This window comes from Rhodobacter sp. TJ_12, assembly GCF_020023995.1.
Classification (GTDB): domain Bacteria; phylum Pseudomonadota; class Alphaproteobacteria; order Rhodobacterales; family Rhodobacteraceae; genus Rhodobacter.
The window spans coordinates 1-50,584 of record NZ_NRRD01000025.1; the positions used below are offsets into that span (position 1 = coordinate 1).

The 50,584-nt window shown below is 61.7% G+C and carries 54 protein-coding genes and 2 tRNA genes; 30 read left to right on the forward strand and 26 right to left on the reverse strand.

The window, feature by feature from the left end; translation table 11 throughout:
* The 9 genes from CKO11_RS14900 to CKO11_RS14940 all read left to right on the forward strand — a co-directional run.
* The coding region (locus CKO11_RS14900; RefSeq protein ID WP_223640487.1) for a hypothetical protein at positions 1-1,508 on the forward strand (1,508 nt) is incomplete at its 5' end.
* A gap of 80 nt (positions 1,509-1,588) precedes the next feature.
* On the forward strand, positions 1,589-1,849 hold the full coding sequence (locus tag CKO11_RS14905; protein WP_223640490.1) for a hypothetical protein: 261 nt from the start codon (positions 1,589-1,591) through the stop codon (positions 1,847-1,849).
* The gene (locus CKO11_RS14910; RefSeq protein WP_223640493.1) at positions 1,846-2,529 is read left to right on the forward strand and encodes a TIGR02594 family protein; all 684 of its coding nucleotides are present in this window, start codon (positions 1,846-1,848) and stop codon (positions 2,527-2,529) included. The genes CKO11_RS14905 and CKO11_RS14910 overlap by 4 nt, the downstream gene beginning before the upstream one ends.
* Positions 2,530-2,544: 15 nt before the next feature.
* Positions 2,545-2,724 (forward strand): hypothetical protein, encoded by a 180-nt coding sequence (locus CKO11_RS14915; RefSeq protein WP_223640495.1) that lies wholly within the window; start codon positions 2,545-2,547, stop codon positions 2,722-2,724.
* A gap of 12 nt (positions 2,725-2,736) precedes the next feature.
* Positions 2,737-3,003: a hypothetical protein gene (locus CKO11_RS14920; protein WP_223640497.1), complete on the forward strand. Its 267-nt coding sequence runs from the start codon at positions 2,737-2,739 to the stop codon at positions 3,001-3,003.
* Entirely contained in the window at positions 3,003-3,770 is a 768-nt protein-coding gene (locus tag CKO11_RS14925; RefSeq protein ID WP_223640499.1) for a hypothetical protein, read from the forward strand. Before CKO11_RS14920 ends, CKO11_RS14925 begins: the two co-directional genes overlap by 1 nt.
* Positions 3,767-4,159 (forward strand): hypothetical protein, encoded by a 393-nt coding sequence (locus CKO11_RS14930; RefSeq protein WP_223640501.1) that lies wholly within the window; start codon positions 3,767-3,769, stop codon positions 4,157-4,159. Before CKO11_RS14925 ends, CKO11_RS14930 begins: the two co-directional genes overlap by 4 nt.
* Positions 4,156-4,470: a hypothetical protein gene (locus CKO11_RS14935; RefSeq protein ID WP_223640503.1), complete on the forward strand. Its 315-nt coding sequence runs from the start codon at positions 4,156-4,158 to the stop codon at positions 4,468-4,470. Before CKO11_RS14930 ends, CKO11_RS14935 begins: the two co-directional genes overlap by 4 nt.
* Before the next feature lie 4 nt (positions 4,471-4,474).
* Positions 4,475-4,633 (forward strand): hypothetical protein, encoded by a 159-nt coding sequence (locus CKO11_RS14940; RefSeq protein WP_223640505.1) that lies wholly within the window; start codon positions 4,475-4,477, stop codon positions 4,631-4,633.
* A gap of 75 nt (positions 4,634-4,708) precedes the next feature.
* Here CKO11_RS14940 and CKO11_RS14945 read toward each other — a convergent pair whose 3' ends face one another.
* Genes CKO11_RS14945 through CKO11_RS14955 form a run of 3 tightly spaced genes read right to left on the reverse strand, consistent with a single transcriptional unit; the run spans position 4,709 to position 6,316 of the window.
* Positions 4,709-5,269 (reverse strand): hypothetical protein, encoded by a 561-nt coding sequence (locus tag CKO11_RS14945; RefSeq protein ID WP_223640508.1) that lies wholly within the window; start codon positions 5,267-5,269, stop codon positions 4,709-4,711.
* A gap of 8 nt (positions 5,270-5,277) precedes the next feature.
* A complete protein-coding gene (locus CKO11_RS14950) occupies positions 5,278-5,577 on the reverse strand; it encodes a hypothetical protein (protein WP_223640511.1) in 300 nt (99 codons plus the stop codon).
* On the reverse strand, positions 5,570-6,316 hold the full coding sequence (locus CKO11_RS14955; RefSeq protein WP_223640514.1) for a TIGR04255 family protein: 747 nt from the start codon (positions 6,314-6,316) through the stop codon (positions 5,570-5,572). The genes CKO11_RS14950 and CKO11_RS14955 overlap by 8 nt, the downstream gene beginning before the upstream one ends.
* A gap of 561 nt (positions 6,317-6,877) precedes the next feature.
* Here CKO11_RS14955 and CKO11_RS14960 point away from each other — a divergent pair.
* Positions 6,878-6,951 (forward strand) — tRNA-Cys (locus CKO11_RS14960).
* 50 nt (positions 6,952-7,001) lie between these two features.
* Here the strand turns inward: CKO11_RS14960 and CKO11_RS14965 are convergent.
* The 9 genes from CKO11_RS14965 to CKO11_RS15005 all read right to left on the reverse strand — a co-directional run bounded on the left by CKO11_RS14965 (position 7,002) and on the right by CKO11_RS15005 (position 15,124).
* Positions 7,002-8,168: a cytochrome-c peroxidase gene (locus tag CKO11_RS14965; protein ID WP_223640517.1), complete on the reverse strand. Its 1,167-nt coding sequence runs from the start codon at positions 8,166-8,168 to the stop codon at positions 7,002-7,004.
* 4 nt (positions 8,169-8,172) lie between these two features.
* The gene (locus CKO11_RS14970) at positions 8,173-9,099 is read right to left on the reverse strand and encodes a sterol desaturase family protein (protein WP_223640520.1); all 927 of its coding nucleotides are present in this window, start codon (positions 9,097-9,099) and stop codon (positions 8,173-8,175) included.
* Between the two features lie 3 nt (positions 9,100-9,102).
* The gene (locus CKO11_RS14975) at positions 9,103-10,107 is read right to left on the reverse strand and encodes a hypothetical protein (RefSeq protein ID WP_223640522.1); all 1,005 of its coding nucleotides are present in this window, start codon (positions 10,105-10,107) and stop codon (positions 9,103-9,105) included.
* Entirely contained in the window at positions 10,104-11,483 is a 1,380-nt protein-coding gene (locus tag CKO11_RS14980) for a di-heme oxidoredictase family protein (RefSeq protein ID WP_223640525.1), read from the reverse strand. Before CKO11_RS14980 ends, CKO11_RS14975 begins: the two co-directional genes overlap by 4 nt.
* A 70-nt stretch (positions 11,484-11,553) precedes the next feature.
* Positions 11,554-12,888: an imelysin family protein gene (locus tag CKO11_RS14985; protein ID WP_223640527.1), complete on the reverse strand. Its 1,335-nt coding sequence runs from the start codon at positions 12,886-12,888 to the stop codon at positions 11,554-11,556.
* A 73-nt stretch (positions 12,889-12,961) separates the two neighbouring features.
* A complete protein-coding gene (locus tag CKO11_RS14990) occupies positions 12,962-13,822 on the reverse strand; it encodes an FTR1 family protein (protein ID WP_223640529.1) in 861 nt (286 codons plus the stop codon).
* Positions 13,819-14,226 carry a cupredoxin domain-containing protein gene (locus tag CKO11_RS14995; protein ID WP_223640531.1) on the reverse strand — a complete coding sequence of 136 codons (408 nt, stop codon included), beginning with the start codon at positions 14,224-14,226 and terminating at the stop codon, positions 13,819-13,821. Before CKO11_RS14995 ends, CKO11_RS14990 begins: the two co-directional genes overlap by 4 nt.
* 171 nt (positions 14,227-14,397) lie before the next feature.
* On the reverse strand, positions 14,398-14,883 hold the full coding sequence (gene bfr, locus CKO11_RS15000; RefSeq protein WP_223640533.1) for a bacterioferritin: 486 nt from the start codon (positions 14,881-14,883) through the stop codon (positions 14,398-14,400).
* Complete coding sequence (locus tag CKO11_RS15005) at positions 14,867-15,124, reverse strand: bacterioferritin-associated ferredoxin (protein ID WP_223640535.1); 258 nt, start codon at positions 15,122-15,124, stop codon at positions 14,867-14,869. Before CKO11_RS15005 ends, bfr begins: the two co-directional genes overlap by 17 nt.
* A gap of 173 nt (positions 15,125-15,297) precedes the next feature.
* On the opposite strand from CKO11_RS15005, the gene CKO11_RS15010 reads away from it, so the two are divergent.
* Positions 15,298-15,435, forward strand: coding sequence for an entericidin A/B family lipoprotein (locus CKO11_RS15010; protein ID WP_223640537.1), 138 nt, complete (start codon positions 15,298-15,300; stop codon positions 15,433-15,435).
* A gap of 101 nt (positions 15,436-15,536) precedes the next feature.
* Here CKO11_RS15010 and lepA read toward each other — a convergent pair whose 3' ends face one another.
* The gene (gene lepA / locus CKO11_RS15015) at positions 15,537-17,336 is read right to left on the reverse strand and encodes a translation elongation factor 4 (RefSeq protein WP_223640539.1); all 1,800 of its coding nucleotides are present in this window, start codon (positions 17,334-17,336) and stop codon (positions 15,537-15,539) included.
* A gap of 127 nt (positions 17,337-17,463) precedes the next feature.
* On the opposite strand from lepA, the gene CKO11_RS15020 reads away from it, so the two are divergent.
* Entirely contained in the window at positions 17,464-17,652 is a 189-nt protein-coding gene (locus CKO11_RS15020; RefSeq protein ID WP_223640542.1) for a heavy-metal-associated domain-containing protein, read from the forward strand.
* 168 nt (positions 17,653-17,820) lie between these two features.
* Complete coding sequence (locus CKO11_RS15025; protein WP_223640545.1) at positions 17,821-18,120, forward strand: hypothetical protein; 300 nt, start codon at positions 17,821-17,823, stop codon at positions 18,118-18,120.
* Here CKO11_RS15025 and CKO11_RS15030 read toward each other — a convergent pair.
* Positions 18,105-18,554 carry a low molecular weight protein-tyrosine-phosphatase gene (locus CKO11_RS15030; protein WP_223640548.1) on the reverse strand — a complete coding sequence of 150 codons (450 nt, stop codon included), beginning with the start codon at positions 18,552-18,554 and terminating at the stop codon, positions 18,105-18,107. The genes CKO11_RS15025 and CKO11_RS15030 overlap by 16 nt on opposite strands.
* Positions 18,555-18,582: 28 nt before the next feature.
* On the opposite strand from CKO11_RS15030, the gene CKO11_RS15035 reads away from it, so the two are divergent.
* Positions 18,583-19,281, forward strand: coding sequence for an NAD-dependent deacylase (locus CKO11_RS15035; RefSeq protein WP_223640551.1), 699 nt, complete (start codon positions 18,583-18,585; stop codon positions 19,279-19,281).
* A gap of 124 nt (positions 19,282-19,405) precedes the next feature.
* Entirely contained in the window at positions 19,406-19,693 is a 288-nt protein-coding gene (gene rpmB, locus CKO11_RS15040; RefSeq protein ID WP_223640555.1) for a 50S ribosomal protein L28, read from the forward strand.
* Between the two features lie 56 nt (positions 19,694-19,749).
* On the opposite strand, the gene meaB is transcribed toward rpmB, so the two are convergent.
* A complete protein-coding gene (gene meaB, locus CKO11_RS15045) occupies positions 19,750-20,742 on the reverse strand; it encodes a methylmalonyl Co-A mutase-associated GTPase MeaB (RefSeq protein ID WP_223640558.1) in 993 nt (330 codons plus the stop codon).
* Positions 20,743-20,864: 122 nt separating this feature from the next.
* On the opposite strand from meaB, the gene CKO11_RS15050 reads away from it, so the two are divergent.
* Both CKO11_RS15050 and hrpB read left to right on the forward strand, forming a co-directional pair.
* Positions 20,865-21,593: a DUF3108 domain-containing protein gene (locus tag CKO11_RS15050; protein WP_223640561.1), complete on the forward strand. Its 729-nt coding sequence runs from the start codon at positions 20,865-20,867 to the stop codon at positions 21,591-21,593.
* A gap of 7 nt (positions 21,594-21,600) precedes the next feature.
* Positions 21,601-24,039 carry an ATP-dependent helicase HrpB gene (gene hrpB, locus CKO11_RS15055; RefSeq protein WP_223640564.1) on the forward strand — a complete coding sequence of 813 codons (2,439 nt, stop codon included), beginning with the start codon at positions 21,601-21,603 and terminating at the stop codon, positions 24,037-24,039.
* Here hrpB and CKO11_RS15060 read toward each other — a convergent pair.
* The 3 genes from CKO11_RS15060 to CKO11_RS15070 form a co-directional block, all read right to left on the reverse strand.
* Positions 24,036-24,974: a methyltransferase gene (locus CKO11_RS15060; protein ID WP_223640566.1), complete on the reverse strand. Its 939-nt coding sequence runs from the start codon at positions 24,972-24,974 to the stop codon at positions 24,036-24,038. The genes hrpB and CKO11_RS15060 overlap by 4 nt on opposite strands.
* 171 nt (positions 24,975-25,145) lie before the next feature.
* Positions 25,146-26,072 (reverse strand): ornithine carbamoyltransferase, encoded by a 927-nt coding sequence (gene argF, locus CKO11_RS15065; protein WP_223640568.1) that lies wholly within the window; start codon positions 26,070-26,072, stop codon positions 25,146-25,148.
* A 69-nt stretch (positions 26,073-26,141) separates the two neighbouring features.
* Positions 26,142-27,323: an aspartate aminotransferase family protein gene (locus tag CKO11_RS15070; RefSeq protein WP_223640570.1), complete on the reverse strand. Its 1,182-nt coding sequence runs from the start codon at positions 27,321-27,323 to the stop codon at positions 26,142-26,144.
* A gap of 329 nt (positions 27,324-27,652) precedes the next feature.
* Here CKO11_RS15070 and CKO11_RS15075 point away from each other — a divergent pair, with 329 nt between their 5' ends.
* From CKO11_RS15075 to CKO11_RS15100, 6 genes are all read left to right on the forward strand, one after another.
* A complete protein-coding gene (locus tag CKO11_RS15075) occupies positions 27,653-29,614 on the forward strand; it encodes a heme lyase CcmF/NrfE family subunit (RefSeq protein ID WP_223640614.1) in 1,962 nt (653 codons plus the stop codon).
* Between the two features lie 3 nt (positions 29,615-29,617).
* A complete protein-coding gene (locus CKO11_RS15080) occupies positions 29,618-30,070 on the forward strand; it encodes a cytochrome c-type biogenesis protein (RefSeq protein ID WP_223640572.1) in 453 nt (150 codons plus the stop codon).
* 130 nt (positions 30,071-30,200) lie between these two features.
* Positions 30,201-30,977, forward strand: a complete 777-nt coding sequence (locus CKO11_RS15085) for an enoyl-CoA hydratase-related protein (RefSeq protein ID WP_223640574.1) — start codon at positions 30,201-30,203, stop codon at positions 30,975-30,977.
* 49 nt (positions 30,978-31,026) lie between these two features.
* A tRNA-Leu gene (locus tag CKO11_RS15090) sits at positions 31,027-31,112 on the forward strand.
* A gap of 100 nt (positions 31,113-31,212) precedes the next feature.
* Complete coding sequence (locus CKO11_RS15095; protein ID WP_223640576.1) at positions 31,213-33,000, forward strand: ABC transporter transmembrane domain-containing protein; 1,788 nt, start codon at positions 31,213-31,215, stop codon at positions 32,998-33,000.
* A gap of 156 nt (positions 33,001-33,156) precedes the next feature.
* Complete coding sequence (locus CKO11_RS15100) at positions 33,157-35,049, forward strand: acyl-CoA synthetase (RefSeq protein WP_223640578.1); 1,893 nt, start codon at positions 33,157-33,159, stop codon at positions 35,047-35,049.
* A 192-nt stretch (positions 35,050-35,241) separates the two neighbouring features.
* Here the strand turns inward: CKO11_RS15100 and ettA are convergent, their stop codons facing one another.
* Positions 35,242-36,897, reverse strand: coding sequence for an energy-dependent translational throttle protein EttA (ettA, locus tag CKO11_RS15105; RefSeq protein ID WP_223640581.1), 1,656 nt, complete (start codon positions 36,895-36,897; stop codon positions 35,242-35,244).
* 123 nt (positions 36,898-37,020) lie between these two features.
* Between ettA and CKO11_RS15110 the strand changes: the two genes are divergently transcribed.
* Together CKO11_RS15110 and CKO11_RS15115 are read left to right on the forward strand one after the other, a co-directional pair.
* Positions 37,021-37,782: a zinc ribbon domain-containing protein gene (locus tag CKO11_RS15110; protein ID WP_223640584.1), complete on the forward strand. Its 762-nt coding sequence runs from the start codon at positions 37,021-37,023 to the stop codon at positions 37,780-37,782.
* A gap of 242 nt (positions 37,783-38,024) precedes the next feature.
* Positions 38,025-38,441 carry a hypothetical protein gene (locus CKO11_RS15115; RefSeq protein ID WP_223640587.1) on the forward strand — a complete coding sequence of 139 codons (417 nt, stop codon included), beginning with the start codon at positions 38,025-38,027 and terminating at the stop codon, positions 38,439-38,441.
* Positions 38,442-38,526: 85 nt separating this feature from the next.
* Here the strand turns inward: CKO11_RS15115 and CKO11_RS15120 are convergent, their stop codons facing one another.
* Positions 38,527-39,447 carry a manganese-dependent inorganic pyrophosphatase gene (locus CKO11_RS15120; protein WP_223640590.1) on the reverse strand — a complete coding sequence of 307 codons (921 nt, stop codon included), beginning with the start codon at positions 39,445-39,447 and terminating at the stop codon, positions 38,527-38,529.
* Positions 39,448-39,719: 272 nt separating this feature from the next.
* Between CKO11_RS15120 and groES the strand changes: the two genes are divergently transcribed.
* Both groES and groL read left to right on the forward strand, forming a co-directional pair.
* A complete protein-coding gene (groES, locus tag CKO11_RS15125) occupies positions 39,720-40,007 on the forward strand; it encodes a co-chaperone GroES (RefSeq protein WP_223640592.1) in 288 nt (95 codons plus the stop codon).
* Between the two features lie 46 nt (positions 40,008-40,053).
* Positions 40,054-41,706: a chaperonin GroEL gene (groL, locus tag CKO11_RS15130; protein WP_223640594.1), complete on the forward strand. Its 1,653-nt coding sequence runs from the start codon at positions 40,054-40,056 to the stop codon at positions 41,704-41,706.
* 104 nt (positions 41,707-41,810) lie between these two features.
* Here groL and CKO11_RS15135 read toward each other — a convergent pair whose 3' ends face one another.
* The 3 genes from CKO11_RS15135 to dgcN all read right to left on the reverse strand — a co-directional run bounded on the left by CKO11_RS15135 (position 41,811) and on the right by dgcN (position 44,711).
* A complete protein-coding gene (locus CKO11_RS15135; RefSeq protein ID WP_223640596.1) occupies positions 41,811-42,671 on the reverse strand; it encodes a D-amino-acid transaminase in 861 nt (286 codons plus the stop codon).
* Positions 42,672-42,684: 13 nt separating this feature from the next.
* A complete protein-coding gene (gene dgcA / locus CKO11_RS15140; protein ID WP_223640598.1) occupies positions 42,685-43,647 on the reverse strand; it encodes an N-acetyl-D-Glu racemase DgcA in 963 nt (320 codons plus the stop codon).
* A 62-nt stretch (positions 43,648-43,709) separates the two neighbouring features.
* Positions 43,710-44,711 (reverse strand): N-acetyltransferase DgcN, encoded by a 1,002-nt coding sequence (gene dgcN, locus CKO11_RS15145; protein ID WP_223640617.1) that lies wholly within the window; start codon positions 44,709-44,711, stop codon positions 43,710-43,712.
* A gap of 281 nt (positions 44,712-44,992) precedes the next feature.
* Between dgcN and CKO11_RS15150 the strand changes: the two genes are divergently transcribed.
* A complete protein-coding gene (locus CKO11_RS15150; RefSeq protein ID WP_223640600.1) occupies positions 44,993-45,949 on the forward strand; it encodes an L-malyl-CoA/beta-methylmalyl-CoA lyase in 957 nt (318 codons plus the stop codon).
* A gap of 227 nt (positions 45,950-46,176) precedes the next feature.
* The gene (locus tag CKO11_RS15155) at positions 46,177-47,139 is read left to right on the forward strand and encodes an acetyl-CoA carboxylase carboxyltransferase subunit alpha (RefSeq protein WP_223640602.1); all 963 of its coding nucleotides are present in this window, start codon (positions 46,177-46,179) and stop codon (positions 47,137-47,139) included.
* Between the two features lie 21 nt (positions 47,140-47,160).
* Here CKO11_RS15155 and CKO11_RS15160 read toward each other — a convergent pair whose 3' ends face one another.
* Genes CKO11_RS15160 through CKO11_RS15170 form a run of 3 tightly spaced genes read right to left on the reverse strand, consistent with a single transcriptional unit; the run spans position 47,161 to position 49,453 of the window.
* A complete protein-coding gene (locus tag CKO11_RS15160; protein WP_223640604.1) occupies positions 47,161-47,892 on the reverse strand; it encodes a lysophospholipid acyltransferase family protein in 732 nt (243 codons plus the stop codon).
* Positions 47,892-48,782, reverse strand: a complete 891-nt coding sequence (locus CKO11_RS15165) for a cell division protein FtsX (protein ID WP_223640607.1) — start codon at positions 48,780-48,782, stop codon at positions 47,892-47,894. The genes CKO11_RS15160 and CKO11_RS15165 overlap by 1 nt, the downstream gene beginning before the upstream one ends.
* The gene (locus tag CKO11_RS15170) at positions 48,782-49,453 is read right to left on the reverse strand and encodes a cell division ATP-binding protein FtsE (RefSeq protein WP_223640609.1); all 672 of its coding nucleotides are present in this window, start codon (positions 49,451-49,453) and stop codon (positions 48,782-48,784) included. The genes CKO11_RS15165 and CKO11_RS15170 overlap by 1 nt, the downstream gene beginning before the upstream one ends.
* A 106-nt stretch (positions 49,454-49,559) precedes the next feature.
* Here CKO11_RS15170 and CKO11_RS15175 point away from each other — a divergent pair.
* Positions 49,560-50,584, forward strand: a 1,025-nt coding sequence (locus CKO11_RS15175) for a zinc-ribbon domain-containing protein (protein ID WP_223640612.1), incomplete at its 3' end; no start/stop codon positions are given.

Below are 50,584 nucleotides of genomic sequence, written 5' to 3' on the forward strand. Positions count from 1 at the left end.
ATGCCGCGATCCAGCGGTTTTTGAATAGCGCTGTAATTAAAACGCTGCTCTTTACCGAAAACGACCCAAAGAAAGAATATCTGTGCGATCCCGTTGACCTGACGGGTTACGACAGGAAAGAATTCGTCGGTCGAAAATACTGGCGTAGTTCCGCCCCAATTATCCGTAACCCCGCATACGGGGACTCGTTCTTTGGGGATTGCAATGGGGTTTTGTTCCAAAGCCTCCATGTCTATGGGCAAAAAGATAACTCTTCGAATGTTTCTCGTGGCATCCATCTGAACGGGTGGGGCAACCGCGTGGTCAATGTCTTCGTTCGGTGGTTCAACGATGAGGGCGTCTGGCTTCTGGGCGGCGGCAACTTTGTCATGGATAGCTCTGGCTGGGACTGCTGCGGGAACTTTAACGCAACTGAGCGCCGAGGCGCTTTACGGCTCAGCGGCACAGATGACTACGCCATCAATTGCCAATTCGGCTGTTCCCAAAACGTGGATGACTGGCGGCAGATTACCAGTGAGAACCTGTATAATATTGGTGTTCTGCTCGAAGGGGCGAACAGCATGTTCGTCAACGTCCATGGTGAAAACTCGGACGTTGGCATTTGCCTGACAGGCCCGAACGGTATCAATCGCTTGACCAACTGTAGGGGGGACCAGTCATGGGGCCATGGCTGGATCATCGAGAGTCCTAAGAACCAGATTGTCAACGCTTTGGCTGAAAACATCAGCCTCGAGGGTGAAAACTTGTATGATGGTTTCCACACGACTGGCCAGGGCAACAGGTTTGCAAACTGTCATGTGAGGGCCATCGACCGCTTTGATGGTATCAAGCTTCCGCGTTACGCGTTTTTTGACGGTGTATCTGCGGGCCACGCATACCAACGCAACAACTATACCAATTGTGGCGGCGATCACTACACCGCCGAATTTAAGGCCGCTGAATGGCTCGGCTCGGCGTTTGAGGATAAACCTCATGTGGTGCGTGACACCACAACCACGCCGAACGTAACCCGCACGTCCTTTATCTGGTGTGCTGCTACAGAAGGCAGCACGATTACGGGTTTTAGCGGGGACGTATGGCCGGGGAAGCGTGTGCTTCTCCTTGCGGAAAATAACATAACCCTTGCCGATAGCTGGGGGTTCCAGTTGCGCGGACGGGCGAGCCGGACGCTGTCTGCTGGGGAGTCCGCCGAGTTTATCTACAACAACACGACCTGGCGTGAGGTTGGATCGGCAGGGGAGTCGATCATCAAATACGCCCACTATTGGGGCGCGGGAAATATTGCCGCTGGCAGCTCTGTGACAAGTGCGCCGATCAGTGTTTATGGCGCACGGTATGGCGATCACGTCAGTATTTCCCCATCCGATCCGAACACGGATTCCACGGTGGGACTTATAACCCGCGCGGTCGTTTCGGCAGACGGTCAAGTGCAGATTACCCTTTTCAACCCAACTGGCGCGTCGATCCGGGCCAACACCACATGGCAAATTCGGGTAACGCCGCGGTGATGGATTGCCGAGCCTGTCTTCTGCGCATTGCTAACCGAACCCGCCAGAACGGCGGATAAACCCGGAAAGGGCATCCTCAAATGACAGACAGAGTCCGCGAGGCGCTCGGCGTCGTCGCGCAAACCGTCATGCAACCGGGCAAGCAGTTGCTGGCGGTGCTCGCCACGAATGCGGCGGCATGGGCGGGCTGGATCGATCCGGCGACCAAGATCCTCGGGCTGGTCGCGGCGGCGCTCTTGATCGCGGTGCAGTGGCACACCCGCAAGATCAAGCGGTTGGAGGCGCGCAAGCTCGCGCTGGAAATCGCGCAGTTGCAAAAGGAAATGGAGGGCAAGGGATGACCACCAACTGGCGGGCCGTGCAGGAGCGGCTCAAGGCGCTCGGCTTCGATCCGGGCTATATCGATGGGGTGCGCGGCCCGAAGACCGATGCCGCGATCATTGCCTTCAAGCGCAGCGTCGGGCTGCGCCCGCGCGCCTATTTCGGGCCGATCACCGAAGCCGCGCTGATGGGCGGGGCGCAGCAACGTGCGCGCGCCGATATCCCGTGGATGGCCGAGGCATCGCGGATGCTGGGGCTGCATGAACGCCGCAACACGGCAACGCTGCGCAAATGGTTTGATGCCTCGGTCAGTTGGATCGATCCGCGCGAGATCCCGTGGTGCGGGGCCTTTGTTGCGACCTGCATCCGTGCGGCGCTGCCGGGCGAGACGTTGCCCGACAATCCGCTGGGTGCGCGTGCCTGGGGCGGGTTCGGCGCGTCTTGCGATCCGGTCTTTGGGGCGGTGCTCACCTTCTGGCGCGGTTCGCGCGCGGGCTGGCAGGGCCATGTCGGCTTCTATTGGGGCGAGGATGCTGACGCCTATCACGTCTTGGGCGGCAATCAGACAGATGCCGTGACCACCACGCGGATCGCCAAATCCCGCCTGTTACAGGCCCGCTGGCCCGAGGGGCTGCCGGTCACCGGGCGGCCGATCCTGCTCACCGCGGCGGGCACGCCCTTGTCGCAAAACGAAGCCTGAAAGGAGGGCTGAAACATGGACTACGGACCCTTGGCGCGGATCGCCATTCGGTATGGCGTCGGGCTGATCATTGGGGCGGCGCAGGCCGAGGTGCTGGCCGCTGACAAGGACGTGGTGACGGTGGCTGCGCTGGCCATCGGCCTTGTCGTCGAAACCCTTTACGCGCTTGCGAAAAAGCGCGGCTGGAAACTGTAAGGAGATACCAAAATGTCTGATCCGTTTGCACAACACAGCCCCGGCGTGACCGGCCCCGCCTTGGGGCATTTCGTGATCACCCCCGATGATAACGCCGACCTGCCCCAGCCGGTGCGGCAGGTGATCATCGGCGGCAGCGCGGGCACGATCTCTTACATCCATGCCCGCGATGGCCAGACCTACACCACCGGCAATCTGCCCGTGGGGGCCTATTCGATCTGGGCGAAGCGCATCTTGGACACCGGCACCACGGCGGCTGGCCTGACGGGGGCGGTGTGATGATGGAGCTCGGCCTCGGCGGGTTGGGCATCTATGGCGCGGGGTGGCGCGGGGGTGGTGTGTCGCTGCCCGCCTCTACGCTGGCTGCGTGGGATGCTTCCGTTCTCGCCTCGCTGTATCAGGACACGGGCGGGGCCACTCCAGTCACTGCCGCCGACGATCCGGTGGGGCTGTGGAAAGATCAACAGGGGTCGTATGACCTTAGCCAAGCGACGATTGCCGCGCGGCCGCTGTATCAAACAGGTCAGCCCAGGTTGGTATTCGACGGGGTAGACGATCACTTGTTCGCAGCTACTCGGCTTGGGCTTGCTGCCAATCCGGCCATGGCTGTTGTGGTGGCGTTGACCCCGAAGGTAACGGGCGTCAATGATGTGCGAGTTTTCGATCTAGGTAACAGCGCTGGCGTACTGAGTTGCTCGTTCGGGACGGATGGATGGGCTTGGCGACATAACAACGGAAACCGAATTTTTGGGTCGGTGACATTTGGACAAACAGTCGTGGCCACGTGGTTTCGTGCAGCCGGATCAACCTATGGCGACGGGCGATTTCGGCTTAACGGCGTAGAGCAAGCAGCGACTTCAACTGCAAATCCCGTATTGGTGCCTACATCTACGGCGGCAGAACTGCGCGTGGGTGAAAATGTTACAGTTGCTGGTGGATACACCCCGATGGACCTCTACACAGAAGTTGTCCTCGGCACCGACAGCCTGACAGACATTGCGCAGGCCGAGGCATGGGCGGCTGCGCGGGCGGGGGTCACGCTATGACTGACACTGTGACGGTTGCAGTGCCCGAGGCGCATATGGTCGCTGCAAATTGCCTCGCCTCCTGCCTCGTCGGGCAGATCGCAGGGCAGGATACATTCCGAGGCCCCGGCTATACCTCCGCGACGGGCGAGCGCTATGCCGTGGCCAGCGCACCCAAGACGATGTGGACCGCAGCGTTCGACCCGCTGGCACTGCCTGCCGATAGTGACGGGTCGGTGTCACTGGATTGTGCCTACGCCGCGCAGGCTATGGTGGCCTATTGGGACGCACAGGATGACGTGCCGATGCCGGCGGTCGGGCCGGATGTGATCGTCGCGCTTGCGGGCATGAGCGGCATGGAAGCGCTGGCCGCTATGGGGCTGAGCCCAATCACGGCGGATGAGACATGACCCTGCGCACGGTGCTGCGCCTCTGGCCGCTATGGCTGGCCCTGGGCGCGGCCCTCGGTGGCGCGCTTGCGTGGGGGCACTACACCAGCCTGCGCGCTGACCTCGTCGCCACGCGGGCCGATCTGGCGGCAGCGCGGGCCGAGGTCTCGGCCTATGCCGAAGCGGTCGAGATCCGGCGCCGGTCGGATGAAACCCAAGCGCGGCTGCGAGAGGAAGCCGCCGCGCTCGATCACCAGCTCGAACAAATGGAGGGGGGCGATGCGCCGCTTAGCGATTACCTGCGCACTGCTGCTGGCCGCCTGTGGCGCTGACCCCGTGCCCCCGCTGGCGGGGTTGGATCTGACCCCCTGTCCGGGCTGGACGGGCGGCGTGCCGGATACCGAGCGGCGGTTGATGCGCGCCGCAGCTGCGGAACGGGCCGGGCGGCTCTGTGCAAATGCGAAGTTGGTGGCGGTGCGGGCGGTGGTGAAGTGAAGCGGCGTCATGCGGCTGCCCCGGCGGGCTTTCTATTAACCTTCTCGTGAAGCCGGCAGAAGTGAACCGACAACTTCAGCGCGAGCATGTAGAAGCCAGTATTGCTAAGGGTAAACAATTTTTCCCGGTCTTTTGATTCGGTGTGAGTAGCAACAGGCATGCTGTGGACATCATCGAAGCGGACGATATAGTCTTCCGGTAAGCCGCCGCCCGCAGGAAGGTAAAAGATGTTGCTCGTCTTTTGCGCCTTGATCGCTGCAATCTTGGCGTCAATGCGTTCGGGGCTGATATTGCTGCCGCGAGAAGCCTTTTGAAAGCCGCCAGCTTGACCATGGGCGCGAAGATCACGCGAGCCGGAACATCACGGGGGTTTTCCGGATCAACATCGCAGGAGTTGGACAGAACAATGCCCCGCACCGACCTGCGCTCGCCCGTCTCGAACAGAAACAATTGGAAACCGCGCCAACCGTCACCTTGGAGCATCACTTTCTTGAATGAGTCGCGATAGGCGCCGAGTAGATACTCGGCGGTGCCACCGCGCGAGATTGCGGTTAGCTCGTCAAGCAAGACCTTTTGATCCTCAGCCGTGAGGTAGTACGGGATCTGCTGGATGAGAGTCTCGGCGTCCAAATTCATGCGTTTGATCAGGACTCGTAAAGATCAGCAGCATTCGCATCCCAAACGGCCTCAAATTCTGCGCCAAGCGGCTCTTGGTTTTGAAGCAGGGACGCATAGACACGGGCGACGCCGTTTGCGAAGTCTTGTGCCGTGGAGCCGAACCTCAGCGACTTTTCAAAGTAGCTGAATGATGACCCGTCCCGTAGCGTCACATAGGCGGGTGTGTCACGTGCTGGCCAAGTGGCCGTTCCGGCAGCAATTGCCGCAGACAACCCAATCACCGCGAAGTTCATCGGTACCGGGCAATGCGTCACGATTTCATTCATAGACTGGCCCCATTTCATCGATTGTCGCCTGTGTTAGGCAGGTGAAGAATTTCCGCTTGTTGGCTTGGCGAAGTTGTTCAAGCCCAGGTTCAAGGTTCGTCGCAAATGTGGCAAAGTCAGCAATGTCAACATTTCTAATCGAGTCAACGTCCACCACTGCGCCGCTCACCTTCTTGCCGTCTGGCATCTGGCCCTCAGCGCCGATGACGACTGACAAAAGATGGATAATCCCATCTTCATGCCGACGCACCTGAAGGGTCGTGTGGTCCCCCTTCACTTCTACCTCCCCCAAAGTAATCGACATCTTAATTTTCGCTACCTGTTCAGCCAGCGACGGCGCACTGATCAGGTTAACGTACTTAAGCGAATAGCGTTCGACTTTTCCGGGGGCGCCAACTTTGCCGATCCTAGCGGTCAGGTCCAAGATGGTGGCCTTGAAGTTGGGCCACTTCGGGTAGGGCAGTTTGCAGCTTATGATCACGCTCCGGTCGCCGACCGAGATGAAATAGTGACCCCAGTCCATTCGTAGAATGGGTGCAAACTGAAGGGAGGGGTCGCTTGCCCGCATCGGTTGCGGCACCTCAGCCGCTGGAAGGCGCGTGATCTGTGGCTTCGGCCCAGGCAAATCGTGGAACAGAAAGCCAGGTAAAATGTCCGCAAGCGACGTCGGCCCGAGGCGAACCTCGAAAAGCGCGTCCACAAGGGGTTCGCGCTCCAATCTCAGGGGCAACTTCTGCATTGGCGAACGCTTCCTCTACGGCGAATCACAGTGTAACCTGCGCGCGAATCTCTAGCAAGCGCGCGGGACTCTAATCGACCCCAGAGTCAATGCCATAAACATCCCGCCGAGGTATTAAGCTCCCGCCCGGTAGCACGACAATAAACAAGAGCCAATGATTCTGGTTGTCGCGGGGGAGCTTGTTCTTCGCCACCTGCGCCGATATTCGACCAAATCAAGCAACAATCATTGATCCATTAAACACCACGCCAGCCGCACATCGTGGTCACCCCGCGCCCCGCAGGCCGCACATATGGCGCACCTCACCACATCCCTGATCGTGCGATCTGGCGTGCGCTCGGCCAGCTCGCGCAGGCGGATGCTGCCGTGGCGCCCGCATTGTCGGCAGGTCAGGTAGAGGCGCAGGGTTGAGGCGGTGGCGAGGGTGGTCACGGGCTTCTCGTTCAAGGCAAGCAATGGCCGGAACGAACAAAGCACGAATCGAGAATGTTGAGAAACGTGTTGAGAGCGAAAAAGCGCCTTGACCGCGAGGCCCGAAAAATCTAATCAGGCCAAGCTCTCGGCGGGTTGGCGGAGAGGTTACGCAGCGGATTGCAAATCCGTGAAGACCGGTTCGATTCCGGTACCCGCCTCCACCTTACCCTTCCCCTCTGCGTGTGAATTGCGGCGAAGACAGCTTCCCTAATCAATTCCCGTCCAGCAGCGGTTCGTAGCGGCTGTCGGTCAAGGTTTCCAAAAACGCCACCAGCGCATCGATCTTGCGATCGTTCAGCGGTTGGGCGCGCAGGTCTTCACGGTCGACCGTGTGCGGCACCTCGGGCGCGGCCCAAGGCGCGCCCGTCTCTGGGTTCTGCGCGCGGTCGGGATTGTTGTAGTGATCGTAAAACGCAATCACCGTGCGCAGATCACGAAACACGCCATTGTGCATATAGGGGCCGGTCACTGCCACATTGCGCAGACTTGGTGTTTTGAAGCGCCCTTCTTGCGCCGTGTCGGTCACTTCCGGATTTTCGAGCAAACCTTGATCGATGAAATCGGGCGCCACCTGCCCCAGCGCCAAAAGGTCTGGATTGCGCGGCACCCCGATATTGCGGAACTGATGGTTGGTAAAAGGCTCTCGCGGCGCATCTTCGCGCTTCAGCATATGGCAGGTCGCGCAATTGACATTGTTGTTAGAGAAAAACAGCGTTCGCCCCAAATCCTCCAGCACCGTCAGATCGTATTCCCCGCGCAGAAAACGATCGTATTTGCTATCAAAAGGCGCAAGCGCGGGCGTCTTTTCAAACGCCTCAATCGCGCGGCCAAAGGCGCGATAGGCGGCAGGCACTGTCTGCGGATCTTCGGGCATATCGAACACATCTTCGCCGTACAGACGCGTAAAGGCTTCCTCGTAGCCGGGGTTTTCGCGGATACGGGCCACCACGGCCGCCGCATCCGGCAGCATCATCTCCACCGGGTTGAGCGGCGGCCCCATCGCCTGATCGGCCAAAGTTGCGGCGCGCCCATCATGGAACTGCCCCCCCACATATTCGCCCGCTGCGGCGTCATAATGAAAGGCGGGCGACAGCATCGCATAGGTCACGGTCGGTGCATTGCGCACCCCCAGGGCATGCAGATCATCGCCCAAGGACACGATCCCCCGCGCAGGCGTTTCGCGCCCATCGGTAAAGGCACGGTTCGGGTCATGACAACTGGCGCAGGCCAGCGTGCGGTTGCGCGAAAAGGAAGGGTCGAAGAAAAGCTGTTCGCCCAGTTCCGCCTCGGTCAGAGGGTCGGCCTTTACGGGGGGGGCGGCAAAGCTCAGCGCAACGCCCACAAGCACCCCAAAGGATTTGTTGCGATATCGGATCATTTCATCATCTCCGGATCATGCGGCCAAGGTCGCGAAAGGGCTCGAACAAAAGCGCGCTCACGCTGTGATAGCGCGCGCCACGCGGGCCAATGCCGTAAGCGGGCGCCCCGGGCACCTGCGCGGGCAGCCGCAAGGTGCCAAACATCCAATCCCAGATCGCAAGGCAGGAGCCGAAATTGCTTTGCAGATGCCGCCGGTCATGGTGGATTTGATGCTGCGCGGGGGAAACGAGGATATGCTCCAACACCCGGCCATAGCTCAGTTTGATCTGGCTGTGGCGCAGATTGGCGGTAAAGGCGAACAGCGCGACGATGAACAGGTTCTCGCCAAAGATCGTGTAAAGGTCGAGCCGCGCGCCAAAAAGAAAGATGAAGCCCCCGGTCACCACGCCTGCCACCAGCGCGTGGCGCAGGGCAAAAAGCAGGCTTTCAACCGGATGGACCCGGTAAAACAACAGCGGGGTCAGCACCTCGGCGGCGTGATGCACGCGGTGAAACGGCCACAGCCAGCGCGACCGATGCATCGCCCGGTGCAACCAATAGCGCGACAGATCCGACAACAGGAACAGCGTCAGCGTATAGGCCAAGACGATGTCACGGTAACGCCACGCCAGAAAGGGTGGCTCGTAAATCGCGTTCAGCCCGTGCAAAGTCCAAAGCGCGACCGTCTGCACCGACAGCACCAGCGGCACGATCAGCGCGGTGCGCACTGCCCAAGCGACGAAAAAATAGAGCCCGTCAAGCCGGGCATCACGGCTAAGCCAATAGGCACGCAAACGTGGTCCAAGCGCCCCCTGCCCCGGCTGAAACGACAGCACCAGCGCAATCGCCGCGCTGGCCAAAAGGTAAAGCCAGAACATCCGGTCTGTGCCATCCAGCAGCCCGGCAAAGGGGCTGGGCAGGCTTTGCATTTGCGTTAAGAACCACGTCACCGCTTAGTCCCCATCCGCATCGACAAGGCCCGCCGCAACGCCAAGCGACAGCGCGACATGGTCGTAAAATGCCTTTTGCACCTTTTGCAGCGCGGCAAACAGTGGGACCATTTTCGCCGTATCGGTGTAATCGGCCAGCGTCGCCCCGTTATAAACGGCCTGCGCCGCCGCAAGTGCCGTTTGCACCTCGGCCATGCCACCCTGATCTTTGACGGCAGCGATCGTGGCGATATTGGGCTGCGTCTCTTCGGCCAAAAGGCGCGCATGGGTATCCAGCATTGCACCAATCGCCGCCCAGGAAGCTTCCGGGTTAAAAGGGTATTGCGCGTTTTCCGGCAGCACCTTGCCCAAGGTCTTGCGGTTCAGCCCCACCACCTCGGCAATGCGCCATTCGCGGATTTTGTAGATGTTCTGGATTTGCGCATTGATCAAAAGTGCCAAGGCTTTATCCGGATCCTCCAAGAAGGCCGCACGCGCCTGCACATAGCCTTGTGCGATCTGATCGAGCCGCTGGCAGACTGTGTCGGCAGCCACCTGCGCCAGCTCCGCCCGGCGCGGCGACCACGGCCCCGAGAACATCAGGTCATCCAGCGCGGTAAGGGTGCGATAAGCATTCTTGAACAGCGCGGTCTTGGGCGCGCTGTCGCTTTCAATCGCGCGCGCTAAGCTTGCGTGAATATCTTCTTTGCCGACATGGAACGTGTCGATCAAAAGCGGGTAATCCATTGCATCCCAATCATAACCGCCCAAGACATAGGCGGCCTGCACCCGGCCCCAGTCTTGCGCCAAGGCCACGAAAGCCGCCTGCCGGGCCGAAGCGGCGCTGTCCGGTGTCAGCGTGGTCTGCAAAGCCGCGCAGCTTGCCACGGCTGCCCCGGCATCGGCTTGCAAAATGGTGTCATAAATCGCGCGATAGGCGCGCTGCGGCTCTTGCGCGGGCGCGGTGCGCGGGGCCACAGCCCCCAGAGCACAGACAAAAGCGGCGGCAATCACGGGAAACCGGGTCATAGCTGCTCCAGATAGCTAAGAAGCGCGGCGCGATCCGCCGCCGTCAGGGACACAAAGGCGTCGCGTGCAGGCCCGGCCTCGCCGCCATGCCACAAGATCGCCTCTTCGGGGCTGCGCGCGCGTCCATCATGCAAAAAGCGGTGGCCCGCGCGCAGACGCGCGCCCAGACCCCAAAGCGGCGCGGTGCGAAACTCGGATGGGCCCGCCAAATGCTCGCGCACGCCATCGGCCAGACCGTCCCCCATGTCATGCAGCAAAAAATCGCTTAGCGGGCGCAGGGTGCGGCCATCTTCGGTGCGCAGCACCGGGCGGTGGCAAGCGGCGCAGCCCAGCGTGGAAAACAGACTTTCGCCATGCGCCGCCTGTGCCGCCAAGGCCGCCGGCTGCGGGGCTTTAAAGCCCGAAAGATAGGCCGCAATCGCATCAAGCCGAGGATCGGGCAGGTCCAGATCGCCCAGCGGCGAGGGGCGCCCACGCGGCGCCTTCTGGCATGCGATCTGTGCGGGTGGGCAAAGTTCTTGCGGATAACGGCGGTTGGTCAGCCCCATATCCACCGCCGCCGCATTGGCAATTTGGGCCACAAGCGTGGGCTCTGCCGCTTTCCAGCCATAGCGTCCCAGCGCACCATCCGGCATCCGATTGGCACGGCCGCTGATCCCATCGCCATCGGCATCATCCGGGTCTTCCCAAGCCACAAGCGCCGCATCTGGCACCGCCGCGACCAAACCCAAACCCGCTAGGGCCGGCGGCTGGCGCAAAAAGACCACCGTGTCCGGCGCCAAGGGGCCATGCGCCAAATCGGCCAGCACGGGGGTTAGCCGGGTCAGAGTGACCGCTGCCCCATCGGGGTAGTGAAACGGCACCGCCTGCGCGTGCACTTGCGGGCGCGCCTCGGGCCGCGCGCCGCCCGCAGCATTGATCGCAATCTGACCGCCATAGATCGGGTCCAGCACCCGTGCATGCCCCGGGCTTTCGGGAGCGTCTTGCCCCATCCGATCCGCATGCGCATCGGGCTGGGCCAACTTGAACAGAAGCGGGCGCAGCGGGGCGCCATCGGCATCGATAACCGGCGCGCTGCCATTGTCCACATGGCAACTCGCGCAGCTATTGGCGTTAAAAAGCGGCCCCAACCCGTCGCGCGCGGTGGTCGCCGCAGGGGCGGCCACCCAAGGCACGGTGAAAAACGACCGGCCCAGCATACGCTGATCCAGCACCGCGGGATCATCCGACGCGATCGGCTGGGCAAAGGGTGCGGGGCCCGCCGCATCGGTGACCCAATCGGGCCCCGAGGCCGCGCGAAGCCCTACCGCCGACAGCATCGCAGCCGCGCCCAGCGCAAGTGCCACCATCGTCCGTTTTGCGCCCTTGCTTGCCATCGCGTCCTTCACCTGCCGCTGGATTGGCGCGCCCGACAAACGGACGCGCCCCTGCATCGCCTATTTCGGCTTAGTTGATCTGGGTTTCTTCCGGATCGGTCACATTGTCAGTGGTCAGCGACAGCCCGTATTCCGGCGCAATCATCACCATTTGATCGCCCAGACGGCGCAGCTCATTTTTCAGCGTGACGATGTTTTGCACGCTGTCTTCGTTCTCGGGGTGGATTTGATAGTCGAAATGCATGGTGGTTTCGGCGGTTTCATTCACCACCGCAATCCGCACCGCGATCCGCTCCATCAGCGCATCAAGATTGGCCCGCTCTTCCGACGACAGCACATCGGCAAAGCCCATGCCGACATCTTGGCCTTGGTATTCGCCCAAAAGAACATTGTGAATGCCCTCGTAGTTCAAGGCAATGTCGCGGTGGGTATTGTCAGAAAAGCACGAATGCTCATCTTCTTCGGACGGTGTCAGCACCGCCACGGCGATCCGTTCATTGGCAAGTTCCGATTTCGCAAAAACACCCACCCCGGTCAGGATTTGCTTGATCGCCTCCTGCGTGGGAATGTTCATCGCGGCCTGATCGCCCGTCAATTCGCCCAAGAGCGCGGCGCGATAAAGCCCGCTGTCGCCTGCCACCGTTTCATCCCAAGCTGCGGCCACGGTGGACAGATCCGCCACAAGTTGCGCACCCGCCGCCTGTAGATAGGCCAAGCGCCGCGCCGCATGCGGGTCCGATGTGAAATCGCTCACCGGTCGCGCGCCCGCCGACAGCGGGCCGGGGGTCACGCTGTCTTCGATCATATTGGCGTAATCCTGATCTTGCCCCCAAAGCAGGAATTCAATCGCGTGATAGCCCGAGGCCACATTCGCCTCGCCGCCATTTTCATTCAGGGCGGCAATCGTTTCGGGGGTGATCGTGGTCACATCCACCTCGGTCACATCTTCGCCGCCGGGGGTAAAGACCCCGGCCGTGTCGATGATATTGCCCGCCGTCCGGTTGCCATCGGCATCGGTGGTGTAATCGATCATATTTTCATCAAGCGGCCAGGCGTTGATCTGGCCTTCGGGCGCCCCATAGGTTTGCGCGATCCAGCCGGTTTCGGCGTCAATCGGCCCACCGGACAGGCGAAACACCTCGGTCGGGCCATAGCTTTCGCGCGCGGCAAGCCAAGCCTGTTTGGCGGCCTCCAGCGTCTCGGCGCCGGGCGCCTTGGCCAGCGCCTCAAGCGCGGCGTGCAGCGCCTTGGCATCAGCCAACGCATCTGCGTAGCTGTGCTGCGCAATCGTGGCATAGGTTGCCAGCGCCTCGGCCTTTTGCTCAGCGCCAACTTCGGCCTGTGCCGCCATCGGCAGCCCCAAAGCAAAACAGGTGGCGATCAAGGCGATCCGGGTGGGTTTCATGGTTATCTGTCCCTTATTTCGGTGGCTTGGTCGCGGTTGGCGATGGCTGGCCGCACAGTGATGAAAGAGTTGATCAGGCCGTCACGGGCCGGGCGCGCGTCGCCTTGCGGTCTTGGTGGCGAAACAGCAACGCTACGACACCCCAGTAAAGCGCCAACACCAGCAGATCCCAGACAATGGGCTGCGAACGATAGGCGGCAAGCGTCGCCAGAAGGCTGCCAAGCATTGAGCTGTCCGACAGAAAGCCCGAGGCATCCCAAACGGTGGAATAGATCCAGCCGGGCAGGTCATAGGCCGACAGGTGCTTGGACAAAAGCTTGCCCATCGCGGTGAGGAACAGCGCCGAGCCAAGGAACAAAAGCATCCATTCGGTGACCCGAAAGAACCATTTCCACGACACGAAGCGCGCCCCGATTTGAAGCGCCCAGAACAGCATCAAGGCAATGCCCAGCCCAACGGCGGCAGATCCGAAAAACGCGCTGTAATCGGCCAAGCCCTGCAATTGCAGGAAAGAGCCGTAAAGGAAGACCACGGTTTCCGAGCCTTCGCGCCCAATCGCAATGGCGGCCAGCGCAAAGACACCCAGCCAATTCGCGGCGGCGACGCTGCGCTCTAGCCCCGCTTCCAGTTCGGTCTTCAGCGTGCGGCCGTGCTTGCGCATCCAAAACACCATCTGCACGATCAACGCCGCCGCCATCGACAGCATGCCGATTTCAAACCAACTGCGCGCCGTCGCCCCAAGGAAGGTCGCCACCCCCACCAGCATCAGCGCCAGCGCGGCAGCCAAAGCAAAACCCGCAGCAATGCCGCCCAGAAGCCATGCCCGGCCCGCCCGCGCATCGGGGCGCCGCGCCATCCAGGCCCACAGAATGCCGATCACCAAAAGCGCCTCGACGCTTTCGCGCGCGACGATAAAGATCACCTGCCCCATCATGGCGCGGCCTCCTTCGCGGTCAGCTTGCCCATCACACCGGGCTGAAATTCATCGAAATAGTCGTAATCGCCGGGGTCGAGCGGGGTGACCATCATCGTCGCCTCCATCCCCATGAACAGCACCTCTTCGAGCCGCAACTGGTTGCTTTCAAACTCGCTCGGCTTGGTGCCGGTATTGGTGACATGGAGCCGGAACCGGGTCTTGGCGGGCACGACAAGCGTGGGCGGCAAAAGTTCCCCGTCCTTGAGTTCGATCGCATAGGTCGGCACAGCCGCCGCGGGGTCAACCGGCGCCGTGAAATCGACCCCTTCGGCCTGCGCCGCCCCCAGCCCCATCGCAGCAAGGGCCACCAGCGTAGCCATCCCCTTGGCAGATCGCACCATCGCAGAAGAAGACCAGAGCATCGCCATTTCCCCATCAAAATTGTCGGGCTCTTTTAGCCCGATCATTTCAATCAGCAATAGCAATCTTGACCCATTGCGTCAATTATTCCACTTGATTGCCGCCCATCGCAGCCAGCCGCGCACAAAAAAGCGCCCCGAAGGGCGCTTTTCCGATCAACGATCTGGCAAGGTTTACTCTGCCTCGTCCATCTTTGCGGCGTTGAGCAAGGCGTAGTTCTGCGGCCCGATTCGGTCGTAAAGGTCGAGCTGCGTCTCCAGAAAATCGACATGCCCCTCTTCATCGGCGATCAACTCTTCGAACAGGCTTTTGGAGACATGATCCCCGACCTTTTCGCAGTGATCGCGCGCTTCGCGGTAAAGCGTCAGCGCATCATGTTCGCCCGCCAGATCGCATTCCAGCGTCTCACGCGGGCCCTCCCCGATGCGCAAAGGATCAAGCTTTTGCAGGTTCGGATGCCCTTCAAGGAACAAAATCCGCGCGATCAGCTTGTCGGCGTGATTCATCTCTTCGATGGATTCCTCGCGCGACTTCTTGGCCATCGCGGCAAGGCCCCAGTCTTCCTGCATACGGTAATGCAGCCAGTATTGCGAAACAGCGGTCAACTCGCTGCGCAATGCCGCGTTGAGGTATTCAATAACCTTAGCGTCGCCCTTCATTGCGTCTCCCTTTCATGGCTGGTTGTCGCAGACCGGTCAGTTCAACCGGCACCTCCAGATTCTTATTCTTCCGCATGGTAGAAAGAAAGAGCGGCATGCAACTGCCACAATCGGGGCGGGCACCAAGCGCATGGTAGATCTTGCCGGGGGTGATGATCGTTTCAGGATCGGCGGCGCGCATCCAGTCGATGGCGGCATGGATATCCCGGTCGGTGATATTGAGGCAATGACAGACGATCATGGCGAAGCTGCACCTCCTAGGCTGGAGGAAAGATGACCCATTCACTCAAGAATGTCAATCTGACTAATCCTATCAGAAATTACACGCCGCAATCTTTGGGCCATCACAAAGAAGGGAACCATCTGCCCGGTTGCAGCGTTTCACTGATGAGATTTGCAAGAGGGAGAGACCCGATGACCAAGATCGCTATTCCGCTGCTCGCCATTTTCGCATTGAGCGCGTGTGAAACCGTCAAAGGCGCGGGCCGCGACATGCAGGCGGCGGGCACTGCCGTCACCAGCGAAGCCGCCGAGACGCAAAGCGAGATGTAATTCCCAAGACGACTGTGCGTGTAAAAAGTGCGCCCCGGCCTCGGCCGGGGCTTTTTCATTTAGCCAAACAGATGACGGGCCTGCCCCGAAGGGCACAGCGCTTATTCATCCATCTTAAGCGCGGCGATGAACGCGCTTTGCGGGATTTCGACCTTGCCGAATTGGCGCATCTTCTTTTTCCCGGCCTTTTGCTTTTCGAGCAGCTTTTTCTTACGCGTCGCGTCGCCGCCGTAGCATTTCGCCGTCACATCCTTGCGCATGGCCGATAGCGTTTCGCGCGCGATCACACGCCCCCCGATGGCGGCCTGGATCGGAATTTTGAACATGTGGCGCGGGATCAGGTCTTTGAGCTTTTCCACCATCGCGCGGCCCCGGCTTTCGGCGCGATCGCGGTGCACCATGATCGACAGCGCATCCACCGGCTCATCGTTCACGAGGATCGACATTTTGACCAGATAGTCTTCGCGGTATTCGGCCAGCTGATAGTCAAAGCTCGCATAGCCTTTGGTGACCGATTTCAGCCGGTCATAAAAGTCGAAGACGACCTCGGACAGCGGCAGATCGTAAACCACCATCGCACGCGGGCCCGCATAGGTCAGATCAAGCTGGATGCCGCGGCGGTCTTGGCACAGCTTAAGCACATCGCCCAGATACTCATCGGGGACCATGATCGTGGCTTTGATGCGCGGCTCTTCGATGTGATCGACATAGGTCAGGTCGGGCATATCGGCGGGGTTGTGCAATTCGCGCACTTCCCCGTCTTTCATGTAAAGCTTGAATACCACGCTTGGCGCGGTGGTGATCAGATCAAGGTCATATTCGCGCTCAAGCCGGTCGCGGATCACCTCAAGATGCAGCAGCCCCAAGAAGCCGCAGCGGAAACCAAAGCCCAGCGCAGCAGAGGTTTCCATCTCATAGCTGAAGCTTGCATCATTAAGCGCCAGCTTTTCGATCGCGTCGCGCAGCGCATCGAAATCATTCGAATCGACCGGGAAAAGGCCACAGAACACCACCGGCTGCGCCGGCTTGAAGCCCGGCAATGGCTTTTCGCAGGGCTTTTTCTCATGGGTGATCGTGTCGCCCACGCGGGTGTCGCGCACCTGTTTGATCGAGGCGGTGAAAACCCCAATCTCGCCCGGCCCCAGTTCCGCAATATCGACCATGCGCGGCTTCAGCACAGACAGCTTGTCGATGCGGTAGCTGGCACCGGTTTGCATCATCTTGATCTGATCGCCCTTGCGGACCACCCCATCCATGACGCGGATCATCACGACGACGCCCAGATAGGGGTCATACCAGCTATCAACCAGCATCGCTTTAAGGGGGGCATCACGCTCTCCCTCGGGGGCGGGCAGGCGCTGCACGATAGCCTCTAACACATCGGGAATGCCCAAGCCGGTCTTGGCCGAAATCGGCACCGCCTCAGAGGCATCAATGCCGATCACGTCTTCAATATTCGCTTTCACCGCCTCGGGGTCGGCGGCGGGCAAGTCGATCTTGTTCAGAACCGGCACAATTTCATGGTCGGCATCCAGCGCCTGATAGACATTGGCAAGCGTTTGCGCCTCCACCCCCTGAGACGCATCCACCACCAAAAGCGAGCCTTCGACCGCGCGCATCGAGCGACTGACCTCATAGGCAAAGTCGACGTGGCCGGGGGTGTCGATCAGGTTCAGGATATAGGTCTGCCCATCCTTCGCCGGATATTCGATCCGCACGGTGTTCGCCTTGATGGTGATGCCGCGCTCGCGCTCGATATCCATCGCGTCCAGCAATTGGTCTTTCATTTCCCGGCTGGCCACCGTGCCCGTCAGCTGAATCAGCCGGTCGGCCAGCGTGGATTTGCCGTGGTCGATATGCGCCACGATGGAGAAATTGCGGATGTGAGCGAGCTTGGTCATGCAGCGCATATAGCCGCAAAAAAAGGAGCCGGGAAGGGGGCATGGAAGGGCGGACACCGGCGATATTGCCATTGACCGCGCGCCCCGCTTGGCGGATCAATCCCTCATCACGTCCCAGAGGTGCCCGATGATCCTGTCCGTCCCGAATATGACCTGCGGCCATTGCAAATCCGCCGTCGAAAACGCCATCACCGAGGTGGGCGGCACTGCCCTTGTCAGCCTGGAAGATCGCGAGGTCGAAGTGAACGGCCTGCCCGAAGCCACCGTTCTGGCCGCGCTCAAGGCGGCGGGTTACGAGGCCGAGGTGATCGCCTGACCCCAGATCCGGGGCTTGCGGGCGGCACAAACCACAACATCCGACCTAGCCTTTTGGACTCGGCCGTTTTCTGCCGAAAGCATTGTGTCGCGTTGCCAAAAACGGTTAAAAGAACATCAAATCAGCAGGATTTGGCATCGCACCATCTCCGCAATTCAGAGGCAGCAGATGAAACATCTTCTTACCGCCACGGCGTTCGTTTTGGCTGGCACCGCCATCGCTCAGGCCGGGCCAATTGACCGGGCCTGTCTGAAGGCCGGGCGCACCGCCGATCGCGCGCTTTGCGGCTGCATTCAGCAGGTGGCCGATCATGCGCTTTCGACCGCCGACCAGCGGCGCGCGGCGAAATTCTTCGCCGAGCCGGACATGGCCCAAGAAGTGCGTATGTCGAGCCGGGCGCGCGACGAAGATTTCTGGACCCGTTACAAGGCCTTTGCCGCCGCAGCCGAGGCTTACTGCGCCCCCTGAAGCCGCGCCAACAGCGCCTTCGCGCCCGCCTCGATAATATCGAGACAGCCATCGAAATCGCGCGTGTAATAGGGGTCGGGCACCTCGGACGTGCCCTGCGCCCCTTGCAAGAACATCTCCAGCCGGGCGGTGGCATCGGGCGGCATAACCGCTTGGGCATCGCGCAGGTTTTGCCGGTCCATCGCCAAAATCAGGTCGAAATCGGCAAAATCGCTGCGCGCAAGCTGCCGCGCCCGCAAGCCAGACAAATCATAACCGCGCGGGCCCGCCGCCGATTGCATTGGCCCGTAAGGCGGATCGCCCACATGCCAACCGCCAGTGCCCGCGCTATCCAGCGCGACATCAAGCCCCGCCTCTTGCGCCATGAAACGAACCACCCCCTCGGCCGCAGGGGAACGACAGATATTGCCAAGGCAAAGAAACAAGATACGCATGAGACCTGTTTAGCGAAGGATCGGACGCATGGCCAGAATCGTGATTCTCACCGGGGCGGGGATTTCAGCAGAAAGCGGGATTCGCACCTTTCGGGCCTCTGACGGGCTGTGGGAAGAGCATCGGATCGAAGAAGTCGCCACGCCCGAGGGATTCGCGCAAGATCCGGTCTTGGTGCAACGCTTCTACAATGCCCGCCGGGCCGCCGCGGCTGCTGCCGCGCCAAATGCCGCACATCTGGCGCTGGCAGAGTTGGAGGCCGATGGGCGCCATGAGGTGCTTGTGGTCACGCAAAATGTCGATGATCTGCACGAACGGGCGGGCACAAAAAACCTGATCCATATGCATGGCAGCTTGAATGGGGCGCTTTGCGCGGCTTGTGGGCATCGCTGGACGGCCCCGGCAGAAATGACGGCGCAAGACCCCTGCCCGGCCTGTAGCAAGCCCGCGACCCGCCCCGATATTGTATGGTTTGGCGAAATGCCCTACCGGATGGAGGAAATCTGGCCCGCCCTGCGTCGGGCCAATTTGTTTGTGTCCATTGGCACCTCGGGCAATGTCTACCCGGCGGCGGGGTTCGTGGCCGACGCGATGCATGCGGGTGTGCCGACGCTCGAATTGAACCTAGAGCCGTCAACCGGCACGCGGATGTTTGATGAAGCGCGCCACGGCCCGGCAACGCGGATTGTCCCCGCTTGGGTGCGCGAGATGCTGGCGCCGGGGCGATGAATCGCTTGACGTGGGGCAGCTTTGCCCTTATGCCCCGCGAACGGATTTCCGGGAACCGCGCTTAGCGGGTCTCGCAGTATTGGAAGTGGGCCGCGAGTGCCCGAGGAAACGAAGGAACATCGCCATGTCGCGCGTCTGCGAACTGACCGGCAAAGGCCCGATGTCGGGCAACAACATCAGCCACGCGAACAACAAGACGCGTCGCCGGTTTCTGCCGAACCTGAATGACGTCACCCTGATTTCGGACGTTTTGGGCCAATCGTTCAAGCTGCGTGTGTCGGCCGCCGGCCTGCGCACCGTTGATCACCGTGGCGGCCTCGACGCCTTCTTGATGAAAGCCGCCGATGGCGAGCTTTCGTCGAATGCGCTGAAAATCAAGAAAGCCATCATCAAGGCGCAAGCCGCGGCCTGATCGCTTCCGATGATCTGTGCAAGGCCCCGCCAAGGCGGGGCTTTTTGCATTTTCCATCAGTGTTGAAGGGCTGCCAGCATTTCCGCCGCCGCCGCCGCAGGCGGGGTGTGCCCTTCGGCCACGGCCTGGCCCAGCGCCTGCATTTGCGCGCGAATCGCGGCGTCGCTGTGCAATCGCGCCAAAAGCCCCTCGCGCACCTCAGTTTCAAACCAGTGCCGCGCCTGATCGGCCCGGCGCCTGTCGAAATGCCCGTTCTCGCGGCGCCAGTCGATCAGCGCGCACATATCCTCCCACGCGGTTTTCAACCCTTCTTCGGCCAGCGCGGAAACCGCGACCGCCTTCGGGAACCCCTCGGGGTCTTGTGGGCGCTTGCGCAAAAGGCGAAGCGCGCCCGCGTAATCGGATCTTGTGCGCAAGGCCGCCGGTTTCAAATCGCCATCGGCTTTGTTGACCAGAATCATATCGGCCATTTCCATGATGCCGCGCTTCACGCCTTGCAGCTCATCGCCGCCCGCCGGTGCCATCAGCAAGATGAACAGATCCGTCATCTCGGCCACCAGCGTCTCTGACTGACCCACCCCCACGGTTTCAATCAGCACCACGTCGAACCCCGCCGCTTCGCACAGGCTGACCGCTTCGCGGGTGCGCCGCGCCACGCCGCCCAGTTGCGCTTGACTGGGAGAGGGGCGGATAAAGGCATTGGGTTCGCGCGAAAGCTGCTCCATCCGGGTCTTGTCGCCCAGAATCGAGCCGCCCGAACGCGCCGAGGACGGGTCTACCGCCAGCACCGCGACCTTAAGGCCAAGCTTGACCAGCATCATCCCGAAGCTTTCGATAAAGGTGGATTTGCCCACCCCGGGCGTGCCCGACAGCCCGATGCGTAACGCCTGTTTGCCCGCGCCTGCGACCCGCTCCAAAAGCGCGGTGGCCTGCGCGCGGTGATCGGCCCGGCCCGATTCGACCAAGGTGATCGCCCGCGCCAACGCCCGGCGCTCCCCAGCCAAAATCCGGGGGGCAAGCTCGGCGGCGGGATCGGTCTGTTGCGTCATGGGCACCTTCGCATACACGGGCTTTTGACAGGACCGTCAGAAGCCTTTCGGACTGTTTCAGTTTCATGCCCTCTTCGGGCGGTGTATGTCCAGAGTCTAGGCCATCGAAGAAAGGGGTGCCGATGAACCTATCCTCCCGCCTTCTGACGACCCTCGTGATTCTCGGCGCACTTTCGCAGCCGGTCACAGCAGATCAAACCGATCACATCGCCTTTGACGTTTTACTTAAGGGGATCAAGGCGGGCGAATTGGTCATTGATGGCAAGATCCAAGGCAACCGTTACGGTGTGATCGGGGTCATGCAAACCACGGGCCTTGCCGCCGCGCTGAAGAAAATCCGCTATGATGCCAGCGCAGATGGGACCTTTTCACGCGGGGTTTTCCGCCCCCGCAGCACCAAGATTTCAGCGCGCCGAGGCGAATCCCGCTCAAAAAACGCGGTCATCTACAAAGGCGGCGTGCCTGCCTCGGTGATCCACGAACCACCGCGCGCCCCCCGGCCCAATGATGTTGACCCGGCCAAGCAGGGCGGCACCATCGATCCGCTGACCGCGCTTTATGCGGTGCTGCGCGATGTCGACCGGGACGAGGCCTGCAAGCTGAAAGTCGTGATGTTTGACGGCACGAAACGTTCGCAGGTGGCGCTTTCGACCCCGCAGGCGGCGGGTGACGGCGTTATCTGCGCGGGCGAATACCGCCGCTTGGCAGGGTTTTCGGATAAAGACATGGCGGAAAAGACCCGCTTTCCCTTCACGCTGACCTATGCGCCCACACCCGATGGCCAGCGGTTGCAGGTGGTGGAAATTTCCACCGATACGATCCTTGGCAAAGGCCGCCTGAAACGGCGATAAGGGCCCGGTGAAAAACCAACTGCCCATCGATGCGATCCTGCCCGCGCTTTGCCGCACGCTTTGTGCGGCGGGCCGTGTTGTGCTGATGGCGCCGCCCGGCGCAGGCAAAACCACACGCGTGCCCTTGGCGCTGCTCGCTCACATCGAAGGCCGTATCTTGATGCTGGAGCCGCGCCGCCTCGCCGCGCGCACCGCGGCAGAGCGGATGGCCCAAACCTTGGGCGAAACGGTCGGGGAAACGGTGGGCTACCGCATTCGTGGTGAGGCGAAGCTTTCGAAAACCACCCGGATCGAAGTGGTAACCGAGGGCATTTTGACCCGGATGCTACAATCCGACCCAGAGCTTTCGGGCGTGGGCTGCGTGATCTTTGACGAATTTCACGAGCGGTCGCTCAATGCCGATCTGGGCCTTGCGCTTGCATGGGAGGCGCGCAGCGCCCTGCGCCCCGATCTGGCTTTGGTCGTCATGTCGGCGACGCTGGATGCCGAACCCGTGGCCGCGCTTTTGGACGATGCGCCGATCTTGCGATCGGAGGGGCGCGCCTATCCGGTCGAAACGCGCTGGCTACCGCGCCCGATCGCGCAAGGGATGCGGCTTGAGGCCGCCGTGGCCGGGCTTGTGGGCCAAGCGTTGGAGGAAAGTCCCGGCAGCGTGCTGGTGTTTTTGCCCGGCGAGGGGGAAATCCGGCGCACAGAGGCATTGCTGCGCGACCGGTTGCCCAAAGATGTTGCCCTGCGCCCTCTTTTCGGCGCGATGGAGTTTGCCGCCCAGCGCGCCGCGATTGCGCCCTGTGAAACGGGCCGCAAGGTGGTGCTGGCGACGGCGATTGCCGAAACCTCGCTGACCATCGAAGATATTCGCGTGGTGGTGGATGCGGGGCGCGCACGGCGGCTGCGGTTTGACCCGGCCTCTGGCATGGCGCGGCTGGTGACCGAGCGTGTATCTCGTGCGGAGGCGGAACAGCGCCGGGGTCGCGCAGGGCGGGTGGCTGAAGGCATCTGTTACCGGCTATGGACCAAGGGCGAGGAAGGCGCCCTGCCCGCTTTTGCGCCGCCCGAAATGGCTGTGGCGGATTTGGCTGGTCTGGCACTGGAACTTGCCGCTTGGGGCAGCGATGGTGCGGATTTGGCGTTTTTGACCCCACCGCCCGGGCCTGCCTTGGCCGAAGCCCGTGCGCTTTTGCAAAGCCTTGGTGCGCTGGAGGGGCTACGTATTACCACGCATGGCAAGGCGCTGGCTGCGCTGCCGGTGCATCCGCGTTTGGCGCATATGCTGGTCACTGCGGGCCCCGAGGCCGCGCCCTTGGCCGCACTGTTGGAAGAACGCGACCCGATCCGCGGCGCGCCGGCAGACCTAAGCCTGCGGCTCGCGGCGATCCGTGATCCGGGCCGCTATGAGGCAAACCACCCCGGCCAGCTTCATCGCGGCACGATTGAACGGATCAAGACCGAGGCGAAGCGGCTTGCGCGGATGGTCCGCGACGTGCCCGAACGCTACAGCCCCGCCGAGATGTTGGCGCTGGCCTACCCCGACCGGATCGGCCTGCGCCGCAAGGGCGAGGCCGCGCGCTATGTGCTGTCTGGCGGCAAAGGTGCAGTGGTGGATGAGGCCGATGGGCTGGGCAAGCATCGGCTGATCGTCGCATCAGACCTTGATGGCGATCCGCGCGAGGCGCGCGTGCGCCAAGGCTTGGTGCTGGCCGATGCCGAGCTGCGCCGCCTCTATGGCGACCAAATCGCATGGCATGACGTTTGCGCATGGTCCAAGCGCGAAGGCCGCGTGGTGGCCCGCAAGCAAGAGCGGTTTGGCGCGCTGGTGCTGGAAGATCGCCATTGGCCCGACGCCCCGGCAGAGGCTTTAGCGCGCGGCGCGCTTGACGGTTTGCGGCAAATCGGGCTGACGCTTAGCCCCAGCGCGGCGCGGTTTCGCGCGCGGGTCGATATTTTGCGCGGCGATGGTGTCGATCTGCCCGACCTGTCGGATGAGGCCCTGCTTGCAGGCGAGGCGCTTCTGCCATGGCTTAAACGCGCCCGGACCGAGACCGATCTGCGCAATCTGGACCTGACCGAGGCTTTGCGCGCGCAATTGGACTGGCCCCAGATGGCAGAGCTGGACCGCCTTGTGCCCGGCCATTTTGAAACGCCCTTGGGGCGGCGTGTGCCGATTGATTATGGTTCTGAAGTGCCAACGATCGAGGTCAAACTGCCCGAGATGTATGGGCTCACCACCCACCCCAGCGTGGGGCCGAAGCGCCACCCGTTGCGAATCGCGCTGCTTTCGCCCGGCAATAAGCCGATTCAGGTGACAATGGACCTGCCCGGCTTTTGGGATGGGTCTTATGCCGAGGTGCGCAAGGAAATGCGCGGGCGCTACCCCCGCCACCCTTGGCCCGAAAACCCGCGCGAAGCGGACCCGACCACGCGCGCCAAGCCGCGCGGCACCTAGGCCAGCGCCATATCTTCCCCATCGCATTCGCGACGGCGCTCCGTCGCCAAGCGCACGGCATGCACCACAAAGCCGATGATGGGCTGCCCACGATCTTGGCGCAGTTCCGCCCGGCTGATCTGGGCGGCAAAGCCCGCCTGCACCAGAAGATCGCGCAGATAGGCCTCTGCATGCGCGTAGCGGCAACTTTCGCGCAAGATCAACGGCTCTGGCCCGTCATGCGCCTCGGTCGTGAAGGCAAATTGCCCCCCCGGCGCCAAGGCAAGCGCCCCCCAAGAGACGATCTGTTCCAGCGCGCCCAAATAGGCAAAGACATCTGCGGCGGTGATCAAATCCCATTGCTGCGCAGGGGCGGGCAGATCGGACAGGTCGCATTTGGAAAGCGCGTCGTAAAGGCCTTTGGCCTCGGCCTCATGCAGCATTTGCGCGGAAATATCCCAGCCCTCAAGCCAATCGCACACCGGGCGCAACTGAGCCCCCATCAGGCCGGTGCCACAGCCCAGATCGAGCGCGCGACCAGACCGGCCGGTGATCTGCGCACTCAGCAATTGCGGGGCGCGATAGGCAAGCGTGTCCACAAGCGCGTGGTCAAAGCGCGGCGCATATTGGTCAAACAGCGTCTCGACAAAGGCCGAGGGCATGGTTTCCGCCTCGGGCCGCGCCTGAAGCAGCTGTAACCGCAACGCGGCCCCCATTTGGTCTGCGGGGTCCAGCCGCAGGGCTTCGGCAAAAGCCTGCGCGGCCTTGGGCAGACCGTGCTCTGCGCGAATCTCGCCAAGCCGAAACCAGCCGGCGGCCCAACTGGGGGCCAGTGCGAGGGCTTGGGTATAAAGATCGGCGGCAGCCACCGCATCGCCAGAGGCCAAAAGCCCCTCGGCATACTCGGCGCGCCGGTCGGCGACCAGATCGCCGGACGAAAACTGAAATGTGGACATGATGCTCCTGAACGCTGGGAAAACCAAGGCTCAGGAAGTGGCTACGACAAAGGCTGACGCATGGTGGGGTTCCCAAAAGAGAATGCCGCCATTAGGGCGCGCGCCCACGCCGCGTCAAGACAGGATAACGTAGCAAACAGGGGGCGAACGCCCCCCGCTGACTGTGTTCGGTTACTTGCCCAAAGCCCAGCGCATGATCGCTTTTTGCGCATGCAGCCGGTTTTCGGCCTCGTCGAAAATCACCGAATGCGGGCCATCCATCACGGCGCTGGTGGCCTCGTCATTGCGGTGCGCGGGCAGGCAATGCATGAACAGGCAATCGGGCTTGGCTTTCGCCATCAGCGCCTCGTTGACCTGATAGGGGCGCAACTGGTTGTGGCGGCGTTCTTTGGCCGATTCGGGGTCATGCATGCTGACCCAAGTATCGGTGACAATCAGATCAGCCCCTTCCACCGCCTTGGCCGGATCGCGTTCGATCGCGACCGTCACCCCTTTCGAGCGGGCAAAATCGACCCATTCGCGCTCTGGATCAAGCTTGGCCGGGCCGGTGAAGGTCAGATCAAAGCCAAACTGCCCCGCCGCATGCAGGAACGAGGCGCAGACATTGTTGCCATCCCCCGACCAGACCACCTTGCGCCCGGCAATCGGGCCGCGATGTTCTTCATAGGTCATGATATCGGCCATGATCTGGCACGGATGGGTGCGGTTCGTCAGCCCGTTGATGACCGGCACAGAGGCATATTCCGCCATCTCCAGAAGCGTTTGTTCTTCGAAGGTGCGGATCATGATCAGATCAACATACCGCGACAGCACCCGTGCGGTATCGGCGATGGTTTCGCCGTGGCCAAGCTGCATTTCCTTGCCCGACAGCACCATCGTCTGCCCGCCCATCTGGCGCACGCCCACATCGAACGAGACGCGCGTCCGGGTCGAGGGTTTTTCGAAGATCAGCGCGACCATGCAGCCATCAAGCGGCTTGTCATCATCGGGCGCGCCTTTCGGGCGGCCGTTACGGGCATTTTTCATCGCACGGGCAGACTCGATCATCGCGCGCAGTTCTGCCGGGTCGGTGGTGTGGATATCGAGGAAATGGGTCATTTTTCTTTCCTTTCGGGAAAGCCGGGGACGCAGCCCCCGGGCCCCCGGGATATTTGGGCCCAATCGCCGTCAGGCCGGGTTATGTTGGATTTCTGAAGCGGCAGCATCAAGACGGCGCACCGCCTCGGCCATATCCTCTTCGGTGATGGTGAGCGCGGGCAAAAGCCGCAGCACGTTATCGGCGGCGGGCACGGTCAGCAGCTTTTGCGCATAGGCCGCCTGCACCACCTCCACCGGGGCGGGTTTACACTTCAGCCCCAGCATCAGCCCTTGGCCGCGCACTTCGGTGAAGATGTCGGGATGGGCGGCCACCAGCCCCTCAAGCCGCTGCCGCAAGAAGGACGCCTTGCGGCTGACCTCTTCCATAAAACCATCGGCGGTGACGATCTCCATCACCTTGGCGCCAATCGCGCAGCCCAACGGATTACCGCCATAAGTGGAGCCATGCGTGCCCGCCCCCATGCCCGAGGCCGCGTTTTCGGTGGCCAGCACCGCGCCCAGCGGGAAACCGCCGCCGATCCCCTTGGCCACCATCATCACATCGGGGGTCACACCCGCCCATTCATGCGCGAATAGCCGCCCGGTGCGGGCCACGCCGCACTGCACCTCGTCAAAGACCAAAAGCGTGCCGGTTTCATCGCAGATCTCGCGCAAAGCTTTGAGAAACGCGTCGGAGGCCGGGCGAATGCCGCCTTCGCCTTGGATGGGTTCGATCAAAATCGCGGCGGTCTTTTCGGTCACCGCCGCCTTTACAGCGTCAAGATCATCCCACGGCAGATGCACGAAACCCTCAAGCAAGGGGCCAAAGCCTTTGACCATCTTTTCCGATCCCGCCGCCGCAATCGCGGCAGAGGACCGGCCGTGGAAAGCGCCGGCAAAAGTCAAAATCTCGACCCGCTCGGGGGCGCCATTTTCATACCAGTATTTGCGCACCATCTTCACCGCCAACTCACAGGCCTCGGTGCCCGAATTGGTGAAAAAGACGGTATCGGCGAAGGTGTGCGCCACCAAAAGATCGGCCAGCTTTTGCTGTTCGGGGATCTGGTAAAGGTTCGAGACGTGCCAAAGCTTGCCCGCCTGCTCGGTCAGCGTCTCCACCAGTTGCGGCGCGGCATGGCCCAAAGCATTGACCGCGATCCCTGCGCCCAGATCCAAGTATCGGCTGCCATCCGCCGCCTCAAGCCAAGAGCCTTCGCCTTTTACAAAGGCAAGGGGCGCGCGCGAATAGGTCGGCAGGATGGAAGCGATCATGTCATGCTCCGAAAATGGAAGGCCAAGGCGTGCAACGGCGCAGGCGCGCTGTCAACGGCTTCGGGCCTTTAGGGACGGTTTTATGGCAGGGATGTGGCACGCAGCCACAGCAGATCAGACGTCAGGCGCTAAAGCGGCGACGTCGCGAACGGGCGATATGAGCGGTCCGTGTGATCATGCGATGCGCTTAACGCCCGCTTGCCGCGCTGTCAAAGGCTTTGATCGGTGCTCTTCACGGTTTCGGGAAAGGTGCATCAAAAATGCGCATCCCGCTTGGCCCGCGCGGCGCGCGCCCCTATGATCCGCCCGACTTGAGGAGGACCCGCCGGATGATCGTCGAAACCGGGCATTTCGCCCTGATCCTCGCGCTGTTTGTGGCGCTGGTGCAAACCACCGTGCCCTTGGTCGGCGCGCACAAGGGCTGGAGCGGCTGGATGGCGGTCGCGGCCCCGGCGGCGCTGGCGCAGTTTCTGCTGATCGCGGCGGCCTTCGGCGCGCTGACCTATGCCTTTGTGACCTCGGATTTTTCGCTGCAACTGGTCTATGCCAATTCGCATACCGACAAGCCGATGCTTTATAAGATTTCGGGGGTTTGGGGGAACCACGAAGGGTCAATGCTCTTATGGGTGCTGATCCTTGCCCTTTTCGGCGCGGCGGCGGCGGCTTTTGGCGGGGCGCTGCCCGAACGGCTGCGCGCACGGGTGATCGCGGTGCAAGGCTCGATCGGGCTCGCCTTTTTGGCCTTTATCATCTTCACGTCGAACCCGTTCATCCGGCTGATTGACGTGCCGTTCAACGGGCGCGACATGAACCCGCTGCTGCAAGACCCCGGTCTCGCCTTCCACCCGCCGTTCCTGTACCTTGGCTATGTGGGGCTGAGCATGGCGTTTTCCTTTGCCGTGGCCGCGCTGATCGAAGGCCGGGTGGATGCCGCATGGGCACGCTGGGTGCGGCCGTGGACGCTGGCGGCCTGGATCTTTCTGACCATCGGCATCGCGCTTGGCTCTTGGTGGGCTTACTATGAGTTGGGCTGGGGCGGGTTCTGGTTTTGGGACCCGGTCGAGAATGCCTCTTTCATGCCATGGCTGCTGGCAGCCGCACTTTTGCATTCCGCCATTGTCGTCGAAAAGCGCGAGGCGCTGAAAAGCTGGACGATCCTGTTGGCGATCATGGCCTTTGGCTTTAGCCTGATCGGCACCTTCTTGGTGCGCTCGGGCGTGATTTCCTCGGTCCACAGCTTTGCCAATGACCCCGAACGCGGCGTGTTCATTTTGATGATCCTTGCCGTGTTCACCGGCGGTGCGCTGACGCTTTATGCCGCCCGCGCGGGTGACATGCAGGCCAAGGGCATCTTTTCCATGGTCAGCCGCGAATCCGCGCTGGTGATGAACAACATCCTGCTGGCGGTTTCGGCGCTTGTCGTGTTCACCGGCACCGTCTGGCCGCTGGTGGCAGAGCTGTTTTGGGACCGCAAACTTTCGGTCGGCGCGCCGTTCTTCGAAAAGGCCTTCACCCCCTTCATGGTGGCTTTGGCGGTATTGTTGCCGATTGGTGCGATGATGCCATGGAAACGGGCGAACCTGTCGCGGCTGATCCGTCCGCTTTTGCCTGCGGCGATCTTGTCGCTGGCGGTGATGGCCTTGGTCTGGACGATGGCAACCGGGCGCCCGGTTCTGGCGCTTGTCTCGGCGGGATTGGGCGCTTGGCTGATCTTTGGGGCTTTGGCCGAAATTTGGCAGCGCGCGGGCCGCAAACCCGCCCGGATCGCCCGCCTGCCGCGCGCCGATTGGGGCAAGGCGCTCGCCCATGGGGGCCTTGGCATCGTGATCGCCGGGATTGGGCTTTTGATGGCCGGTCAGGTGGAAGATATTCGCGTCGCCAAAGCGGGCGAAAGCTTCACCGTCGCGGGCTACACGATCACGCTGGTGGGGGTGGATACCGTGCCGGGGCCGAACTATTCTTCGCAACAGGCTACGATGGAAGTGCGCGTAGGGGACAAACTGGTGACCACGCTGCATCCGGAAAAACGCATCTATCCGGTGCAGGCTATGCCCACGACCGAAGCCGATATCGACAATGGCTTTTGGCGTGATGTCTATCTGGTGATTGGCGATCCGCAAGAGGGCGGCGGCTGGGCCGTGCGCACCTATATCAAGCCGTTCGCGAACTGGATCTGGGCGGGCTGTCTGATCATGTCGTTTGGCGGGTTGCTGAGCCTGACCGACCGACGCTATCGCGTGGCCGCCGGTGCACGCAAAACCGCCCCCCTCAAAGCTGTGCCTGCGGAGTAAGCCATGCTCAAACGCCTTCTTCTTCTGTGCTTGCTTGCCGCCCCAGCCTATGCGGTGCAGCCCGATGAGGTTCTGCCCGATGCCGAGCTGGAGGCGCGCGCGCGGCAGATTTCGCAAGTGCTGCGCTGCCCGGTCTGCCAAGGCGAGAATATCGACGAATCGAATGCCTCGGTCTCGCGCGATTTGCGGCTCGCGGTGCGCGAGCGGCTGGTGGCGGGCGATAGCGACGCGCAGGTGATCGACTATATCAAGGACCGGTTCGGGGAATATGTGCTCTTTGAGCCCGAACGCACCGGGGCCAACTTGATCCTTTATTGGATGGGGCCGGGGGTGCTGGTGATCGCTTTGGGGGGCGTGTTCTTCTGGCTGCGCTCACGCCGCAAAGAGGAAATGCCCGCCGCTGTAGCGCTAAGCGCCGAGGAAGAGGCACGGCTGAAAGAACTATTGCAGGACTAAGCAGCGCCCTTTGCCCGGAACAGCCGCTTTAGCGGCCCGGGCAGCGCCCGACCGCCTCCTAACCGTGACGCGGGGTTTCGCTTTGCCGCGTCTCTCCGCCGGGGCAAACTGACCGCAAAGGGAGGCGCCAATGCAGTTTGAAACGATCCGCTATGACCTAACAGATGCGCTGGCGGTGATCACGCTTGACCGCCCCGAGGTGATGAATGCGCTCAACACCCAGATGCGCGCGGAAATCACGCAAGCAGTGGCGCAAGCGGCGGATGCGGCGCGCGCGGTGGTGCTGACGGGCACGGGGCGCGCTTTTTGCTCCGGTCAGGATTTGACCGATGACGCGACGCTGACCGGCCCGGACCTAGAGCGGATTTTGCGCGAAGAATATGAGCCGATGCTGGCCGCGATCACAGATTGCCCGGTGCCGGTGATCGCCGCTGTGAATGGCGCGGCAGCAGGTGCGGGGGCGAACCTTGCGCTGGCGGCGGATGTAGTGATCGCCGCGCATTCTGCGGCTTTCATGCAGGCCTTTACCCGGATCGGGCTGATGCCCGACGCGGGCGGCACTTGGGTCTTGCCGCGGCAGGTGGGGCTTGCCCGCGCCATGGGCCTCGCGCTTTTTGCCGACAAGGTCAGCGCCGAAGACGCCGCCCGCATGGGGATGATTTGGGAAGCCGTGCCCGATGTCGATTTCGACCATCATTGGCGCGCCCGCGCCGCGCATCTGGCCAAAGGCCCGACCAAGGCGTTCAAGGCGGTGAAACGCGCGCTGCGGAGCAGTTTCGACCATGACCTGCCCGCCCAGCTTACACGAGAGGCGCAATTGCAAGGCCAGCTTGGCGATACCGACGATTTCCAAGAGGGCGTCGCGGCCTTCCGCGACAAACGCGCCCCCGGCTTCACCGGGCGTTAAGCGCAGACCCGCTTGCCCCCACGCCGCCCGCGCGCTAGGCAAGGCGCACGCGGGCGTGGCGGAATGGTAGACGCATGGGACTTAAACTCCCTGGGAGGTGACTCCGTGCCGGTTCAAGTCCGGCCGCCCGCACCACCTTCTTCACAGCTTCGTGCGGGCTTTGGCTGACCCGACAAGAGCCTTGCCCTGTGGGCTTGCGGCTCCTAAACGGGATCAAACGCATCAGGGAGAGCCCATGGCCCGCAGACCGCAAGCCCCGCTGGAAGACCGCCCCAAGACCAAGCGCGTTGGCGGGCTTAGGGGCCTTGGCCCGTTTCTTGTTCCCTATAAGCTCTTGGCCGCCGCCACATTGGCCGCACTGGTCGCCACGGCCTGCGTGACGCTGATCTTGCCGGTCGCGGTGCGCCGCGTGGTCGACAGCTTTCAATCGGGCGGCGAGTTGCTGGATGAGTATTTTCTGGCCGCCCATATCATCGCCGCGCTTTTGGCGGCGGGCACCGCATTGCGCTATTGGCTTGTGTCGCGCTTTGGCGAACGGGTCGTCGCCGATATCCGCAAGGCGGTGTTTGACCGGGTGATTGGCCTTTCACCAGCCTTTTACGAACGCGTGCTGACCGGCGAGATCATCTCGCGCATCACCACCGATACCACGCTGATCCAATCGCTGATCGGCTCTTCGGTCTCGGTGGCACTGCGCAACCTGCTGATCTTGATCGGCGGCATCTTCATGCTGCTTTTGACCTCGGCCAAGCTGACAGGGCTTGTGTTGCTGATCGTGCCCTTCGTGGTGGTGCCAATCATCGTCATGGGGCGGCGGCTCCGGCAATTGAGCCGCGAAAACCAAGACTGGATCGCCTCGTCTTCCGGCGCGGCCTCGGAAGCGCTGATTTCGGTGCAAACCGTGCAGGCCTTTACCCATGAGCCGCGCACCCGCGCGGAATTTTCAACCGTCACCGAAAAGGCCTTTGCCGTTGCCTCGGCCCGGATCACCATGCGCGCGGTGATGACCGCATTGGTGATTTTTCTGGTCTTTGCCGGCATCGTTGGCGTGCTGTGGATCGGCGCGCGCGATGTGCGCGAAGGCGCGATGTCGATCGGCGAATTGGTGCAATTCGTGATCTATGCGGTGATGGTCTCGGCCGCCGTTGGCGCGCTAAGCGAAATCTGGGGCGAGCTGTTGCGCGCGGCAGGCGCGACAGAGCGGCTGGTGGAACTTCTCAATTCAGAGGATTCGGTGCAAGATCCCGCCGATCCTCAAGCCCTGCCGATGCCCGCCAAAGGTGCCATCACCTTTGAAAACGTGACGTTCCACTATCCGTCGCGCCCAGAAATGTCGGCGCTGCGCGCGGTGAACCTGACCATTGAACCGGGCGAAACGGTTGCCCTTGTCGGCCCTTCGGGCGCGGGCAAAACCACGATCATCCAGATGATCTTGCGCTTTTACGATCCGGAAACCGGGCGCGTCATGCTGGACGGGCACGATCTACGCAGCCTCAAACGCGCCGATTTCCGCCGTGCCTTGGCGTTGGTGCCGCAAGATCCGGTGATCTTTGCCACCACGGCGCGCGAAAACATCCGCTTTGGCCGCCCCGAGGCCACCGATGCCGAGGTGGAAGAGGCCGCACGCGCCGCGCATGCCTATGACTTCCTGATGGCCTTGCCCGAGGGCTTTGACACCTATGTGGGCGAGCGTGGGGTGATGCTGTCGGGGGGGCAAAAGCAGCGCATTGCCATTGCTCGCGCGATCTTGCGCGATGCCCCGGTGCTGCTGTTGGACGAGGCCACCTCGGCCCTTGACGCCGCATCTGAGCGCGCGGTGCAAGCCGCCTTTGACGAAATGCGCGCGGATCGCACCACGCTGATTGTGGCGCACCGGCTGGCTACGGTGAAAAAGGCCGATCGGATCGTGGTCTTCGATCAAGGCGAGATCGTCGCCCAAGGCACGCATGAAGCGCTGGTGGCGGAGGGCGGCCTTTACGCGCGCCTGGCCCGGTTGCAATTCACCCAAGGCGGGATCGAGTAACACCCTGCCAGATCGCGCAAACCCGCACGGGACTTTCGCGGCGTCACCAGGTGATTACGTGACGTTTTGCCACCCATCGCCCTTGCTCAAATGCTCGTTTTTCCGGCATTCTGGGTTCAAGGTCCGCGGAGGAACGGGCCGGGGAGGACGACATTCATGACCGAGACTTTCGCTACCGTGGCCGACCGTGACCGCGTCGAACAGCAGATGCCCTGGGAAGAGCGTGACCGGGCGCTGACGATGTATGATTTCCTGACCCGCGTCAAAGACCGCCATGGCACCCGCCCCGCGCTGACCTTTCAGATCACCTCCGGCCCCAAGGACCATGCGGTGACTTGGACCTGGGATCAGGTCCATGCCCGCGTGACACAGGCCGCCAACCTTTTGCGCAGCCTTGGCGTGCAAGAAGACGACACCGTCGCCTATCTGCTGCCCAATTGCCTTGAAACGGCGGTGGTCTTGCTGGGCGGCTCGGTCGCGGGGATCGTGAACCCGATCAACCCGCTTTTGGAGGCCGAGCAGATCGCCGCGATCTTGCGCGAGACCAAGGCCAAGGTGCTGGTCACACTCAAAAGCTTCCCCAAGACCGATGTGGCGCAAAAGGCCGCCGAGGCGGTGAAACATGCCCCCAATGTGAAGGTCGTGCTAGAGGTCGATCTGAACCGCTACCTGACCGGGGCAAAAAAGCTGATCGTGCCCTTTTTGCGGCCGAAAACGCATCTCAAGCATCACGCCGACAATTATTGCTTCAACATCGCCTGCGATGGCATGCCCGCTGATCGCCTGATCTTTGAGGATGCCAAAGCCGACCGCGTCGCCGCTTATTTCCACACCGGCGGCACCACCGGCATGCCCAAGGTCGCGCAGCACAAATATTCGGGCATGGTCTATAATGGCTGGCTCGGCGGCACGCTGTTGTTCGACTACAAGGATGTGATGATCTGCCCCTTGCCGCTGTTTCACGTTTTCGCGGCCTATCCGATCTTGATGTCGGCCATCGCCTCGGGCGCGCATGTCGTGTTCCCCACCCCGGCGGGCTATCGCGGCGAGGGCGTGTTCGACAATTTCTGGAAGCTGGTCGAGCGCTGGCAGGTCACCTTTCTGATCTCGGTCCCCACCGCCATCGCCGCGCTGATGCAACGCAAGGTCGATGCGGATATTTCCAGCCTGCGCACGGCAATTTCGGGGTCCGCGCCCCTGCCAATTGAGCTTTACAACCGCTTCAAAGACGCCACAGGGGTCGAAATCTGCGAGGGCTACGGGCTGACCGAGGCAACCTGTCTTGTCGCGGTGAACCCGGTCGATGGGGTGAAAAAGGTGGGTTCGGTGGGCCTGCCCCTGCCCTATTCCCATGTCCGCATCCTGCGCCAGACCGATACCGGCTTTGACGAATGCGGCACCGATGAGGTGGGCGAGATTTGCGTGGCCAACCCCGGCGTGTTTGAAGGCTCCACCTATACCGAGGTGGACAAGAACCACGATCTTTTTGCCGAAGACCGCTTTTTGCGCACCGGCGATCTGGGCCGGCTCGACCCCGATGGCTATCTGTGGATCACCGGGCGCGCCAAGGATCTGATCATTCGCGGCGGCCACAACATCGACCCCGCCGAAATTGAAGAGGCGCTGCTGAGCCACCCGGCGGTCAGCTTTGCGGGGGCAATCGGCCAGCCCGATGCCTTTGCCGGGGAATTGCCCTGCGTCTATCTGGAACTGATGGATGGCGCGCGCGTCGAAATCGACGAATTGGCCGCCCATGCCAAGCGCCATATACACGAACGCGCCGCGATCCCGAAACATATCGAGGTTCTGGACGAATTGCCCAAAACCGCCGTGGGCAAGATCTTCAAGCCCGAGCTACGCAAACGCGCCATCACCCGGGTGCTGAACATGGCCTTGGCCGAGGGGGAGGTGGCCGCCCATGTGGTGGCCGTGGTCGAAGACAAAAAGCGCGGCCTTGTCGCGCAACTGGCCACCACCGGCACGTTGGACGAGGCGAAGCTGCGCCACGTTTTGGGGCAATTCACCGTGCCGTGGGATTGGGCGGAGTGAGGGAGGCAGGCGCGAACTATCGCATCGCCCTTCGGCTTAGGCAGGTTCACAAGTCGGTCAGCGCCCAACGATCCAGAAGCGGAATACCAATCCTGATCATCAGGTTTGTTCCTTTGCTAATCTTCTCACCCAAAAGCACAAAGGCCGCGAAGGATTCCCCTCGCGGCCTTTGGAATTGCGTGAGATCAGTGCTTACCGGCTGAACTTCTTATACTTCACCCGCTTGGGCTCGACCGCATCGGGGCCGAGGCGGCGGATTTTGTCTTCTTCGTAATCTTCGAAGTTACCCTCAAAGAATTCGACATGCGCCTCGCCTTCAAAGGCGAGGATGTGGGTGCACAGACGGTCAAGGAAGAAGCGGTCGTGGCTGATGATGATCGCGCAGCCCGCGAAATCTTCGATCGCCGCTTCCAGCGCTTGCAGGGTTTCCACGTCCAAATCGTTGGTCGGTTCGTCCAGCAGCAGCACGTTGCCGCCGGATTTCAGCAGTTTCGCCATATGGACGCGGTTGCGTTCCCCGCCCGACAGCAGGCCCACTTTCTTTTGCTGATCGCCGCCCTTGAAGTTGAAGGCCCCGCAATAGGCGCGGCTGTTCACCTGCGCATCGCCAAGTTCGATCAACTCGGCCCCGCCGGAAATTTCTTCCCAAACGGTTTTATCGGCATCCAGCGCATCGCGCGACTGATCCACATAGGCCAGCTTCACCGTATCACCATAGGTGATTTCGCCCGCATCGGGCGTTTCTTGCCCGGTGATCATGCGGAAGAGCGTGGATTTACCGGCACCGTTCGGCCCGATCACGCCCACAATCGCGCCGGGCGGGATGGAGAAGGCCAGATCCTCGATCAACTGGCGGTCATTGTAGTGCTTGGCCAGACCTTCGACCTCGATCACCTTGCCGCCAAGGCGCGGGCCGTTCGGAATGATGATCTGCGCGGTCGAAATCCGGTCGCGCTCGGATTGGTCAGCCATTTTCTCATAGGCCGAGATACGCGCTTTCGATTTCGCCTGACGCGCCTTCGCCCCGGCGCGGATCCACTCAAGCTCTTTCGCCAGCACTTTTTGCTTCGCTTTATCCTCGCGGCTTTCTTGCTCAAGGCGTTTGGCTTTTTGCTCCAGCCAGCTCGAATAGTTGCCCTCGTAGGGGATGCCCCGGCCGCGATCGAGTTCCAAAATCCAGCCGGTGATGTCATCCAGGAAATACCGGTCGTGGGTGACGATCAGGATCGTGCCTTTGTATTCGATCAGATGCTTTTGCAGCCAAGCGATGGTTTCGGCGTCAAGGTGGTTGGTCGGTTCGTCGAGCAGCAGCATGTCGGGCGCTTCAAGCAGCAGCTTGCACAGCGCGATCCGGCGGCGTTCGCCGCCCGAAAGGGTGGCAACATTGGCCTCATCGGGCGGGCAGCGCAGAGCCTCCATCGCCACATCGATCTGGCTGTCGAGATCCCACAGGTTCTCGCTGTCGATCTCATCTTGAAGCTGCGCCATTTCCTCGGCGGTTTCGTCCGAATAGTTCATGGCCAGTTCGTTGTAGCGCGCCAGTTTGGCGGTCTTTTCCGCCACGCCCAGCATGACGTTTTCGCGCACCGACAGGTTTTCATCCAGTTGCGGCTCTTGCGGCAGATAGCCAACCTTGGCGCCTTTGGCGGCCCAAGCCTCGCCCGAAAATTCCTTGTCGATCCCCGCCATGATACGCAGCAGCGTCGATTTACCCGCGCCGTTAACGCCGACAACACCGATCTTCACCCCGGGCAGGAAGTTCAGGCGGATGTTTTCGAAGCATTTCTTGCCACCCGGATAGGTCTTGGAGACGCCATCCATGTGGTAGACATATTGATAGGAAGCCATGCACGCACCTTTGGGAATGAGGGTTTGGTGGCTAGATAGGGGAAATGGTCCCTCGGGGAAAGGGGCGGAAAGGCGCAGTTGGCAAGGGCGCGTGCGTGTTTTAGCCTGCCTTCAGAGGTGGACATGCTGAAAACGCTACGAAAACTCTATTTCGGCAATTCGAAGGGCGCGCATGCGTTTCGCTATGGGCTTTTGGCCTTCGACATTGTGACGGTGATCTTCGTGATCACCACCTCTTTCTTTCCGCATACCCGGCCGGTCGAGATTGCCGATGCCGTCATCGGCGTGGTGATCGTGACCGATTTTCTTGCGCGCTTCATTATCGAGCCGCGCAAATTCATGTTCTGGACGCGCTTTTCCACATGGGCGGATCTTGTGGCGCTGGTTTCCTTTCTTGCGCCCATCGCCGGGGAAAGCTTTGGCTTCCTGCGTGTCTTGCGCACGCTGCGGCTGTTGCATGCCTACCAGATGCTGAGCCGGTTGCGGCAAGACTTCAAAGCGTTCCGCTGCCATGAAGAGGTGATCTTGGCCGCGATCAACCTGCTTGTGTTCCTGTTCATCATGACCGGGCTGATCTATGCGACACAGTTCCAATCGAATCCGCAAATCCAGAACTACGCCGACGCGCTTTACTTTACCGTCACAACGCTGACGACCACAGGCTTTGGCGACATCACGCTTGAGGGCACCTCGGGGCGGCTTTTGGCCGTGGCGGTGATGATCTTTGGCGTCACGCTGTTCTTGCGGCTGGCGCAGGTGCTGTTTCGCCCCTCGAAGGTCCGATACGAATGCCCGACCTGCGGGCTAAAGCTGCATGATGCCGATGCGGTGCATTGCAAGCACTGCGGCACCATCGTGCATATCGACACCGAAGGCTACAACTAACCCTCTGACCTCTGCGAAACGGCCCCAACCGCGGCACATGCGGCGCTGACGCCGTTATCACGAATGGTTCCGTATACCATCGCTCACAACTGCGCGAAATTGGTTCGCATGCGCACAAGTCCTGGTGTATTTCAGTGAATTCACACAGAAGGCGCACAGGCCTATATCTCCCTCATGACGACGGGACAGCCCGCCGACACCAACCAAAACACTGACAGATATAGAGAAAACGGAGAACCACAATGCGTAACACTTTTGCCCTCGCCGCCGCCGCCCTTGCCCTGAGTGCAGGCTTTGCCAGCGCCGCCGAGCCGAACCAAGGCCTCAAGCAAATCGCCAGCTATCTGGGCGTGGATGCCGGGGCTTACAGCGCGAATGAGCTGCATCAACTGCTGGCCGCGCGTTCGTCCGGCGACCAGTCGACCTATGCCTATCTGCTTGACCGCAACGACCGCAGCAATTCGACCCGCGTTTCGGCTGGCAAAGCGCAGATCGCTGCTCAAGCCGAGCTTGACCCGGCGCAATACACCACTGCGGAACTTATCTTGATTGATCGCGCCCAACGCGAAGGCCGCCAGCAAGATGCGGAATTCTACATCAACCACGAAAACCGCAACGACATCTATCACCCGGTGCCGCGCCGCGGCCGCGACAGCTAAGCGGATAGACACCATCGAAAAAGGGCGGCGCCGGAAGGCGCCGCCCTTAATGCTTTACGGGCCCCAGGCCCACCCGCGCGTGCAATCAGAGCTTCAGCGCCGGGATAATTTGTTTCTTGCGGCTCATCACGCCCGGAAGAACGACGGTGTCGCCCGAAACGGTGCAGCCAAAGCTTGCCTCGGCCATCTGTTTGACCAGATCGTTGGGCACCAAAAGCGTCGCTTCTTCATTCAGAATATCCACGACGAACAGCAGCACCTGATCGGCCCCGTCTTCCTTGGCCACATCGACCATCGACGCCATCAGGCTGTCTTTGCGGTCCAGCACCAGTTTCGGCGCGGTGGTTTCCAGAACCGAAACCCGCAGATCCTTGCCCGCGACAGTGTATTCCTTGCTGTCCATGCGCAGCAGTTCGGCATCAGAGAAGGCCGAAACATCGGATTTCGCCTCGAACATCGCGGTGGCCAATTCGCCCATGTTCACGCCCAGATCGGCGGCCAGCGCTTCGGCCACGGCCTTGTCATGCTCGGTGGTGGTGGGCGAACGGAATTCCAGCGTATCCGACAGGATGCACGACAGCATCGCGCCTTTGATCCCGCGCGGGGCCTTGGCAATCGCACCGCCCATCATGTCATACATGATGGTCGCGGTGCAGGCGAGCGGACGGATCGTGATATCGATCGGGCCTTTGGTTTCCAGCCCGCCAACCAGCTTGTGGTGGTCGATGATCGCGGTGATATCGGCGGCGTTGATGCCCTCGGGCAATTCGGCCGGGTTGTTGGTGTCGACGATCACCACTTTTTCGCCTTCGGCCACCCCCGAGATGATTTCGGGTTTCGGCAGGTTCCAGTGCTTAAGCACGAAGGCTGCCTCGGTATTGGGTTCGCCCAGCAGAACCGGTGTGGCCGGGGTGGCGAGCACTTCGCTCATATACCACGCCCAAGCGATGGGCGAGCCGGTGGAATCAGTGTCGGGGGATTTGTGGCCGAAAACCTTGGTGGTCATGCGTTCCTCGGGAGTTCTGTGGCAGATGGGAAATTTGCGGGCGTTATAGGGGGTGTGGGCTGCCTTGTCACGCCTCGGGCACTGGATTTCGCATGCGCAGCATGGGAATTTTGCAGATGCAGCGCCGCGCCCTGCGTCACAAAAAATCCACAAAATTTTTCATCGGGCGGGTGTTGACAGGTTGGGGGGGCGATGACTAACTCCCCCTCCGTTAGCACTCACAGATGCTGAGTGCTAAAAGCGACAACCTGGAACCTTAGGGAGTGACCCAGATGGCATTCAAACCGCTTCATGACCGCGTGCTGGTCAAGCGTGTGGAGAGCGAAGAAAAAACCAAAGGTGGCCTGATCATCCCCGACTCGGCGAAGGAAAAACCCGCCGAAGGCGAAGTGGTCGCAGTTGGTGAAGGCGCGCGCAAGGATTCGGGCGAACTGATCGCCCCCTCGGTTAAAGTCGGCGACCGGGTGCTGTTCGGCAAATGGTCGGGCACCGAAGTGACGCTCGAAGGCGCCGAGATGCTCATCATGAAGGAATCGGACATCATGGGCATCATCTCGTAATCACGAGAAGACCCTGATTTCCCACGAATTTTGAAGGATTAGGAAAATGGCAGCCAAGGACGTCAAGTTCTCGACCGATGCCCGCGACCGCATGCTCAAGGGTGTCAATATCCTCGCGGACGCTGTGAAGGTGACGCTCGGCCCGAAAGGCCGCAACGTGGTGATCGAAAAGTCGTTCGGTGCGCCGCGCATCACCAAAGACGGCGTGTCGGTGGCCAAAGAAGTCGAACTCTCGGACAAGTTCGAGAACATGGGCGCGCAAATGGTGAAAGAAGTCGCCTCGCGCACCAATGACGAAGCCGGCGACGGCACCACCACCGCCACCGTGCTGGCCCAAGCGATCGTGCGCGAAGGCATGAAAGCCGTTGCCGCTGGCATGAACCCGATGGACCTCAAGCGCGGCATCGATCTGGCCTGCAGCAATGTCGTCGAAGCGATCAAAGCCTCGGCCCGTCCGGTGAAAGACAGCGACGAAGTCGCCCAAGTCGGCACCATCTCGGCCAACGGCGAAGCGCAAATCGGCCGCTTCATCGCGGACGCGATGCAAAAAGTCGGCAACGAAGGTGTGATCACCGTCGAAGAAAACAAAGGCATGGAGACCGAAGTCGAAGTGGTCGAAGGCATGCAATTCGACCGTGGCTACCTGTCGCCCTACTTCGTGACCAACCCCGACAAGATGATCGCGGATCTCGAAGACTGCTACATCCTGCTGCACGAGAAAAAACTCTCCTCGCTGCAACCGATGGTCCCGCTGCTCGAGTCGGTCATCCAATCGACCAAGCCGCTCTTGATCATCGCCGAAGATGTGGAAGGCGAAGCGCTTGCCACCCTCGTGGTCAACAAACTGCGTGGCGGCCTGAAAATCGCTGCCGTCAAAGCCCCGGGCTTCGGTGACCGTCGCAAAGCCATGCTGCAAGACATCGCGATCCTGACCGGCGGCCAAGTGATCTCGGAAGACCTCGGCATGAAGCTTGAGAATGTCACCCTCGACATGCTCGGCACAGCCAAGAAAGTGTCGATCTCGAAAGAGAACACCACGATCGTCGACGGCGCTGGCGACAAAGCGGAAATCGATGCCCGCGTGTCGCAAATCCGCACCCAGATCGAGGAAACCACCTCGGACTACGACCGTGAGAAACTGCAAGAGCGCGTCGCCAAACTGGCGGGCGGTGTTGCGGTGATCCGCGTCGGCGGCATGACCGAAGTCGAAGTGAAAGAGCGCAAAGACCGTGTGGACGATGCCCTGAACGCGACCCGTGCGGCCGTGCAAGAAGGCATCATCGTCGGCGGCGGCGTTTCGCTGGTGCAAGCCGCGAAAAACCTCGACGGTGTCACCGGTGCCAACAGCGACCAAGATGCGGGTATCTCGATCGTGCGTCGCGCGCTCGAAGCGCCGCTGCGTCAGATCGCGGAAAACGCCGGCGTTGACGGTGCCGTTGTGGCGGGCAAAGTGCGTGAAAGCGCCGACACCACCTTTGGCTTCAACGCGCAAACCGAAGAATATGGCGACATGTTCGCCTTCGGTGTGATCGACCCGGCCAAAGTGACCCGCACCGCGCTGGAAGATGCGGCCTCGATCGCGGGCCTGCTGATCACCACCGAATGCATGATCGCCGAAAAGCCGGAGCCGAAATCGGCTGGCGGTGCCCCCGACATGGGCGGCATGGGCGGCATGGGTGGCATGGGCGGCATGATGTAAGCCCATCCCGGCCAGAAAATACGAAGGGCGCCCTGCGGGGCGCCCTTTTGCTTTGGCCTATGGAAAAGAAAAAAGCGCCCGCAACTGCGGGCGCCGGGAGCGCCTTAGACGGCGCGCTTGAGGCTTTCTTCCAGATAGATTTCGCGCAGGCGCGTGGCGACCTTGCCGACCGCGCCACCGCCCACGGCAACACCATCCACTTCGACCACCGGCATCACGAAGGCAGAGGCCGAGGTAAAGAACGCCTCATCGGCCTCTTGCGCCTCGGCGATCGTGTAGGGGCGTTCCTCGATTTCCATTTGCGCCTCGGCGGCATATTTCAAAAGCGAGGCGCGGGTGATCCCATGCAGGATATCGCTCGACAATTGCCGGGTAATGATCTTGTTGCCTTTGACGATATAGGTGTTGTTCGACGAGCCTTCGGTCACAAACCCATCTTCGACAAACCACGCATCGTTTTTGCCTGCCGCTTCGGCCGCCATTTTCGCCATCGACGGATAAAGCAGTTGCACCGTCTTGATATCGCGGCGATGCCAGCGCAGATCGGGCAGCGAAATCACCTTGATGCCGGTTTTGGCCTTCGGATCATTGGCAAGGTTCGGCTTCGCTTGAGTGTAAAGCACCACGGTCGGCGGCGTGCCCTCGGGCGGGTAATGGAAGTCGCGGTCCCCCGCATTGCCGCGGCTGACTTGCAGATAAACCAGCCCTTCGTCGATATTGTTGCGCGCCACCAATTCATGGTGGATCGCCAGCCACTCCTCGCGCGTAAGCGCGCAGGTCATTTCCAGCTCCCGCATCGAGCGTTCAAGGCGGTTCATATGGCCTTCGAATTCTAGGATCTTGCCGCCCAGAACCGAGGTCACCTCATAGACCGCGTCGCCCATCACGAACCCACGGTCGAAGATCGAAATCTTCGCCTCTTCCTCGGGCATATACTCGCCATTCAGGTAAACGATCCGGCTCATCGCGCTCTCCTTGTCAGCCCCATAGCTCCCGCTCGGGGGGGTAAACCTTGCCGTCCGCAAATGTCAGCGGGCTTTCGCGGTCTTGCGCCAGCAAAAGCGGCCCGTCAAGGTCGGTATAGGCGGCGCCCTGCGCCACCAGCGTCGCAGGAGCCATCGCAAGGCTGGAGCCCACCATGCAACCGACCATCACGCCATAGCCTTCTGCCAACGCTTGCTTGCGCAGCGCCAACGCCTCGGTCAGGCCACCGGTCTTGTCGAGCTTGATGTTCACAAGATCGTATTTGCCCTTCAAATGGTAAAGGCTTTTGCGGTCATGACAGCTTTCGTCGGCGCACACCGGCACCGGACGTTCCAACCCCAAAAGCGCATCATCCTCGGCCGCAGGCAAAGGCTGTTCGACCAGCGCCACGCCAAGACGCACAAGATGCGGCGCCAGATCGGCGTAAATCTCGGCGCTCCAGCCCTCGTTCGCATCGATCACGATCTTTGCCTTGGGCGCCCCGGCGCGCACGGCCTCCAGCCGGGGCATGTCATCGGGCGTGCCCAGCTTGATTTTTAGGATCGGGCGGTCGGCATGTTTGGCCGCCGCCGCGCGCATTTCTTCGGGTGGGGCCAGCGACAACGTATAGCAGGTGACCTCTGGCCCCGGCGCGGGCAGACCCGCCAATTCCCAAACGCGCCGCCCCGAGGTTTTCGCCTCAAGATCCCAAAGCGCGCAATCCACCGCATTGCGCGCCGCACCGGGCGGCAGCGCAAAGCGCAGATCGGCCCGGCTGATGCCGCGCGGCAGGCCCGCGATCTGCGCGCGCACGCTTTCAAGGCTTTCACCATACCGTGCATAGGGCACGCATTCGCCCCGGCCCGTCACACCATTGCGCGTCACCCGCACCGTCAGCACCTTCGCCTCGGTGCGCGAGCCGCGTGAAATCGTGAAAACTTCGGCCAACCGGAATGTATCGGCAGTCACGGAGAGCATGCACCCCGTCCTTTCTTTATTGTCCCTCATGGGCCGGGCCACCCCAAGCCGCGCACAGGGTTTCAGATCGCGGCGAGCGCGTCCACCAGCTTCGCGGCCCCAAAACGGAACGGGTCGGTCGTGGGCAGGCCCATCTGGTCTTGCACCTGCGCGACATAGGCTTGCGCCTCGGCCTCGGGCATATTCTGGGTATTGATCGCGATACCGACCACCTGACAGGCAGGGTTTGCCACCCGCGCAATTTGCAGCGCCAGATCGCGCAAGCTATCCAGCCCCGGCAAGCTGTAGCCCGGCAGGCCCCGCATATGGCTGCGCGTCGGTTCGTGGCACAAGATCAGCGCGTCGGGCTGGCCGCCGTGAATGAGCGCCATCGTGACCCCCGAATAGCTGACATGGAACAGGCTGCCCTGCCCCTCGATCAGGTCCCAGTGATCGGGGTCATTGTCCGGCGTCAGCCACTCGACCGAGCCGGCCATGAAATCGGCAATCACTGCATCCAGCGGCACCCCATCGCCAGTGATCAAAATCCCGGTCTGTCCGGTGGCACGGAAATCGGCCTTCATTCCGCGCGCGCGCATCTCGCGCTCCATGCAAAGCGCGGTATACATCTTGCCGACCGAACAATCGGTGCCCACCGCCAAAACCCGCTTGCCGCTGCGCTTCACGCCCGTTGCAATCGGATAATCGACCTCGGGCACACGGACATCATGCAGCGACCGGCCGCAGGCTTCGGCCACCGCCACCAGATCCGGCTCGTCGCGCAGCAGGTTGTGCAGGCCGGACGCCAGATCGAACCCCTCTTCCAAGGCCGCGACCAGAACCTTTTTCCAAGCCGGCGAAATGATCCCGCCGCGGTTTGCCACGCCGATCACCAGCGTCTTACAGCCTGCCGCTTTGGCCTCGGCCAAAGTCATATCGGTCAGGCCCAGATCGGCCTTGCAGCCCTCCATCCGGAACTGGCCCAAAGCAAATTCGGGACGCCAATCCTTGATCCCCTGCGCCACTTTCGTGGCCAATTGGTCAGGCGCATCGCCAAGGAACAACAGATAAGGGGTCTCGATCAGCGACATGGCTAGCTCCGCAAGGTTGTAGGTGGTGGTGCGCCAAAGATTGCCGGTTCGGCGCCAAATTTCCTTAGAAACTTGCGACAGTTTAGGGCGATTTGGGCATATTTCTTGCGCATTTGACAAGTTTGACCGAAGAAACGTGCAAGTTTTTACGCTGCTGCAAAATGCATCACTCTTCACGGCGAAAGATTCTGCACCTGCAAAATAACCTTGCATCTGGGCGCGCAACATTATACCGAAAACGCAACAGAACACGAAACATACTTGCCGAGGGAAACATGAGCTTCCGCGTCCAGCCCGCCGCCCCTGCCCGCCCCAACCGTTGTCAATTGTTCGGCCCCGGCTCGCGCCCGGCGATCTTCGAGAAAATGGCGGCTTCGGCGGCGGATGTGATCAACCTCGACCTAGAGGATTCGGTTGCCCCCGACGACAAGGCGCAAGCGCGCCGCAATATCATTGAAGCCTCGCACAACGTCGACTGGAATACCAAATATCTTTCGGTGCGGATCAACGGCCTTGATACCCCCTATTGGTATCGCGACGTGGTCGAACTGTTGGAAGAGGGCTCCGAACGGATCGACCAGATCATGATCCCGAAAGTGGGCTGCGCGGCCGATGTCTATGCCGTGGATGCGCTGGTCACCGCGATCGAGGCCGCCAAAGGGCGCACGAAACGTATCAGCCTTGAGGTGATCATCGAATCGGCGGCGGGTATTGCCCATGTCGAAGAAATTGCCGCCTCGTCCCCCCGCCTGCAGGCGATGAGCCTTGGCGCGGCGGACTTTGCCGCCTCGATGGGGATGGCGACGACCGGCATCGGCGGCACGCAAGAAAACTACTATATGCTGCGCGAAGGCGTGAAGCATTGGGCCGACCCGTGGCACTGGGCGCAAGCGGCGATCGTCGCCGCCTGCCGCACGCATGGCATTTTGCCGGTCGACGGCCCGTTCGGTGATTTCTCGGATGATGAAGGCTTCCGCGCGCAGGCGCTGCGCTCGGCCACCTTGGGCATGGTTGGCAAATGGGCGATCCATCCCAAACAGGTGGCACTAGCCAATGAAGTCTTCACCCCGTCGGAAGACGCCGTGGCCGAAGCGCGCGAAATTCTGGCCGCGATGGAAAAGGCCAAAGCCGAAGGCGCAGGGGCAACCGTCTACAAGGGGCGCCTTGTCGATATTGCCTCCATTCGGCAGGCAGAAGTTATTGTCAGACAGTCTGAAATGATTAAAGCTTAAGCGCGATGTAAACGATTCGTGACGCGAATCGGTTCAGATCCCGGAGCGGCAGGGAGGGGAGGCCCGGCTGCATGAGGGAACAGGAACGCCCCGGTCGGTCGGCCGGGGCGTTTCGGTTGACACCGATTGCCGCAGCCCTTGCCCCCAGCCTTGCGCTAACCTCGGCGTCAGTTGCAAATCCTCAAAAGCGCAGTCATATAAGCGCAGACTGCGTCACGGAGGGGCTGATGACCACCTATCTCGAGTTCGAAAAACCGCTCGCCGAAATCGAAGGCAAGGCGGAGGAATTGCGCGCAATGGCGCGGGCGAACCCGGGGATGGACGTCGAAAAGGAAGCCGCCGCGCTGGACAAGAAGGCGGCGCAGATGCTGACCGACCTTTACAAAGACCTGACGCCTTGGCGCAAATGTCAGGTCGCGCGCCATCCCGACCGCCCGCATTGCCGTGACTATATCGATGCGCTGTTCACCGAATACACGCCCTTGGCGGGCGACCGGAACTTTGCCGATGACCATGCGGTGATGGGCGGGCTTGCCCGGTTTGACGACCGCCCGGTGATGGTGATCGGCCATGAAAAGGGTCACGATACCGCTAGCCGCATCACCCATAACTTTGGCATGGCGCGGCCCGAGGGGTATCGCAAAGCGATCCGCTTGATGGATATGGCCGATCGGTTCAACCTGCCCGTCGTGACGTTGGTTGACACCCCCGGCGCCTATCCCGGTAAGGGCGCGGAAGAACGTGGTCAGGCCGAGGCGATTGCCCGCTCGACCGAGCAATGCCTGAAGCTGGGCGTGCCGCTGATTTCGGTGATCATCGGCGAGGGGGGGTCAGGTGGTGCGGTGGCCTTTGCCACGGCGAACCGGATCGCGATGCTGGAACATTCGGTCTATTCGGTGATTTCACCCGAAGGCTGCGCCTCGATCTTGTGGAAAGATGCCGAGAAAATGCGCGAAGCGGCAGAGGCGTTGCGGCTGACGGCGCAAGACCTCAAGAAGCTGGGCGTCATCGACCGGATCATCCCCGAGCCTAAAGGCGGCGCTCAGCGCGACCGCGCCGGGACGATTGCCGCCGTCGGTGCCGAAATCGGCAAGATGCTGGACGAGCTTTCGGGCAAGAAACGCGCGGGCCTCATTTCGGACCGGCGCAAGAAGTTCATCGAAATGGGCTCCAAAGGGCTGGCGGCGTAAGGCGCCGCCCTAAGCCCCCGATTACGCGACCTTGAACCCCGCCTCGGCCATCAACCGGTCCGAGGCGGTTTCTATATCGGCCTCGATAAGCTTCATATACTCGCCAATCTCCAACCCCGGCGCGATCTCGGGCAGGAATTCCACCACGGCCACCCCTGGCTTGCGCAAGATGCCATGACGCGGCCAGAACACGCCAACATTGGTCGCGGCAGGCACACAGGCCAGCCCCAAATCGGTGTAAAGTGCGCCCGCGCCAATCTTGTAGGGCTTCTTAGCCCCTGCAGCGACACGCGTGCCTTGCGCAAAGATCACCAATTGCCCGCCCGCGAACCGGGCATTCTTGGCCTGCGCCAGCATTGCCTTGATCGCCGCGCCCCGCTTGCCGCGATCAACCGGGATGCAACCGATCAAATAGGCATACCAGCCCACGAACGGGGTCCAGACCAGCTCCTTTTTCATGATGAACTTGCCCCGCGGAATAGCGGCATAGATCATCAAAATATCAAGGAAGCTTTGGTGCTTGGCGGCAATCAGCACATCACCTTTGGGCACCGCGCCCCGGATTTCGGTCTTCAGCCCGACGATCCAGCCCGCAGTCCAGCAGACCCATTTGCAATAGCCCCGGCAGACATGGATCGCACCGCGGCGCCCGCCCAGCAGCGCATAAGGCAGCCCAAAAATCGCGAAAACGGGCAGCATCAGATACATCTGCAAGATGAACAGGATGGAGCGCAGGTATTGAAGGACGATCATCAGCGAATTCCCTTGAGCATGCGCAAAGCCGCGGCGCGTGTTGCGCCGTAGGCCACTACCGCAGCCAAGACCGGAAGCGCAAGCGGCCAAAGCCAGCCGGTGCCGGTGAAACCCAGCCCGGTTAAAAACCCCCCCGCCGCATCGGCGGCGGGCAAAAGCGCCACCGCCCCCATGCCAAATCCCGTGCCCAGAGCCGCGCCCATGAAACCACGCTGGGTGAAACGGCGCACGAAAGCGCGCGCAATGAACGCATCCTGTGCGCCGACCAACCGCAAAGTGCGGATCACCTGCCCATTCGCCGCCAAGGCGGCCTGTGCGGCCAAGGTGATCATGCCCGCCATCGCCCCGCCGATCAGCACCAGCGACAACCAACCAAGCCAGCGCAGTTTTTCAGCCGCCGCAACCAACGGGCGCCGCCAGCGGGTGTGGTCGTCAAAAACCGCGCCCGGAGCCTCGGCGGCCAGCCGCAGCCGCAGCCCCTCGGCATCGACGCCTTGTTCGGTTTCGACCAGTTCGACCAATTGCGGCAGCGGCAGTGCCTCTACCGGCAAATCCGGGCCGAACCACGGATCAAGCAGATCGCGCATTTCGTCATCTTCCAGAGGGCGATAGCTTTGCACCCCCGGTGTTGTCGCCAAAGCATCCAAAACCGCGCGGGTCTGCACCTCCATTTGCTCGGGCGGGGCCGAAATGCGGATCGTGGCTGAACGCGCCAAAGCATCGGCCCAACGATCCGCGAGCCGCCCGGAGGCCAGCGACAAGGCCAGCGCGAACACGGCCAAAAACGCCATGGCCGCCGCCGTCAGAACCGTCAGGTTGGCGGTAAACCCGGTGGGCGGCACCACCCGATCCGCGGCCGAGAGTTCACGAGAAAACGGATTGAGCCGCATCACAAATCCGCCCCAGCCAGTTGCAAGCGCCGGTTTGCGATCCGCAGCACCCGCGCAGAGACCTGTGCCTTGGCCTGCCGGATCAGGTTAAGATCATGCGTGGCGATCAGCACCGTTTTGCCCATCTTATTCAATTCGACCAGCAGGTTGAGCAGGCGCAACGACATCTCCCAATCCAGGTTTCCGGTCGGTTCATCGGCCAAGATCACCTCGGGCGACATGATGATGGCACGGGCCAGGGCAGCGCGTTGCCGTTCCCCGCCCGAAAGCTGCGGCGGCAGCGCGTTCATTTGCGCCTTCAACCCGACCCAAGCCAGAAGCTGCACCAGTTCGCGCCCATCGATCGGCTTGCCCGCAACGGTCAGGGGCAGCGCCACATTTTCCGCCACAGACAGGTGATCGAGGAACTGGCAATCTTGGTGCACCACACCGATGCGCTGGCGCATCTGGGCAATGTCATCGCGCCCCATCGTGCGCACATCCTGCCCATAAAGGCCCAGAAAGCCCGCCGAGGGCAGCAATTCCGCATAGCACAGTTTTAAAAAGGTGGTCTTTCCCGCGCCCGAGGGCCCGGTCAGAAAGTGGAACGACCCCGGCACGAGCTTAAGCGACATCTCTGCCAACAACTCGGTTCCGCCGTACCCGACGGCGACATCTTGCAGCTCGATCACTGCGGGCCCCTTCCTGTGGCTTTTGTTGCCCAATGCGCGCAAATATAAGCAAACGCTTGGAGTTTTTCATCCGGCTTGCTACAACATATATAAAGAAAATGCCAGAATGGCGAAGGCAGGGCGAGGCTGGGACCAGATGCGGTTGATCTGTCCGAGATGCGGGGCACAGTATGAGGTGGATGACTCTGTCATCCCCGAAGCAGGGCGCGATGTGCAATGCTCGGGCTGCGGCCAGACATGGTTTCAACCCAGCGCACAGATGATCGCCGCCGAAGAGGCGCGCAGCGAGGCTGCGGGACCGGCCTCTGGCGGATTGGACGTCAGCGAAGACGGAGCCACAGCGGCGCCTGAACCTGCCCCGGAACCTGTTGCGCAAGACCCGGCGCCAGCAGAACCGGAAGCGGCCCCTGACACGCCAGAACCCGTGCCCGATCCCATCCCCGAGACGCAGATTTTCGAAAGCGCGGCAACCCCGGAAGAGGCCGCAGACGCTGTGGATTGGAGCGACCCGATCCACGAGGTGGAGGATACCGAGCCCGAACCTGCCGAACTGGCCCCGGTGACCGCCGCGCTAACGCCGCGCCGCACCACACCGGAAACTGAACCGGCCCCCGGCCCGGCCGATGACGCGGACACCGACGAAGCCATCGCCGAGCTGATGCAAGAGGCCGGCCCAGAACCGAAGCCAGAGCCGGACCTGCCGCCCGAACCGGTGGCGGAGCCAGAGCCCGCCCCCCCCGCGCCGGAACATGCGGAAGAGACCCCCTCGCCCTATGACGATATGGGGTTTGAACCAACGGCGCGCGGAGACCGCACCGACATCGGCCCCGCGCCGCGCGTCGGCGTGGTGCCGCGCCGGGCTTTGGACGAGAACCTGCTGGCGATCTTGCGCGAGGAGGCCGAGCGCGAGGCCGCCGCGCGCCAGGCCGAGAGCGAGACGCTGGAAACGCAAGAGGAAATGAACCTCTCGCCCCAGACGCAAACGCCGCCAGAAATGGCGCCAGAGCCCAAAACACCTGCGGCAGAGGCCACCCCCGAACCGCCGCCCGAGCAGCGAAAACCCACGCCGCGCCCCGAAGCGATTGCGGAAATGCCCAAGCCGCCCCGGCGGCCTGTCCCCCCCCCTCGCGC

What these genes read in the sequence shown, in the direction of transcription:
- argF (WP_223640568.1), bottom strand. Translation starts at nt 26,072, where the DNA reads ATGACCCATTTCCTCGATATCCACACCACCGACCCGGCAGAACTGCGC.
- dgcA (WP_223640598.1), bottom strand. Translation starts at nt 43,647, where the DNA reads ATGCTCTCCGTGACTGCCGATACATTCCGGTTGGCCGAAGTTTTCACG.
- CKO11_RS15160 (WP_223640604.1), bottom strand. Translation starts at nt 47,892, where the DNA reads ATGATCGTCCTTCAATACCTGCGCTCCATCCTGTTCATCTTGCAGATG.
- CKO11_RS15005 (WP_223640535.1), bottom strand. Translation starts at nt 15,124, where the DNA reads ATGATCGTCTGTCATTGCCTCAATATCACCGACCGGGATATCCATGCC.
- CKO11_RS14975 (WP_223640522.1), bottom strand. Translation starts at nt 10,107, where the DNA reads ATGACCCGGTTTCCCGTGATTGCCGCCGCTTTTGTCTGTGCTCTGGGG.
- CKO11_RS14910 (WP_223640493.1), top strand. Translation starts at nt 1,846, where the DNA reads ATGACCACCAACTGGCGGGCCGTGCAGGAGCGGCTCAAGGCGCTCGGC.
- CKO11_RS15085 (WP_223640574.1), top strand. Translation starts at nt 30,201, where the DNA reads ATGCAGTTTGAAACGATCCGCTATGACCTAACAGATGCGCTGGCGGTG.
- CKO11_RS15080 (WP_223640572.1), top strand. Translation starts at nt 29,618, where the DNA reads ATGCTCAAACGCCTTCTTCTTCTGTGCTTGCTTGCCGCCCCAGCCTAT.
- CKO11_RS14985 (WP_223640527.1), bottom strand. Translation starts at nt 12,888, where the DNA reads ATGAAACCCACCCGGATCGCCTTGATCGCCACCTGTTTTGCTTTGGGG.
- CKO11_RS14995 (WP_223640531.1), bottom strand. Translation starts at nt 14,226, where the DNA reads ATGCTCTGGTCTTCTTCTGCGATGGTGCGATCTGCCAAGGGGATGGCT.
- CKO11_RS14935 (WP_223640503.1), top strand. Translation starts at nt 4,156, where the DNA reads ATGACCCTGCGCACGGTGCTGCGCCTCTGGCCGCTATGGCTGGCCCTG.
- CKO11_RS15120 (WP_223640590.1), bottom strand. Translation starts at nt 39,447, where the DNA reads ATGACCACCAAGGTTTTCGGCCACAAATCCCCCGACACTGATTCCACC.
- bfr (WP_223640533.1), bottom strand. Translation starts at nt 14,883, where the DNA reads ATGAAGGGCGACGCTAAGGTTATTGAATACCTCAACGCGGCATTGCGC.
- CKO11_RS15110 (WP_223640584.1), top strand. Translation starts at nt 37,021, where the DNA reads ATGCTGAAAACGCTACGAAAACTCTATTTCGGCAATTCGAAGGGCGCG.
- CKO11_RS15165 (WP_223640607.1), bottom strand. Translation starts at nt 48,782, where the DNA reads ATGCGGCTCAATCCGTTTTCTCGTGAACTCTCGGCCGCGGATCGGGTG.
- CKO11_RS14925 (WP_223640499.1), top strand. Translation starts at nt 3,003, where the DNA reads ATGATGGAGCTCGGCCTCGGCGGGTTGGGCATCTATGGCGCGGGGTGG.
- CKO11_RS15095 (WP_223640576.1), top strand. Translation starts at nt 31,213, where the DNA reads ATGGCCCGCAGACCGCAAGCCCCGCTGGAAGACCGCCCCAAGACCAAG.
- CKO11_RS14915 (WP_223640495.1), top strand. Translation starts at nt 2,545, where the DNA reads ATGGACTACGGACCCTTGGCGCGGATCGCCATTCGGTATGGCGTCGGG.
- CKO11_RS15155 (WP_223640602.1), top strand. Translation starts at nt 46,177, where the DNA reads ATGACCACCTATCTCGAGTTCGAAAAACCGCTCGCCGAAATCGAAGGC.
- CKO11_RS14945 (WP_223640508.1), bottom strand. Translation starts at nt 5,269, where the DNA reads ATGAATTTGGACGCCGAGACTCTCATCCAGCAGATCCCGTACTACCTC.
- CKO11_RS15135 (WP_223640596.1), bottom strand. Translation starts at nt 42,671, where the DNA reads ATGAGCCGGATCGTTTACCTGAATGGCGAGTATATGCCCGAGGAAGAG.
- CKO11_RS15010 (WP_223640537.1), top strand. Translation starts at nt 15,298, where the DNA reads ATGACCAAGATCGCTATTCCGCTGCTCGCCATTTTCGCATTGAGCGCG.
- CKO11_RS15060 (WP_223640566.1), bottom strand. Translation starts at nt 24,974, where the DNA reads ATGTCCACATTTCAGTTTTCGTCCGGCGATCTGGTCGCCGACCGGCGC.
- CKO11_RS14965 (WP_223640517.1), bottom strand. Translation starts at nt 8,168, where the DNA reads ATGATCCGATATCGCAACAAATCCTTTGGGGTGCTTGTGGGCGTTGCG.
- CKO11_RS15025 (WP_223640545.1), top strand. Translation starts at nt 17,821, where the DNA reads ATGAAACATCTTCTTACCGCCACGGCGTTCGTTTTGGCTGGCACCGCC.
- CKO11_RS14955 (WP_223640514.1), bottom strand. Translation starts at nt 6,316, where the DNA reads ATGCAGAAGTTGCCCCTGAGATTGGAGCGCGAACCCCTTGTGGACGCG.
- CKO11_RS14950 (WP_223640511.1), bottom strand. Translation starts at nt 5,577, where the DNA reads ATGAATGAAATCGTGACGCATTGCCCGGTACCGATGAACTTCGCGGTG.
- CKO11_RS15050 (WP_223640561.1), top strand. Translation starts at nt 20,865, where the DNA reads ATGAACCTATCCTCCCGCCTTCTGACGACCCTCGTGATTCTCGGCGCA.
- CKO11_RS14905 (WP_223640490.1), top strand. Translation starts at nt 1,589, where the DNA reads ATGACAGACAGAGTCCGCGAGGCGCTCGGCGTCGTCGCGCAAACCGTC.
- CKO11_RS15070 (WP_223640570.1), bottom strand. Translation starts at nt 27,323, where the DNA reads ATGATCGCTTCCATCCTGCCGACCTATTCGCGCGCGCCCCTTGCCTTT.
- CKO11_RS14980 (WP_223640525.1), bottom strand. Translation starts at nt 11,483, where the DNA reads ATGGCAAGCAAGGGCGCAAAACGGACGATGGTGGCACTTGCGCTGGGC.
- groES (WP_223640592.1), top strand. Translation starts at nt 39,720, where the DNA reads ATGGCATTCAAACCGCTTCATGACCGCGTGCTGGTCAAGCGTGTGGAG.
- CKO11_RS15150 (WP_223640600.1), top strand. Translation starts at nt 44,993, where the DNA reads ATGAGCTTCCGCGTCCAGCCCGCCGCCCCTGCCCGCCCCAACCGTTGT.
- CKO11_RS15030 (WP_223640548.1), bottom strand. Translation starts at nt 18,554, where the DNA reads ATGCGTATCTTGTTTCTTTGCCTTGGCAATATCTGTCGTTCCCCTGCG.
- rpmB (WP_223640555.1), top strand. Translation starts at nt 19,406, where the DNA reads ATGTCGCGCGTCTGCGAACTGACCGGCAAAGGCCCGATGTCGGGCAAC.
- meaB (WP_223640558.1), bottom strand. Translation starts at nt 20,742, where the DNA reads ATGACGCAACAGACCGATCCCGCCGCCGAGCTTGCCCCCCGGATTTTG.
- CKO11_RS15020 (WP_223640542.1), top strand. Translation starts at nt 17,464, where the DNA reads ATGATCCTGTCCGTCCCGAATATGACCTGCGGCCATTGCAAATCCGCC.
- CKO11_RS14930 (WP_223640501.1), top strand. Translation starts at nt 3,767, where the DNA reads ATGACTGACACTGTGACGGTTGCAGTGCCCGAGGCGCATATGGTCGCT.
- groL (WP_223640594.1), top strand. Translation starts at nt 40,054, where the DNA reads ATGGCAGCCAAGGACGTCAAGTTCTCGACCGATGCCCGCGACCGCATG.
- CKO11_RS14920 (WP_223640497.1), top strand. Translation starts at nt 2,737, where the DNA reads ATGTCTGATCCGTTTGCACAACACAGCCCCGGCGTGACCGGCCCCGCC.
- CKO11_RS15075 (WP_223640614.1), top strand. Translation starts at nt 27,653, where the DNA reads ATGATCGTCGAAACCGGGCATTTCGCCCTGATCCTCGCGCTGTTTGTG.
- CKO11_RS14990 (WP_223640529.1), bottom strand. Translation starts at nt 13,822, where the DNA reads ATGATGGGGCAGGTGATCTTTATCGTCGCGCGCGAAAGCGTCGAGGCG.
- CKO11_RS15100 (WP_223640578.1), top strand. Translation starts at nt 33,157, where the DNA reads ATGACCGAGACTTTCGCTACCGTGGCCGACCGTGACCGCGTCGAACAG.
- lepA (WP_223640539.1), bottom strand. Translation starts at nt 17,336, where the DNA reads ATGACCAAGCTCGCTCACATCCGCAATTTCTCCATCGTGGCGCATATC.
- CKO11_RS15035 (WP_223640551.1), top strand. Translation starts at nt 18,583, where the DNA reads ATGGCCAGAATCGTGATTCTCACCGGGGCGGGGATTTCAGCAGAAAGC.
- CKO11_RS15115 (WP_223640587.1), top strand. Translation starts at nt 38,025, where the DNA reads ATGCGTAACACTTTTGCCCTCGCCGCCGCCGCCCTTGCCCTGAGTGCA.
- ettA (WP_223640581.1), bottom strand. Translation starts at nt 36,897, where the DNA reads ATGGCTTCCTATCAATATGTCTACCACATGGATGGCGTCTCCAAGACC.